The sequence below is a fragment of the Streptomyces sp. NPDC002104 genome (assembly GCF_053593795.1).
On record NZ_JBSFDF010000035.1, the window covers coordinates 1 to 56821 of the forward strand.

Here is a 56821-nt window from a genome sequence, read left to right on the forward strand (position 1 = left end):
GAGCGTGATTTGTGGCGCTTGGGGAAGCCACAACTGTCGAAAGTAGGGGGCAGGGCGCCTAAATCATGCAGTCCAGGCCGACACCCCACCCCGCCCCCGGCACCGGCCCCCACCCGCAGCCAACCCGCGCCCAGCACAGCGCAGCACAGCGCAGCACAGCGCAGCGCCCCGCCCGCTCAGCCCTCCGCCGGAGCCCGCCCCGTCAGGGCCGCGAGGCTGGAGCGGACGTGGTTCATGTGGGCCCGCATCTCGTCCTGCGACTCCCCGTGTTCCCGGAGGATCCGCTCCGTCTCCCGCCCGACCCGCTCCTCCCGCACCCGCGCCTCCGCGATCAGCTCCGCCGCCCTCGCCTCCGCGTCCTCCTGCCCGTGCCGGGCCGTCTCCTGCGCCTGCGCGAACCCCCGCTTCGCCTCCGCCAGCCGGGACTCCGCGTACCGCTCCAGCTCCGCGTGCCGGGACTCCAGTTCCGCCTCCCGCGCCGCCAGCTCCCGCTCCGCCGCGTCCCAGCGCTCCGCGTGTTCCTGCTCGCGCTCCGCGAGCAGCGCCTCCGCCCGGCGGGCCGTGTCCGCCAGCACGCCCTGCGCCTCCGCCCGCCACGCCGCCGCGTCGTCCCGCGCTTCCGTCCGCGCGTCGTCCGCCTCGCGCCCCGCCCGCAGCAGCAGCTGCCGGGCCCGGACCTCGGTCTGCTCGCGCACCGCCTCCGCGTCACCGCGCGCCAGCTCCGTCACCCGGTCCGCGTGCGCCTCGGCCGCGCCCGCCGTCGCCAGGGCGTCCGCCCGCGCGTCGGCCCGTAGCGTCTCGGACTCCTCCTCGGCCAGCAGCAGGATCCGGCGGGCCCGCTCGCCGAGTTCGTCGTACGTCTGCGGGGCCAGTCCGGCGACCGCCACGCGCAGCCGCTCCGCCTCCGCCTCCATGTCCCTGGCCAGCACGGTCAGGCGGGCCACCCGCTCCCAGGCCTCGTCCCGGCTGCCCGACAGCCGGGCGAGGTACCGGTCCACCTCTTCCGCCCGGTAGCCACGGCCACGCACGGTCGTAAAGGGTGCACTCATCCTGGAAGCGCCTCTCTCGCGGGGGTTCCTGCCAAGGATGCGTCATTTGCTCCCGGAAGCCCGAATGGCCGGGCCGAGACCCCGTTCGAGGGTCACGACCCGGCCATCCGGATCAGCGGAGGACGGGCGGAGATCAGCGGACGATCACCGCGAACCGATCACCGCGAACCGGTCACAGCAGCCCGTCCCACATCTGCTCCAGCAGCACGGACCACCAGTTCTCCGGCGACGCGAGCGCCGCACTGTCCAGCCCCGCCAGATTCGCCTGGAAATCGACGGTCCAGCGCCCGGCCTGCTCCGGCGTCAGATGCTGGCGCAGCCGCCACATGTGACCCAGCATCGCCAGGGAGCGTACGAACTGCGGCAGCGAGGAGTTGACGAACTGCGGGGGCACCGGAGCGCCCCCGGGACCGGCCTCCACCGGGACCGCCACTATGTGCGCCGTCCCGTACTGCACGCACAGCGCCTTGCCGAAGTCGCTGCCCACCACCAGGTACGAGCCCGCGTCCGAGGCCGGCTGCACCTGCCGCTGCGCGGCCAGTTCGGCCAGCGTCGGCAGCGGGGCACCCGGTACGGCCTGGGCCCAGAAGAACGGCCCGAAGTCCACCGGCAGACCGGACCACATCAGCGTCTGCGCCACGATCTCCGGCACGCCCTGCCGGGACACCGCGCGCTGCTCGAAGCGGAACACTCCCTGCGGCCCGAACGCCCCCGCCAGTTCCTGCGCGATCGCGTCCAGCGGGATCGCCGGCTGCAGGGGCACCTGCGGCAGCGGTGCGCGCACCGGCGCGGGGCGCGCCGGGCCGTCCGCCACCTGGTGCAGTTCGCCCTGGTGGGTCAGGAGGTGCCGGATGCCCTGCTGGCGGCCCGCGTGGTCCGTCCCGTACGGGGCCACGTTCGTGATCCGGACCTGCGGCCAGGTCTCCCGGATCATGCGCGCGCAGTAGCCGCCGGGCAGCTCGCACGAGGCCAGCTCCGTGTGCAGCTCCAGCACCTGCTGCGGGGGCACGTTCATGGCCCGCAGCTCGTACAGGATCTGCCATTCCGGGTGCGGGGTGCCGGGCGCGGAGCGGCGGATGAGCTGCTGCTCGGAGCCGTCGGGCGCGCGGTAGCGCAGCACGGCCTGGTAGCCGGGTCCGACCGTGGGCACCCCGGAGTGGGGGGCCTGCGGAGCGGGAGCCTGCGGCGCGGGTGCGGGTGCCTGCGGCGCGGGGCCGGGCGGACCGGGCGGACCCGGCGGCCTGCCCGTCACGGACGGACCCGCCAGCATCGTCGCGGCATGGTCCATCCCACCACCGGGCACGCCGGGCGCACCGGGCGCCCCCGGCGGACCGGGCGGCCGGGGTACGCCGGGACCGGCCAGCATCGTCGCGGCATGGTCCATCCCGCCGCCGGGCACGCCGGGCGGACCGGGGGGTGCGGGCGGCTGCCCGGAGCCCGGGGCCCCGGGGGGACCGGGCGGGCCGGGAGGCCGCGGACCACCCGGACCGGCCAGCATCGTGGCGGCGTACGCGTCACCGCGCCCGCCGGACGACCCGGACGAGCCCGCCGACCCGGGAGCCCCCGGAGGACCGGGGGGCGCGGGCGGCTGCCCGGTCACCGCCGGGCCCGCCAGCATGGTGGCGGCGTACGCGGGCGACTCGGCGCCCCCGCCCGGCGCACCGGGCGCACCGGGCGGACCCGGCGGGGTCACGGGCCCGGGGGCCCCGGGCCGGTTGACCCGGGCCTTGCTCGTCGGCGCGTCGGCGATGTCCCCACCGGAGCCGGAAGCGGAGCCGGAGCCGGAAGCGGAGCCGGAGCCCGAGGCCCCGGCCCCGGGCCCTGACCCTGACCCGGACTCCGGGTCCAGCGCCGGCACGACGGCGGTCTTCGGCAGCTCACTGCCCCTGGGCATCAGCGTCGTGCGCGCCTCCGGGCCGGGCCCGGAGGACGCCGGGGCGTCGTCCAGGTCCGTTCCGGACAGCGGCGGGGCGAACACCGTCGCCGGCAGCGGTACGGACACGGAGTCCGCGCCGGGGTTCACGTCGGTCCCGGCCCAGGGCGTGGCCCCGGTCGGGATCTCGGCGGGCACCCCGTCGTTGGCGGTCGGCTCGTAGGGGACCTCTCCCCCGCGCCGCAAGGGCACCGGCTCCGGCACCGGCTCCGCGGAGGACCCCACCGGGACAGCCGGGACAGCCGGGGCCACCGGGGCCGCAGGAGCGGCCGGAGTCACCGGGGCGGCCGGAGCCGCCGGGATCCCCGCCCGGTCCGCCGCCTCCTGGAGCCACTCCGGCGGACTCAGCATGAACGAGGTCTGCTCCGAGTCGATGCGCGGCACCGGCACCGAAGCCTCGGCCTGCGCGGCCGACGCCCCGTACTCCTCCTCGTAGCGGCGGATCACCTCACCCACCGGCAGGCCGGGCCAGAGGGTCACCTCCCCGCTGTCCCGCGCGATGACCAGCCGCTGCCGGCCGCCCCCCGACACCGGACCCGCGGGGCGGTCCTCCGCCCACACCACGAAACCGAGTCCGAACTCCCGTACGCGCAACTCGCGGTGCTGGTACGCGGGGACGTCCCCGTTGATCCACTCCTCGGCGCGCTCCTGCGCCTGCGCAAACGTCACCATCGCGCCGTCACCCTTCCACCGGTGCCGCTGCCGGACCGGCGCCCGGAACCGAACGACCCGCCGAACCCGCACCGGACCCCGAGCCCGAACCCGTGCCCGTCACGGGAACCGAGCGCGCGAATCCGCCGTCCACCATCAGACCGGCCACCGTTTCCAGTTCCGGCGGATTGCCCGCCAGCCGTTCCAGGAAGGCGTCGAAATCCGTACCGCACGGCAGCAGCAGCCGCTCCACGCGTTCCTGGACCGACCAGCCGTCCTGGTCGCGCGCATCGTCGTACGGGGAGAACCAGACCGAGCCGATCCCCTCCCCGCGCACCTTCACCGCGAGCAGCCCGCCCTGGACGAAGGCCACGCACAGGTAGTCCTTCGTGAGGTGGTCCCGCAGGCACTTGTTGACGTAGACGAGGTCGTTGACCGCCGCCTCCTCGCGGACCGTGAAGAACGGCTGGTCCACCAGCAGTCCCAGCTCCACTTCGAGCCCCGTGCCCACCGGCGCACAGCCGCCCGCGGCCTTCAGGAAGGAGCGGTAGGCCTCCGGGAGCCGGTAGCCGAGGTCCTCCTCGACGCCCTGGACCTGCTGCTCGGTCACCGAGACCACCGTCTTGGGCAGCCCCAGGTGCACCGGGCGCACCTCCTGCAACGGCCGCGTCCCGCGCTTGCCGTGGTCGACCGCGGCCGTCGCCAGACCGGCGTGGTGCCTCAGCAGCGACTTCACCTCGACCGGTACCAGTTCCATGCGGCGCGTGCCGGACACGTGGTGCCAGGTCCAGCCGTGCGGGGTCGACACCGGGCCGACCGTGTCCCACAGTTCGTGGCCGGTCGCCCGCATGGCCGCGTTCGCGGACACGCAGTCCGTCAGGCGCAGCTCGTCCACGCCGAAGCCCTCCGGGGGCTCGGCGATCTCGACGGCCGCGCGCGCGTACAGCGCGAAGTCGGGATGTCCGTTCGCGTCGATGCGGACTCCGTGGGGATGGCGCGCGGCCCGGACGGGGTCCGGGAAATGCACGACCTGCCCCGAATAAGCGGCGTTGGGTGGCGCGGCCTCATGCCCGAGCCGACCTGTCGTCATGGCGGTAGCCCCCTGCTGGATCTGGCTGGTTCACCACAGCCTATGTGCTCCGGCAAGGGCCTCACCCGCGCGTGCGGGGGGACCCCGCGCGACGGCCGGGAAGATCCGAATTGATACGAATATTCGACCCCGCTTCCACATGTCAGGGGACATTTGACAGGCTGTCCCCACAGCACGGGGGCGTGCGCGACAGCGGTCAGCACCGCGGCCACGGGAGGGAAAGCGCAACCATGCAGAACACGGCGACACGAACAGAGGCGGCCGACGCCCACTCAGGCGGCGCGGGAGCCCGCGGATCCGCGGACCCCGACGGTCCGGCGGGCCCCACCTCCACGGGAACCGGCGGCCCGGCGGCCGTCCCGCCGCAGCCCGGTGCGACAGGCCATGCCGGTACGGCAGGCTCGGCAGGTACGGCAGGCGCGGCCGGTGCGGCCGACCAGGGCCCCGGCGATCCCCGCCTGCGCTGGGGCGGCGGCGGAGACGGCCGGCCCGCCGTGCCCACGCTGCGCTTCCGGCGCGACGGGATCCTGCCCACCGTGGCCGCCGCCCTGTCCGTACGCGGTGAAACCCTCACCGGCACCGCCGGCAAGGCCGACCTGCCGCCCGTACTGCACGCCCTCGTACAGGATTTCCTCGACACCCTGACGAGCGGCCAGCGCGAACGTTTCACCGGCCGCTGTCCGGAGGCGATCCTGCTCTCCCGGCACCTGGCCACCGTCGAGGGCGCCCGCAGCAAGCGCGCCTCGCGCAAGCCGCTCACCCCGAGCGAGGCCCGCCGCTCGCTCAAGCACTCCAAGATCACCGCCCGCCGCATCCGCGAGGACGGCGACCCGCTCCACGGCAGCTACGCACCTCCCTGCCGCTCCTGCGAGGCCCTCCTCGCCCACTTCGGCGTACGCCCCGTCGACCTCTCCCACCCCGAGTAGCCGCCATGACCACCGCTTCCGCTTCGTACGCCCGCTCCTCGGCCACCCGCTTCCCGGTGGCCGTGGACTCCGCCCTGCGCACCGCGGGCTGGGAGCCGGGCCGCTGGGACATCAAGCAGGCCGAGTACTGGGCCGACGCCCTGCGCGACCACACCACCCCCGCCGGGCACCGGCACACCGTCTTCCCGGCCGCGGTCGAGGCCTGGGCGGAGTTCGGGAACCTCACCGTCACCGCCCCGGGGCCCGGCCGCCAGATCGCGCCCACCGCGATACGCCTGGACCCCCTCACGGGACTCCACCTCGCCCGCACCTTCGCGGACCTGGGCCGCGCCCTGTCCACGCAGCTGTGCCCGCTGGGCGTCGAGGCCGACGGAACGTCCCACCTCGCCCTGGACCGCGAGGGCCGCGTCTACTGCGTGGACCACACCGGCGACTGGTACCTCGGCGCGACCCTCGACGAGGCCCTCACCCTCCTCCTCACCGGCCTCCAGCCGACCCGCCTGACGACGGCCCAGGGGGAGGGCCCGGCCTAGGCCAGGGCCTCCTACGCCTCCAGCCCGGGGAGCCGCTCCCCTGCTCCGGGGTAGCGGCCCTCCTCCAGCCGGAAGAGGTAAGCCCGCAGATCGGCGGCGAGCCCGCCCGCCAGGTAGGCGCGGAACTCCCGCGCCCCCGCGGCGGCGTCCCGGTCGGCGGGATGGACGCTGTCCCCGTACTCGGCGAGCGTGAGCTCCAGGTGCTCCTCGACCCGGCCCCGCGCGGCCCACCAGCGGCGCACCGTCTCCGGGGTCCACCAGCGGTCCCCGTCGTACGCGTACTCCTGGAAGGGCTCCTCGTCGGCCGCGTCCACCACCTCGCGCACCTCGCCCGGACTGCGCGGCTGGCGGAAGACGTATTCGAGGCTGCCCTCGCAGCTCGCCGCGTACATCACGTTCCCCGGCGCGTTCAGCCGCCCGGTCCAGCACGTGTCCGTCTCACCCGTGTAGAAGGGCCCGGGCACGTTCAGCCAGAGCCGCTTCTCCCACCGCCCCTGGAACAGCTTCCGGTCCTCCTCCGTCAGCTCCGCCACCGGATCCCAGCCCACCGTCATCCCGCTCTCCCCCTCTCCGCCGCGCCTCACAGCCGCGGCAGCCGCTCCCCACCCTCCGGGCACCGGCCTTCCTCCAGCCGGAAAGATACGCCCGCGGACCGGCCGCGTTCCGTCAGAGCCGCTCGCCCGGCAGGACCGCCGAGACCTTGAAGCCGCCCTCGTCCGTCGGGCCGGACACGAAGACCCCGCCCAGGGCCAGCACCCGCTCGCGCATCCCGACCAGGCCGTTCCCGCCGCTCGGCAGTCCCGGTTCGGCCGCCTTGCCGTCGCAGGGGCCGTTCTCCACCTGCATGGCCACCTCGCCCTCCCGGTGCGCCAGGCGTACGACGACCCGGGCGCCCGCGGCGTGCTTGTGGCAGTTGGTCAGCGCCTCCTGCACCACCCGGTAGGCGGTCTGCTCCACCTCCGCCGCGTAGGCCGCGCACGCGCCCCGCACGTCCAGCTCCACGGTCATCCCGGCCGCCCGCGACTGGCCGACGAGCGCCTCCAGCGCGCCCAGCGTCGGCCCGTCGTCGAAGCTCCCGGCCAGCGCCACCGGGGCGGCGGCCCGGGCCGCCGGGGCCGCCGGTTTCGGGGCCTGGGCCCGCAGCACTCCGAGCATCTCGCGCAGCTCGGTCAGCGCCTGGCGCCCCATGTCCCCGACCAGCGCGGCGTTCTGCGCCGCCTTCACCGGGTCCTTGGCGGCGATCGCCTGGAGCGCCGCCGCGTGCACCACCATGAGCGACACCCGGTGCGCCACGACGTCGTGCATCTCGCGCGCGATCCGGGTCCGCTCCTCCGTACGGGCCCACTCGGCCCGCTCCTCGGCCCGGTCCGCGAGCAGCGACAGCTCCCGCTCCAGCGAGTCCGCCCGCTCCTGCAGGCTCTCCATCAGCCGTCTGCGGGCCGCCGTGTACAGACCGAGCAGCACCGGCGGCACGGTCAGCGCCACCGCCACGAACACGGACAGGGTGAGGGCGAGGGTGAGGGTGAGCCCGGGGTCGTCGCGGGTCCGCACGAACATCGCCACGAAGGTCGCGGCCAGCGACATCGACGCCAGGGTCGCGGTGATCCGCCGGGGCACCTCGGAGGCCGCCAGCGTGTACAGCCCGACCACCCCGAGCAGGAACCCCATCGCCGCCGGCGCCACCGCGATGCCGACCAGCACCACGACGATCGGCCAGCGCCGCCGCAGGACCAGCACGGGCCCGATCAGCAGTCCGAACACCACCCCGGCGATGACCGGGATCCCCGCCTCGTGGGCGAAGGGAACGCCCAGCACCGCGCACTCGACGGTGGACACCGCGCCGAGCCCCACGTCCAGCACGGCCGACCTGCGCCGCTCCCACCACAAGGGCCCGTCCCGCCCGGCCCCCGCCTCTCCCTGCTCTTCCCCCGTACTGGTCATACGGTCCAGCCTACGCAGCGGCCACGGCCGGGAGGCGACCGGAAATCCCGCTGAAGGGCACGGATTTGTACCGTCGCATTCAGGGCGCCCGGTGCGGCATAGTAGGTCCCGTCGGCACGACCACCAGGGCGCAATGCCCGGTTTAGCCGAATAATCCCCTGTGGTGTAATTGGCAGCACTGAGGCTTTTGGTGCCTTATGTTCGGGTTCGAGTCCTGACAGGGGAGCTTCACGGTCCGGGTCCTGACGTGCACAGTCGGGACCCACCCTCGTTTAGGGCCTCAAACCCACCGGTATCCTTCACGGGTCCACCACCCGAAGCCGAAGGGCACACCCGTGAGCGCCAACCGCCCGGCAGCCGTCGTCGTACTCGCAGCGGGTGAAGGCACCCGCATGAAGTCGGCCACACCCAAGGTTCTGCACGAGATCAGCGGGCGCTCGCTCGTCGGTCACGTCGTCGCCGCCTCCCGCGAGCTGGACCCCACCCACCTCGTCGTCGTCGTCGGGCACGCCCGCGAGCAGGTCACCGCGCACCTCGCCGCGATCGACGCCGACGTCCGCACCGCGGTCCAGTACGAGCAGAACGGCACCGGACACGCCGTCCGCATGGCCCTCGAAGAGCTCGGCACCGACCGGCCCGCCGGCACCGTGGTCGTCGTCTGCGGCGACACCCCGCTGCTGACCGGCGAGACCCTGGCCGCGCTGACGGCCACGCACGAGGCCGACGGCAACGCCGTCACCGTGCTCACCGCCGAGGTCCCCGACTCCACCGGCTACGGCCGGATCATCCGCGGCGCCGACGGGGCGGTCACCGCCATCGTCGAGCACAAGGACGCCACCGACGCCCAGCGCGCCATCGCCGAGATCAACTCCGGGGTCTTCGCCTTCGACGGCGCCCTCCTCGCGGACGCCCTCGGCAAGGTCCGTACCGACAACAGCCAGGGCGAGGAGTACCTCACCGACGTGCTCGGCATCCTGCGCGAGGCCGGCCACCGCGTCGGCGCGGCCGTGGGCGCGGACCACCGGCAGATCCTCGGGATCAACAACCGGGTCCAGCTCGCCGAGGCCCGCGCGCTGCTGAACGCCCGCCTGCTGGAGCGCGCCATGCTCGCCGGCGTGACGATCGTCGACCCGGCGAGCACCCTCGTCGACGTGACGGTGACTTTCGGCCAGGACGCGATCGTGCACCCGGGCACCCAGCTGCTCGGCGCCACGCACATCGCCGAGCTGGCGGAGGTCGGCCCCAACACCCGCCTGAAGGACACCCACGTGGGCGCCGGCGCCCGGGTGGACAACACCGTGGCGGACACCGCCGTCGTCGGCCCCTCGGCGAGCGTCGGCCCCTTCGCGTACCTGCGTCCGGGCACGAACCTGGGCGCGAAGGCCAAGGCAGGCACGTACGTGGAGATGAAGAACGCCACGATCGGCGAGGGCACCAAGGTCCCGCACCTGTCCTACGTCGGCGACGCGACGATCGGCGAGTACACGAACATCGGCGCGGCCAGCGTGTTCGTCAACTACGACGGCGAACACAAGCACCACACGACCGTCGGCTCACACTGCAAGACGGGTTCGGACAACATGTTTGTGGCTCCCGTCACCATCGGGGACGGCGCCTACACCGCCGCCGGCTCGGTGATCACGAAGGACGTGCCCGCCGGCGCCCTGGCCGTGGCCCGTGGCCAGCAGCGGAATATCGAGGGCTGGGTGGCCCGCAAGCGCCCGGGCAGCGCCGCCGCGACGGCGGCCCAGTCGGCGGTCGGCGAGGACTCCGGCGAACGCTGAGGTGAACTGACCGGAAACGGCTACGCCCGAGAGCGCGTACCGTGATACGTGAACGCAATTCGGCTGGCTCACCGTGTGCGGGACGGACGCACATGGGGGCGAGCAGCTTTCCCACGTCTGAGGAGACAGTGCTGTGACCGGGATCAAGACGACCGGCGAGAAGAAGCTGATGCTCTTCTCCGGCCGCGCCCACCCCGAGCTGGCCGAGGAGGTCGCGCACCAGCTCGGTGTCGGCCTCGTGCCGACCAAGGCTTTCGACTTCGCGAACGGCGAGATCTACGTCCGCTTCCAGGAGTCGGCGCGTGGCGCGGACTGCTTCCTGATCCAGAGCCACACGGCTCCGATCAACAAGTGGATCATGGAGCAGCTGATCATGATCGACGCGCTCAAGCGCGCGTCGGCACGCTCCATCACCGTGATCGTCCCGTCCTACGGCTACGCCCGCCAGGACAAGAAGCACAAGGGCCGCGAGCCGATCTCGGCCCGCCTGGTCGCGGACCTGCTGAAGACCGCGGGTGCGGACCGCATCCTCACGGTCGATCTGCACACCGACCAGATCCAGGGCTTCTTCGACGGCCCGGTCGACCACCTCTCGGCCCTGTCGGTCCTCGCGGACTACGTCGGCGCCAAGGTCGACCGCTCCAAGCTGACGATCGTCTCCCCGGACGCCGGCCGCGTACGCGTCGCCGACCGCTGGTGCGACCGCCTGGACGCCCCGCTGGCGATCGTGCACAAGCGCCGCGACAAGGACGTCGCCAACCAGGTGACCGTCCACGAGGTCGTCGGTGAGGTCAAGGGCCGCGTCTGCGTCCTGGTCGACGACATGATCGACACGGGTGGCACCATCTGCGCCGCCGCCGACGCGCTCTTCGCGCACGGCGCGGAGGACGTCATCGTGACGGCCACGCACGGCATCCTGTCGGGCCCGGCCGCCGACCGCCTGAAGAACTCCAAGGTCAGCGAGTTCGTGTTCACGAACACCCTGCCGGACCCGTCCGACCTGGAGCTCGACAAGATCACGGTGCTCTCCATCGCCCCGATGATCGCCCGCGCCGTGCGCGAGGTCTTCGAGGACGGCTCGGTCACCAGCCTGTTCGAAGAGCAGCAGTAGCAACTGCCGCAGCGGTCGCGGCAGAGATCGTTTTGGGTACGGCCTCCCTCCCCGGGTACACTCCTCGAGTTGCTCGGCGAGGGAGGCCGTATCCGTTTTCACGGGTATCGGCGCTCCGTTATCGACGCGCTCTTCGTAGCAGGCCGTGTTCCGGCCGGGTGACTGTCGTCCAATTCCGTCACCCCACGAGGAGTGAGCATGTCCGAGATCAAGCTTTCCGCGAAGGTCCGCGAGAACTTCGGCAAGGGTTCCGCCCGTCAGGCCCGTCGTGACGCCCTGACCCCCGCGGTCATCTACGGCCACGGCACCGACCCGAAGCACGTCAACGTGGACGCCCACGCGCTCCAGCTGGCGCTGCGCACCCCGAACGTCCTGATCTCCCTGGACATCGCGGGCGCCGGCACCGAGCTGGTCATCCCGAAGGCCGTGCAGAAGCACCCCCTGAAGCGCTCGATCTCCCACGTCGACTTCCTGATCGTCAAGAAGGGCGAGAAGGTCACCGTCGACGTCGCGATCGTCACCGAGGGCGAGCTGGCCCCGGGCGGCAACATGCTGGAGACCCTCCAGAACACCATCTCCGTCGAGGCCGAGGCCACGCACATCCCGACCGAGGTCACCGTGTCCATCGCGGGCCTGGAGGCCGGTGCCACCATCACCGCCTCCGACCTGGTCCTGCCGTCCGGCACCACGCTGGCCGTCGACGGCGACATCGCCGTCCTGCAGGTCATCGGCGCGCAGGCCGAGGAGCCGGCCGCCGAGGGCACCACCGAGGCCTGAGCCCCACCGCTCACCCTCAGCACTTGCTGAACGACCGCCGTCCGGCTCCACTGGAGCGGGACGGCGGTCGTCTTCGTATAAGGAGCTTTTGATGTCGGACGACGCGGCGCCCTGGCTGATCGTGGGTCTCGGAAATCCGGGTGCGGAGTACGCGGGCAACCGCCACAACATCGGTTTCATGGTCGCCGACCTGCTGGCGGAGCGGATGCGCGGCAAGTTCAAGGCGCACAAGGCCCGCGCCCAGGTGGTCGAGGGCCGGATGGGCCCGCCGGGACCGCTGAACCGGCGCGTGGTGCTGGCCAAGCCCATGTCGTTCATGAACCTGTCCGGCGGCCCGGTGACGGCGCTGCGGGACTTCTACAAGGTGCCGCTGGACCGGATCGTCGCGGTCCACGACGAGCTCGACATCGACTACCCGACGCTGCGGCTGAAGCTGGGCGGCGGGGACAACGGCCACAACGGCCTCAAGTCGATGACGAAGTCGATGGGACCGGACTACCACCGGGTGCGCTGCGGCATCGGCCGGCCGCCCGGCCGGATGCAGGTCGCCGACTTCGTCCTGAAGGACTTCTCCTCCACGGAGCGCAAGGAGCTCGACTGGTTCGTCGACCGTTCGGCCGACGCCGTGGAATGCCTCGTCCAGGAGGGCCTGGAGCGCGCGCAGTCCACGTACAACTCCTAGCGTCGTACGGCGGAGCCCCCGCCACCGGACCGGTCCGGTGGCGGGGGCTCCGTCGTACGCCGTACGGGACCTCAGCCGGTGTTGCGCAGGCCGGCCGCGACGCCGTTGACGGTGAGGAGCAGGGCCCGGGACAGGATCGGGTCCGCCTCCTCGCCGCGCTCGGCGGCCGCGCGCTGGCGGGCCAGCAGGGAGACCTGGAGGTAGGAGATCGGGTCCAGGTAGGCGTCGCGGACCGAGAAGGTCTGCTGGAGGACCGGGTTGGAGTCGAGGAGCTTCTCGCCCCCGGTGATCCGCAGGACCTCGCGGACGGTCAGCTCGTGCTCGGCCTCGATGCGGGCGAAGACGTGCTTGAGCTCGTCGGGCACCAGGGTGTCGACGTAGTGGCGGGCGATCCGCAGGTCCGTCTTGGCCAGCGTCATCTCGACGTTGGACAGGAAGTTGCGGAAGAAGTGCCAGCGCTCGCCCATCTCGGTCAGGGCGTCGCCCTGGCCCGCCTCGCGCAGGGCCTTGAGGCCCGAGCCGACCCCGTACCAGCCGGGGACGATCTGGCGGGACTGGGTCCAGCCGAAGACCCACGGGATGGCGCGCAGGCCGTCGAGGCCGGCGCCGGAGTCGGGGCGGCGCGAAGGACGCGAGCCCAGGTGCAGGTCGGCGAGCTGGTCCACGGGGGTGGCCTTGAAGAAGTACGCCGGCAGGTCCGGGTCCTCGACGAGCGCGCGGTACGCGTCGTGCGCGGCGTCGGAGACGGTGTCCATCGCGGCGTCCCAGCGGGCCAGGTCCTCGTCGGACTGGCGCGGGGCGGTGTGCAGGGCGGAGGCCTGGAGGGTGGCCGCGACGGTCAGCTCCAGGTTCTCGCGGGCCAGCGAGGGGACGAGGTACTTGTCGGAGATGACCTCGCCCTGCTCGGTGACCTTGATCTCGCCCTCCAGGGTGCCCCAGGGCTGCGCGAGGATCGCGTCGTGCGAGGGGCCGCCACCGCGGCCGACGGTGCCGCCGCGGCCGTGGAAGAGGCGCAGGCGCACGCCGTAGCGGTGGGCCACGTCGCGCAGCCGGCGCTGGGCACGGTGGATCTCCCACTGGGAGGTGGTGATGCCGCCGAACTTGGAGGAGTCGGAGTAGCCGAGCATGACCTCCTGCACGTCGCCGCGCAGCGAGACCAGGCGCCGGTAGGAGGGGTCCGCGAGCATCTCGTCGAGGATGACGTCGGCGGCCTTGAGCTCGTCCGTGGTCTCCAGGAGCGGGACGATGCCGATCTTGGCCCAGCCGCCGTGCAGGTCGATGAGACCGGCCTCGCGGGCGAGGACGGCGGCGGCGAAGACGTCGTCGGCGCCCTGGCACATCGAGATGATGTAGGACTCGATGACCTCGGGGCCGAACTTCTCGAAGGCGTCCTTGATGGCGCCGAACACGCCGAGCGTCTTCTGGCCGGCCGCGTCGAGCGGAGCCGGGGTGGGCGCCAGCGGACGGCGCGAGCGCAGCTCCTTGGCCAGCAGGCGGCCGCGGTAGTCGCGGGGCATGTCGGCGTAGCGCCAGGACTCCTCGCCGAGCCGGTCGAAGAGCTGGCCCAGCGCGTGGTGGTGGGCGTCCGCGTGCTCGCGCACGTCCATCGTGGCGAGCTGGAGGCCGAAGGCGGCCAGCGTGCGGATGGTGCGGTCCATGCGGCCGTCGGCGAAGAGCGCGCCGCGGTGCTCGCGCAGGGAGGTCTGGATGAGGGTGAGGTCGGTGAGCAGCTCGGCGGTGCCGAGGTAGTCGCGGCCGTCCTCGTGCGGGATGCCCTTGGCGAGGCGCTCGCGGGTGTTGAGGAGCTTCTGCCGGATGCAGGTGGCCTTGAGGCGGTACGGCTCTTCGGCGTTCAGCCGCTTGTAGCGCGGGCTGATCTCCGGGAGGCGCTCCAGGTCGGCCTGGAGCGAGGTGAGGAGCTCCTCGGTGGCGCCGGTGTAGCGGATGGAGTTCGACAGCAGTCCGCGCAGGAAGTCGATGAGTTCCAGGGCGTCGGTGATGCCGTGCTCGTGCTGGAGGATCAGCACGTCCCGGGTCACGTCGGGCGTGACGTTCGGGTTGCCGTCGCGGTCGCCGCCGATCCAGGTGCCGAAGGTCAGCGGGCGGGTGCCGGCCGGGATCTCGATGCCGACGCGCTGGAGCTCGGCGGCGAGGTCCTCGAGGACGTCGCCGACGGCGCCGGCGTGCAGCTCGTCGAGGTAGTAGATCGCGTTGCGGGCCTCGTCGGCGGGCTCGGGGCGGACCACGCGCAGTTCGTCGGTCTGCCAGACGAGGTCGATGTTCTCCGCGAGGCGCAGGTCGTGGCGGCGGCGCTCGCCGGCGCCCGAGACGGGCTCCTCCAGGAGGGCCGCGATGCGGCGCAGCTTGTTCAGGACGCTGCGGCGGGCCGCCTCGGTGGGGTGCGCGGTGAAGACGGGGCGGACGTTGAGGTTCTTGACCGTCTCGCGCAGGTGCTCGGGGTCCGCGTCCTTGAGCATGTCGGCCGTGCGGGCCAGCAGGCCGCCCTCGGCGGCGCGGTGGGCGCGCAGCTCCTTGCCGCGGTGCACCTGCTCGGTGACGTTGGCGAGGTGGAAGTAGGTGGAGAAGGCGCGCACCAGCTTGGCCGCGGTCTCCAGGTCGGTGTCGCCGAGCAGCTCGGCGGCGGCGATGCCGTCGGTGCGCGTGAGGGCTCGGACGCGTTCGACCAGGTCGAGGAGGTCCTGGCCCTCCTGACGTACGAGGGTCTCGCCGAGGAGGTCGCCGAGGCGGCGGATGTCCGCGCGCAGCTCGGCATTGGCCGCGCCGGCGGGGGAGGTCGCCGTGGCGGGGGTCGTGTGGGCCTGGTCGGCACTGCTCACAGGTGCGGCTCCTTGCAGTGTTTCGAGCGCTACTGGGAGGTGGGCTCCGGTTGCGCGCGGTGGTGCCCGCCCGGACCTTCGTCCGGGGGTGCCACCGCTCCTGATGCGCAGCTCGGCTGCCCGTGCGGACCGCGCTGTCCGACGACACCAGGATAGGTGGCCCGTACCGGTGACCAGGTCCCTGTGTCACCAGGCGGGACGACCGCCCTGCGACCCGGGCCGATGGACCCGGCGCGCGGGGCCCGCGGACCCGGCCGCGGACCCGGCTGCGGACCCGTCCGGGGACCCCTCGGGGACCCGTCCGCCGGCCCGCCCACGGGCGCGCTCCTCTTGCCGCGCGGGGGTCCTTTGCCATACTTACGTTGCCGTAGGTTACGCACCCGTAGGGAATGTGTGGCCGGGCGGCGCGCCTGCCGACTCCCTCACCCCCCAGGGGACACACCTATGACCATCAGTCCCGACGTGATCGAGGACGCCGCGGCGTCCTCCGGCACGTCCGTGCCGTCCGCGACCCTCGGCGGTGAGAACAAGCGGTCCGTCGAGCAGATCGCGCTGCTGCTGTTCATCACCGTGCCCTTCCTCGCCCTGCTGGTGGCCGTCCCGCTCGCCTGGGGCTGGGGGGTGAGCTGGCTGGACGTGGGCCTGATGGTGTTCATGTACTTCCTGACCTGCCACGGCATCACCATCGGCTTCCACCGCTACTTCACGCACGGCTCCTTCAAGGCGAAGCGGCCGCTGCGCATCGCCCTGGCGGTCATGGGCTCGATGGCGGTCGAGGGACCGCTGGTGCGCTGGGTGGCCGACCACCGCAAGCACCACAAGTACTCCGACCACGAGGGCGACCCGCATTCGCCGTGGCGCTTCGGCGAGACGCTGCCGGCCCTGATGAAGGGCCTGTGGTGGGCGCACATCGGGTGGCTCTTCGACGAGGAGCAGACCGACCAGCAGAAGTACGCCCCGGACCTGATCAAGGACCCGGCGATCCGCCGGATCTCGCGCGACTTCATCTTCTGGACGATGTTCTCGCTGGCGCTGCCGCCGCTGGTGGGCGGTCTGGTGACGATGTCCTGGTGGGGCGCCTTCACCGCGTTCTTCTGGGGCTCCCTGGTCCGGGTCGCGCTGCTGCACCACGTGACCTGGTCGATCAACTCGATCTGCCACGCGGTGGGCAAGCGCCCCTTCAAGTCCCGCGACCGCTCCGGCAACGTGTGGTGGCTGGCGGTGCTGTCCTGCGGAGAGTCCTGGCACAACCTGCACCACGCCGACCCGACCTCGGCCCGGCACGGTGTGCTGCGCGGCCAGGTCGACTCCAGTGCGCGGCTGATCCGCTGGTTCGAACAGCTCGGCTGGGCGTCCGACGTCCGCTGGCCGTCCGGGGCCCGGATCGACGCCCGGCGCAAGGAAGAAGTGTCGAACGCGGCATGATGGGGGACGTGGGAAACGACGGCAGCAGTTCCAGCAGCGAGAAGCCCAGGCGCAGCCGCCGGGTCCGGATGACGGGCGCCGAACGGCGTCAGCAACTGCTGGACATCGGCCGCACCCTGTTCGCCGAGAAGGGGTTCGAGGGCACCTCGGTGGAGGAGATCGCGGCGAAGGCCGGAGTCTCCAAGCCGGTGGTCTACGAGCACTTCGGCGGCAAGGAGGGCCTCTACGCGGTCGTCGTGGACCGCGAGATGCGCCAGCTGCTGGACGGGGTGACGGGCGCGCTGACGGCGGGGCACCCCCGGGAGCTCCTGGAGCAGGCGGCCTTCGCGCTCCTGGACTACATCGAGAACTACACGGACGGCTTCCGGATCCTGGTCCGCGACTCCCCCGTGGCGCAGTCGACGGGCACCTTCGCCTCGCTGATCAGCGATATCGCCACGCAGGTCGAGGACATCCTGGGTCTCGAGTTCAAGGCCCGCGGCTTCGACCCGAAGCTGGCCCCGCTGTACGCGCAGGCGCTGGTCGGGATGGTCGCGCTGACCGGGCAGTGGTGGCTGGAGACGCGTCAGCCGAAGAAGGCCGAGGTGGCGGCGCACCTGGTGAACCTGTCCTGGCACGGGCTGGAGAACCTGGAGGCGAAGCCGCGGCTGGTGGGCCACCGCAAGAAGTGAGCGCGCGTGCACGCGCGCGTACGACGGCGCCCCGTCACCGGTGATCCGGTGGCGGGGCGCCGTCGTGTGTGAGGTCAGCCCTCTTCCGGGCTGTGCTTTTCCGGGCTGTGCTCCTCCGGGCCGTGCCTCTCCAAGAACTCGATCCGGTTCCCGACCGGGTCCTCGGAGTAGAAGCGGCGGTGCCCCGGCAGGTTGTCGTCCCAGACGACCGTGGCGCCGCGCGCCTGGAGTCTGTCCGCGTAGGCCTCGATGCCCTCGACCCTGAGTCCCGGGTGCGCCTTGCGGGCGGGCCGGAACTCCTCCTCCGTCCCCAGGTGGAGCTGGACCGGCCCGGCGGCGAACCAGCAGCCGCCGCGCGCCGCGAGCACGGGGGGTTTGGGGATCTCGGTCATGCCGAGCACCTCGGTGTAATAGGCGCGCAGCCGCTCCTCCGAGCCGGGCGGTGCGGCGAGCTGGACGTGGTCGATTCCGGCGAGCATGCTCAGGCCTCCCTGCGGGCGACGGCGAAGATCCTGCGGAAGGGGAAGACGGTGCCGCGGGGGCCCGGGGGGTAGGCCGCGCGCAGCAGGGTGCGGTACTCGGCGATGAAGGCCTCGGCGGCCTCCTCGTCGTCGGCCAGCGCGGTGAGCACGGGCCGCAGTGCGGTGCCCTTGACCCAGTCCAGTACGGGGTCGGTCCCCTGGAGCAGCTGGTGGTAGGTGGTCTCCCACACGTCGGCGGTGCAGCCGAGCTCGGTGAAGCGCTCCAGGTATCCGGAGGGTTCCAGGATGTGGATGTAGCGGGCTCCGTGGCCGGCGAGCCGGGTCCGCCAGCGCGGGGTGTCGCACAGGTCGGCGAGGATCCGGTGGCTGGGGGCGGTGAAGTTGCCGGGGATCTGGAAGGCGAAGGTGCCGCCGGGGCGCAGTCCGTTGATCCAGGAGGCGAAGGATCCGGCGTGGCCGGGGACCCACTGGAAGGCGGCGTTGGAGACGATCAGGTCGTACGGCTCCTCCGGGAGCCAGTCGGCGAGGTCGCCGCGGCGGAAGTCGAGCCGGCCGCCGCCGCCCGTGGGTCCGGCGTATTCCGCGTCGGCCCGGTGGAGCATCTCCGGGGAGAGGTCGAAGCCGGTGATGTGGGCTTGCGGCCAGCGGTCCGCGATGAGCGCGGTGACGTTGCCCGGCCCGCAGCCGAGGTCGGCGATCCGGGCGGCCCGCGCGGGGAGCTCGGGTATCCGGGCCAGGAGGTCGAGGAAGGGCCGGGCCCGGTGGCCGGCGTGCCGGAGGTACTGCTGGGGGTCCCAGGTGGGGGCGTGGGGCGTGGTCGGTGCGGTATCGGAATGCATGTTCGAGCCTCCCTGCAGGCGGTGCGGTCGGAATCGGAAGCTGCTCCGGCCCCCTCCATGCCCCATGGTGGCGGGAAATATATCTCGACGTCAAGATGCTTTGAATCGAGATACTCGATTTAAAGAGACTTCATGTCGACAGACCCTTTACACTGATCCGCATGGAGGACGAGGTCGACCGACTGGTCGCGGCATGGCGGCGGGAACGCCCTGACCTCGACGTGGAACCGCTCGAGGTGCTCAGCCGCGTCAGCAGGCTCGCGCGGCACCTCGACCGTGCCCGCCGGCTGGCCTTCTCCGAGCACGGCCTGGAGCCCTGGGAGTTCGACGTACTGACCTCGCTGCGGCGGGCCGGCGCGCCCTACCAGCTCTCCCCCGGCCAGCTGCTGACGCAGACCCTGGTGACCTCGGGGACCATGACCAACCGCATCGACCGGCTCGCCAAGAAGGGCCTCGTCGAGCGGCTTCCGGACCCCAACGACCGCCGCGGGGTCCTGGTGCGCCTCAGCCCCGAGGGCCGGGACCGCGCCGACCAGGCGCTCGCCGGGCTGCTGGCCCAGGAGCGGGCGATCCTGGCCCAGCTCTCGCGGACGCAGCGCGGCGATCTCGCCGGGCTGCTACGCCAGTTGACCGCTCCGTTCGACAACATCCCCGGCTAGTCCCTGCCCCGGCAGTCCGGGCAGGTCAGCGGGGCGTACGCCCGCCCGCCGGGCCAGCGCGACCGCCGCGAGCGTGGAGTGCACGCCCAGCTTCCCCAGCACGTTCTGCATGTGGGTGCGGACGGTGTGCGGGGAGAGGAACAGCCGCGCGGCCACGTCCTTGCGGCCCAGCCCCGCCACCATGCAGCGCAGCACCTCGTGCTCCCTGGGCGTGAGGGACTCCACCAGCCGTTCGCTGTCGGTACGGTGCTTGCGCGCCGCGGTCAGTTCGCGGAGGACTCCGGTGAGCAGCGCGGGCGGAAGGTGCGTCTCCTCGCGCAGGACTCCGCGGATGACGGCCAGGAGCCGCGAGAGCGAGCAGTCCTTCGCCACCCAGCCCGAGGCGCCCGCCTGGAGCGCCAGGGCGGCCCGGCGTGCGTCGTCCCGCTCGGCGAGCACGACCGTACGGACCGCGGGATGGGACACCCGTACGCCTGCCACCAGCGCGATTCCATCGGCGGCGGGCGGGGCGGAGCCGGATTCGCGCTGGGCGGGCACGCCCGCGGGGACGGCGACCAGGTCGGCATCGACCAGCAGGACGTCGAAGCGGCGGCCCTCGGCCACCGCGCGTTCGAGGCAGCGCAGCGCGGCGGGGCCACTGCCGGCCGCGGAGACGTCCACGTCCGGTTCGGCCGCGAGCGCGGCGGCGAGAGATTCGGCGAAGATGCGGTGATCGTCGACCACGAGTACCCGGATACGGACCACAAAACCCCCAAGGGTCGGGGAACGGACGACTGCGGGTACGACGCCCGGACCGGGTGATCCGCAGGCGCCTCGGCCGCCGCCGTGACATCTCTGCACTACCCCGGACCGGACGTCGTACCCGACTTGTCTCGACCCCTGAATCAACACCGGCCCCCACCGGTGTCACGCATCAGCGTAGGGCCGGGGTCGGCTCGTGGTTGGCCGAATTGCAGAAGTTTTCCGAGCGATTTTCCGGCGAGGCGCTTCCGGTGGGGCTCCGAGGTGGCTTGAAATCGACCGCATGTCCCCGGGGGAACGGCCCGTCCCGCCCGATCGTGTGCCGCGGGCAGTTGCACGGGGGGTATTTCACCCCGCGTGCGCACGCCGGGCGCCCGCGCACGGGGCCGGAGGACGGCGCGCCCCGAACGCACGCGCGCCCCCGCCCCGCCCCGGTCCGCCCCGGTCCGCCCCGGTCAGGGGGTCCGGTCCGTCCGTGGCTGCCGGCGGGCTCAGCCGCGCCGGGCGCGGGTGAAGTTCCAGGCGTCGGTCACGATGCGCGTGAGGTCCGAGCGGGTCGGGGTCCAGCCGAGACGCTCGTGGGCCCTGCGCGCGGAGGCTACGAGGAAGGCCGGATCGCCGGCCCGGCGGGGAGCCACCACCTCGGGGATCTCCTTCCCGGTGACCTTGCGGACGGTCTCGATGACCTCGCGGACCGAGAACCCGCTGCCGTTGCCGAGGTTGCACACCAGGTGCTCCCCGTCGGCGGCGGCCCGGAGCGCGGCCAGGTGGGCCTCGGCCAGGTCGGCGACGTGGATGTAGTCCCGTACGCAGGTCCCGTCCGGGGTCGGGTAGTCCTCGCCGAACACCGAGATCGACTCCCGCTCTCCGAGGGCCACGTGCAGCACCAGCGGGATCAGGTGGGTCTCGGGGTCGTGCAGCTCCCCGAACCGCCCGTAGGCGCCCGCCACGTTGAAGTAGCGCAGCGAGACCGCCGCGAGGCCGTGCGCCGCGCACTCCCCCGCGATCATGTGGTCGACGGCCAGCTTCGAAGCCCCGTACGGGTTGGTGGGGGCGGTCACCGAGGTCTCGGTCAGCGGCCCGTCGCCGGGCTCGCCGTAGGTGGCCGCGGTGGAGGAGAACACCAGCCGGCGCACGCCCGCCCCGCGCATGGCGGCCAGCAGGGCCAGGGTGCCGCCGACGTTGTTCTCCCAGTACTTGCCGGGGTTCACCACGGACTCGCCGACCTGCGAGGAGGCGGCGAAGTGCAGGACGCCGTCGTAGGAGGGGTCCAGGTGCTCGGCGGCGTCCTGGATGCGGCCCTCGATGAACGCGGCGCCGGCCGGCACGCCCGAACGGAAGCCGGTGGAGAGGTCGTCGAGGACGGTGACCTCGTGGCCCGCCTCCAGGAGGTGGGCCGCGACCACGCCGCCCACGTATCCGGCTCCGCCGGTGACCAGGTACTTGGAACCCTTGGACCCCTTGGGACCCTTGGAAGAATCGGAAGCCTTGGAAGCCTTGGAAGACGCCGTCTCGCTCACGTGCCTGCTGCCTCTCGCCCGGGAAACGCACGCACCGTGCGCGTGCTGGTCCCGGCATACCGGAATCCGCGCCGCCGGGGAAATCCGGCCCGGCCCGGATCAGGCCCGGATGCCCCCGGACGGCGGCAGTCCGGCCCGGTCCAGCAGACCGGTACGGGCGGCCAGCGCGGCCGCCTCCAGCCGCGAGCCCACGCCCAGCTTCATCAGGACCCGCTGGACGTGCGTGCGCGCGGTGCTCGGCGCGATGGCCATGCCGGCCGCGATGAGCCGGGTGTCCTCGCCCTCGGCGACCCGGACGAGCACCTCCACCTCGCGCGGGGTGAGCAGCCTCAGCAGCCGGCTGCCCTCGTCGTCGGGCTGGGCCGCGGGGTTGAGCAGCTCCGCGAAAGCCCCCTGCAACAGCTGGGGCGCGATGGCCACTTCCCCCGCCCGGGCCTTGGCCAGGGCCCGCTCCACGCCCTCGATGCGCTCGTCGTGGCGTACGTACCCCGAGGCGCCGGCGGCGAAGGCGGCGGCGATCCCGCGCGGGCTGGGCACCGGGCCCAGCACGACCACGGCGATCTGCGGACGCTCCCGCTTGATCCGGACGATCGGCTCGAAGACCCCGGGCTCGGCCGGCGTGGCGGTGCCCAGCAGGCAGACCTCGGGGGCGCGGCTGATGACCAGTTCGGCGGCGCCCGCGGCCGGTGCGGCGGCCGCCAGCACCCGGTGGCCGCGCAGTTTCAGGGCCGAGGCGAGCGCCTCGGCCAGCAGCCGGTGCTCGTCGACCACCATGACCCGTACGCCCATTGAGGTACCCACCCCCGCCCTTCTGCCCCGGCAAGCTACACGCTTGTTCGACGGCGCGGTGCGGTAACCGCGCAGAAGCCCCCGGAAGGACGGACCTTCCGGGGGCTTCTGCGCTTCTGGGACTCTGGGCTTCTGGGCTTGGGTCAGCCCGTCGTGAAGGAGACGAAGCTGTAGTAGGGGTCCGTCACCACCGTGGACTTGCGGTGCACCGCGTTGCGCGCGATGAAGAGCTTCCCGTTGCCGTAGCGGAACTCGCCGGAATCCGGCAGGAACTGGGTCTCGGCGCGCTGCGACTCCTTGGTCGCGGGGTTCTGCATGAGCACGGTCTCCTTCATCGACTTGCCGTCGACGGAGACGACCTGGCCGCCGCCGTCATAGGGCGGGACCTTGTAGGCGATGAGGTTGGAGCCGTCCATGCGCAGCGGGTAGATGGTGTAGCGCTCGCCCGCGTCGGCACGGTCGGAGGTCGGCTTGCCGGTCTCCAGGTCGAAGGAGACGATCTCATTGGTGCGGCCGACGTCGTCCGAGCCCTTGTGCTCCTCGGTCGGCAGGTAGAGCTTGCCGTTGCCGACGACCATGTTCGCGCAGTCCTCGACCTCGGTGCCGCACTCGGGGTTGTAGTTGCCCGAGGTGAGCGGGATGCGCGTCTTGAGCTGCCCCCCGTCGTCGAGGACGAAGAGGTCGCTGACGCCGATGGCGTTCTTGGAGGTGTGGTTGATGTCCGCCGAGACGATCAGCGGCTTGGTCGAGACGATCCCGGCGTCCTCCAGACCAGGGGGGAGCTTGTACGAGGACTTCGGGGCGCCGGTGACCGGGTCGAGCGACTGGGCGGACATCGTGTAGCTGCCGTACTGGCCGCACCGCCTGATCGTGGCGAGGGCCGGGCCTCCGCCGTAGCCGAGGTCCTGGCAGTCGTCGTTGTCGGCCTTGGGCGTCCACAGGGGCTTGCCGTCGGCGAGGTTCCAGGCGGAGCCGCCGTACAGGCCGCCCGCGGCCACGGTCTGGCCGCTGACGGTCACCTCCATGAACTGGATGGGCTTGTCGCCGCCGCCCTGGGCCTTCGTGGTGGCCTTCCAGAGGAGCTTGCCGGCGTTCAGGTCGATGACGCCGACCTGGTTGCACGGCTGGTACTTCTTCTCGGCCGTCGGCAGGGCCTCGTCGAAGAGGATCGCCGTCTTGTTGTCCGAGACCCAGCGGCTCGCGGCGCAGACGTTGGCGCCGAGCGGGACCTCCCACTTCTTGGCGCCGTCGGTCAGGTTGTAGCCGACGACCTTGCCCATGTCGGACTTGGCGTAGGTGGTGTCGGTGAGCCAGGAGCCGGGGATCTGGACGATCTCGGCCGAGTCCGGCATCGGGACGTTGACCAGCGTCTTCGACTTGGTCCTGGCGGGCACCTTCTCCGTGCCGCCGCCGCCCGGCGCCTTGTCGCCGCCGGTACCCCCGCTCGCGCCGCCGTCGGCCACGGCCTGGCCGCCGGAGCCCTTGTCGTCGCCGGAGACGTACCAGAGGCCGCCGCCGACGATGAGGACGATGGCCAGGAGGGCCGCGCCGACGATCATCAGCTGGGTGCGGACCTCGTTGCCGCCACCGCCACCGCCGCCGGCGGGCGCCACCGGGCTCTGGGCCGCGTACATGGGCGCCGTCACGGGCTGCGGCTGCTGCGGGTAGCCGTAGGGCTGCTGCTGTTCCTGCGGATGGCCGTACGAGCCCTGCCCCGCGGGCGGTCCGGCCGGGGCCGCCGGGGGCATGGCGGGCGGCGTGGGCGGCATGGCCGGAGGCGGCGGCGGGGGTCCGGCCGGCATGGCCGGGGGCACCGGCGGGGGCCCGCCGAACCCGCCCGGCGGCTGGTCCTGCGGCGCGCCGAAGCCGCCGGACGGCGGCTGGCTGGGGGGCGGCGGGGTACTCATCGGTGCTACTGCCTCTCGGTGGGCGGGTCGGCGGACTGCTCTGCGGGCTGCTCGTGCGCTGGGGGGCGGGCCGTCACTTGCCGAAGACCATCAGGAACTTCTCGCTCGTGTTCTTGGCCTGCAGACGGGAGGCGGAGACGAACAGCCGGCCGTCCGCGTAGTCCACGATCGGGGAGTAGAAGGAGCTCTCCACCGGGGCCGAGGCGCCGGACGGATTGCGCAGGACCACGGTGGGTGTGCCTCCGGCGGCCGGGATCGTGAGGACCTCGCCGCCCTTGTCGTTCGTGGCCTCGCGGTAGACGACGACCTGGCCGCCCGCCGCCTTCAGCGGGGTGAGGGTGCGTCCCTCGCCGGCCGGGGTGCGCCACTTCACCTTGCCGGTGCCCAGGTCGAAGGCGACGATCTCGTTCGGCTTGCCGATGTCGGTCTTGGTGGGCAGGTAGAGGGTGTTCGCGTCCACGGAGGAGGAACCGCAGCTCTGGAGCGAGTGGTTGAAGAGGCCGCCGCAGCCGACCGGGAAGCTGCCTTCGCCGGAGACGGTGGCGCGCTGCTTGCCGTCGGGTCCGAGGACCACGATGGAGCGCTCCTTGCCCTCGCCGCTGCCGAGGTCGAGGACGATCGGGTCCAGCGAGTAGACGTTGTTGACCTCGAAGCCCTTGGGGAGCTTGTGGATCCAGGTGTTCTTGCCCGTGGCCGGGTCGGCGTCCATGACCTGGACGGTCTTGTCGACGTCCTGGCAGGTCGCGATGGCGAGCATCTTGCCGTTCATCGCCACGAAGTCGGTGGGCCGGCAGCCCTCGTCCCGCTTGTTGTCGAAGAGCTTCTCCCCGGTGCTGACCTTGAACGCGCTGCTCGTGCCCGTCCGGTTGACGACGAGGGCGTCACCGGTGAGGGCGAGGTCCGGGGAGGTCATGATGTCGAAGAGGCCTTCCTTCGGCACCTCCTTCGTCCATCCCTCCTTGCCCGCCTTGAGGTCGATCTGCCGCATCATGTTGCAGGTGGAGCTCGCGGACTCGGCGTTCTCGTACATGACGACGGTCTTGCCGTCCGCGGTCATGTCGGTGACCCCGCAGATCACGTCGGGGAGGGTGAGGGTCCACTTCTCCTTGCCGTCCTTGACCCCGTAGCCGGTGACCGACTTCCAGACGGTCTTGACGACGGTGTCCCCGACGATCCACTGCCCCTTGGTGTCGACGCCCGAGCCGGGGCCGTCGATCGTGCTGCTCTTGAGCCAGAGGACCTTGTCCTCGCCCTGCTTGCGGCCGGCGTTGAGGTCCTGCTCCTCCTCCCCGCCGTTGCCGCTGCCGTCGCCCTTGTCCACGGAGGCCGAGGGGGAGGCCTTGTCGTCGGCGGGCGGCGGCGTCGTGTCCTGCCCGATGACCTTGTCGCTGCCGTGGTCCTTCCCGGAGAAGAGCAGGAAGTAGCCGCCGGTGCCCAGGACGAGGACGCCGGCGAGCGCGGCCGCGATCAGCACGCCGAGCTTCTTCTTGGGGCCGCCGGGCGGCGGAGGCATGCCGGGGCCGCCGGGGAAACCGGGGGCGCCGGGGGGCATGTGCGGGGGCTGGGGCGGGAATCCGTAACCCCCGGGCGTCTGCTGCCCGTACGGGCCCTGCGGCTGCTGGCCGTACGGGCCCGGCGGCTGCTGGCCGTACGGACCCTGCGGCTGCTGCGGCTGGGGTGGCTGCTGGGGCTGGGGCTGGGGCTGCTGCGCGTACGGGTTCTCGCCCTGCGGCGGGAATCCGTAACCGGGCTGCGGGGGTCCGGGGAGGTGTCCGTAACCGGAAGGGTTCGGCGGCTGGTTCGGCGGCTGGGGCGGCTCGGTCATCAGCGCATACCTTCGGCTTCGGGTGTGGGAGGAAGCCCTTTCTATCACTGACGGCGTGAACTGCCCGGGCCGGTCCGGCCCCTGTTCCCAAGGGAGGACCGGCCCGTGATGCCGCCGTTATTCGCTCGCGCGCCCTCGGCTACGCGTCCTCGGCGAGCTCCAGCCAGCGCATCTCCAAGTCGTCGCGGTCCGAGATGAGTTCGCGCAGCTCGGCGTCGAGCTTGGCCACCTTGTCGAAGTCCGTGGAGTTCTCGGCGATCTGGGCGTGCAGGCTGCTCTCGCGGTCCGTCATCTTGTTGAGCTGCCGCTCGATCTTCTGCAGCTCCTTCTTCGCGGCGCGCGCGTCCCCGGAGGCCGAGGACTTTCCGCCGGCGGCGGGCACGGGCGCCGGAGAGGCCGCGTCGATCATCTTCTGGCGGCGCTCCAGGTACTCGTCGAGTCCGCGCGGCAGCATCCGCAGGCTCGCGTCGCCCAGCAGGGCCATGACCGTGTCGGTGGTGCGCTCGATGAAGAACCGGTCGTGCGAGATCACGATCATCGACCCGGGCCAGCCGTCGAGGAGGTCCTCCAGCTGGGTCAGGGTCTCGATGTCGAGGTCGTTGGTGGGCTCGTCGAGGAAGAGGACGTTGGGCTCGTCCATCAGCAGGCGCAGGATCTGCAGCCGGCGCCGCTCACCACCGGAGAGGTCGCCGACGGGCGTCCACTGCTTCTCCTTGGTGAAGCCGAACTGCTCGCACAGCTGGCCCGCCGTCATCTCGCGGCCCTGGCCGAGGTCGACCCGGTCGCGGACCCGCTGCACGGCCTCCAGCACCCGCAGGGACGGGTCGAGCTCGCCGACCTCCTGGGAGAGGTAGGCCAGCTTGACGGTCTTGCCGACGGTCACGGTGCCGGCGGCCGGCTGGACCTCGCCCTGGGTGCGGGCGGCCTCGCCGAGGGCGCGCAGCAGGGAGGTCTTGCCGGCGCCGTTGACGCCGACGAGACCGACGCGGTCGCCGGGGCCCAGGTGCCAGGTGAGGTGCTTGAGGAGGGTCTTGGGGCCGGCCTGGACGGTCACGTCCTCCAGGTCGAACACCGTCTTGCCGAGGCGGGCGTTGGCGAACTTCATCAGCGCGGACTTGTCGCGCGGCGGCGGCACGTCGGCGATCAGCTCGTTGGCGGCCTCGATGCGGTAGCGCGGCTTGGAGGTACGGGCCGGGGCGCCGCGGCGCAGCCAGGCCAGCTCCTTGCGCATCAGGTTCTGCCGCTTGGACTCCTCGGTGGCGGCGATGCGGTCGCGCTCGGCGCGGGCGAAGACGTAGTCGCTGTAGCCGCCCTCGTACTCGTGGACGTCACCGCGCTGCACGTCCCACATGCGGGTGCAGACCTGGTCGAGGAACCACCGGTCGTGGGTGACGCAGACGAGTGCGGAGCGGCGTTCCTGGAGGTGCTTGGCCAGCCAGGAGATGCCTTCGACGTCCAGGTGGTTGGTGGGCTCGTCGAGTACGAGGAGGTCCTGGTCGGCGATGAGCAGCTTGGCCAGCGCGATGCGGCGGCGCTCACCACCGGACAGCGGGCCGATGACGGTGTCGAGGCCCTGGCCGAAGCCGGGCAGGTCGAGCCCGCCGAACAGGCCGGTCAGCACATCGCGGATCTTGGCGTTGCCGGCCCACTCGTGGTCGGCCATGTCCCCGATGATCTCGTGGCGGACGGTGGCCTTGGGGTCGAGGGAGTCGTGCTGGGTGAGCACGCCCATGTGCAGGCCGCTGTTCTGGGTGACCCGGCCGCTGTCGGGCTCCTCCAGCTTGGCGAGCATGCGGATGAGGGTGGTCTTGCCGTCGCCATTTCGGCCGACGACACCGATCCGGTCCCCCTCGGATACGCCGAGGGAGATGCCGTCGAGCAGGGTACGGGTGCCGTACACCTTGCTGACTGCCTCGACATTGACCAGGTTGACGGCCATCAGGAGCGCTCCAGGGAAGGGGTGTGGATCAGCCCCTCAGCCTAACCCTCCGCGAAGTGCCGGACCGTTCCACCAGCAGCCAGCCGCCCAGCGCCATGCCGATCGCGGCGGGCGCGGTCACCGGGAGGGCGATCAGGGTGGCGCTGTGGCCTTCCAGGAGCCCGCCGAGGCCGGTCGTGGAGAGCCCGAGGACGCCGAGCAGGCAGAGCGCGGTGCCGAGGGCGGCGCCGGGGCCGGATCCGGGGCCGGATCCGGGGCCGGCGCCGGGCCCCGCGCTGCTCGCACCGGGTGCCTCGAAGCGCCGGAAGAGCGCGACGAGTACGCAGGTCAGCGCGGCGGCGGCGAGGAACCGGACCGGGACCTGGGCCCACCAGGCCGCCCCGGCGGGCTCGGGCAGGGCGATGCCGAGGCCGAGCTGGGCGGCGTACACGGCGAGCATCGCGGTGAGGTGCCACAGGAAGGCGGTCATGGCGACCCCGTTGGCGGCGACCACGCCGCGCCAGACCCTCGGCCGCTCCAGCCAGGCGGCGCCAGGACCCCTGAGCAGTTCCACGGCGCCCACGAGCCAGAGCCCGTGCGCGAGCAGGGCCAGGGTGGGCGGGGCCATGTTGGAGACCTTCTCCCCGGGCATCCCGACCATGGACAGCGGGTACGGCCCGTACGCCACCAGCGCCACGGCCCCGGCGAGCCCGGCGGCGGCGAGGACGCCGGGGCGGCGGATGCGCCCGTCGGCGCGCAGGAAGCCCAGCTGGTGGACGGCGAGCCAGACGAAGGCGAAGTTCAGGAACTCGGCGTACGGGACGCCTCCGGCGAACCGCAGCAGGTCGACGAGGGCGGCGGCGGTGGCCAGCGCCCCGAAGGCGGCCCAGCCGTGGCGCTCGTGCAGCTTCAGCAGGGGCGGGGTCAGGGCCACCATCGCGAGGTAGATCCCGATGAACCACAGCGGCTGCGTGACCAGCCGGAAGGCCGCCCCGGACAGCCGCCCGCCACCCCCGCCGAGGAGCTGCGCGCCGAGCGCGACGGCGGTCCAGACGGCGACGAACACCAGGGTGGGCCGCAGCAGCCGGCGCAGGCGCGCCCGCAGGAAGGCGGCGTAGACGGGGCCGTCGGTGCGGCGGGCGAGGGACCGGTAGGACAGGGCGTGCGAGAACCCGCCGACGAAGAAGAACACCGGCATGACCTGCAGCGCCCAGGTGAGCACCTGGAGCGGCGGCACGACGGCGAGCAGGTTCCCTATGCCGTCGGCGCTGACGGCGGCCATCAGCCAGTGCCCCGCGATGACGGTCCCGAGCGAGGCGACCCTGAGCAGGTCGACGTAACGGTCCCGCGAGGCGGGGGTGAGGGCGACGATGTCGCTTGCGCTGGCTCCCATGCCCCCACGCTCCCGCGCGCGGCCCGCGGCGAACAGGGCGCGGATACTCACTCCGCCCTAGGTACCCCGGCGCCCCTTCCCGCCGCGCGGGGCGGCCCGGCGCAGCCGGTCAGAGCAGGGTCGCGCCCGGGGACGGGCTCGTGGCCAGGTGGGTGCTGCGGCAGGTGCCGGAGGCGTCGAGCGCGGCGGCGACCTTGGCCGCGGACTCCGCGTCGCGGACCAGGAAGGCCGTCGTGGGGCCGGAGCCCGACACCAGCGCGGCCAGGGCTCCGGCGTCCGTGCCCACCGCGAGCGTGCCGGCGAGCGACGGGCGCAGCGAAAGGGCCGCCGCCTGGAGCCCGTTCTCCAGCGTGGCGGCCAGCTCGTCCGGGTCACCGGAGGCCAGCGCCGCGAGCAGCTTCGGCGAGGCCTGCGGCACGGGCACCTCCACCCCGGCCGTCAGCCGGTCGAACTCGCGGAACACCGCCGGGGTGGAGAGGCCGCCGTCGGCCACCGCGAACACCCAGTGGAAGGTCCCGGCCTCGACCGGGGTCAGGATCTCCCCGCGCCCGGTGCCCAGCGCCGCCCCGCCGACCAGGCTGAACGGCACGTCGCTGCCCAGCTCCGCGCAGATGTCGAGGAGGTCCCCGGCCGGGGTCTTCAGGCCCCACAGGGCGTCGCAGGCGACCAGGGCGGCCGCCCCGTCGGCGCTGCCGCCGGCCATGCCGCCCGCCACCGGGATCCGCTTCTCGATGTGGAGGTGCACGTCGGGGCTCAGCCCCGCCCGCTCCGCCAGCATCCGCGCCGCCCGGGCCGCCAGGTTGGTGCGGTCGAGCGGCACCTTGTCGGCGTCCGGGCCGGCGCAGGTCACGGTCAGCTCGCCGGGACCGGCCGCGGTCGCGGTGACCTCGTCGTGGAGGGAGACCGCGAGGAAGACGTTGGCGAGATCGTGGAAGCCGTCCGGCCGGGCCACGCCCACCGCCAGCTGGACGTTGACCTTCGCGGGGACCCGTACGGTGACCGTGTCGCTCACAGCGCGGGCCTCTCCGCGGCGGGCTTGTGCTCGGCGATCGCCGCGAACTCCTCGACGGTGAGGGATTCGCCGCGGGCCTGCGGTGAGACCCCGGCGGCGACCAGCGCCGCCTCGGCGCCCGCGGCCGATCCGGCCCAGCCGGACAGTGCGGCGCGCAGCGTCTTGCGGCGCTGCGCGAAGGCCGCGTCGACGACCGCGAAGACCTCGGCCTTGGTCGCGGTGGTCTTGACCGGCTCCGCCCGGCGGACCAGGGAGACGAGCCCGGAGTCGACGTTCGGCGCGGGCCAGAAGACCTTGCGGCCGATGGCGCCGGCCCGCTTGACGTCCGCGTACCAGTTGGCCTTGACGGAGGGGACCCCGTAGACCTTGTTGCCGGGTTCGGCGGCCAGCCGGTCGGCGACCTCGGCCTGCACCATGACCAGGGTCCGCTCGATGCTCGGGAAGCGGTCGAGCATGGTGAGCAGGACCGGCACGGCCACGTTGTAGGGGAGGTTCGCGACGAGCGCGGTCGGCGGCGGTCCGGGGAGCTCCTTGACCAGCATCGCGTCGGAGTGGACCAGCGCGAAGCGGTCCTTGCGCTCCGGCATCCGCGCCTCGATGGTGGCGGGCAGCGCGGCCGCCAGGATGTCGTCGATCTCGACGGCGACGACCCGGTCGGCGGCCTCCAGCAGTGCGAGCGTCAGCGAGCCCAGTCCGGGTCCGACCTCGACGACCACGTCGTCCGGCCGGACCTCGGCGGTGCGCACGATGCGGCGCACCGTGTTGGCGTCGATGACGAAGTTCTGGCCCTTCTGCTTCGTCGGCCGTACGCCGAGTACGGCGGCCAGCTCCCGGATGTCGGCCGCGCCGAGGAGGGCGGAGGTCTCCGGCGCGGGGGTCTCCGGCGCGGAGGTCTCCGGCGCGGAGGTCTCGGGCGCGGAGGTCTCCGGCACGGTGCTTTCGGGCTGCTGCTGCTCTGCTGTGCTCACCGATAAAGGGTACGGCCGCAGTGCGGCCACGGACTCGCCCCCCGCTGGACGTACAGCTTCTTGGCGCGGTACGTCTGTTCCGGGCCCGGAGCGTCCTGCGGACGGCCGCTCCCGCCGAGCGCCTGCCAGGTCTGTACGTCGAACTGGTAGAGCCCTCCGTACGTGCCCGAGGGGTCCGTGGCGCCGGGCCGGCCGCCGGACTCGCAGCGGGCCAGCGCGCCCCAGTCGAGGCCGTCCGCGCCCTGGACGGAGGACGGCAGCGCCTTGGTGCCGACCTTGACGAGCTGGCTGACGGGCTCGCGGACGGTCTCCTCGGCGATCCTGCGCGGCTTCTGCCGGACCCCGTTGACGGTGCGCAGGCTGTACGTGACCCTGCGCGCCCCGGGCCGGCCCGAGCGTTCGACGACTTCGGTGCCGGCGAAGAGGGAGGAGTCCTTGACCCGCTCGGTCGCGTACGGGATGCGTTCCTCGCGGACCTCGCGGGTGCCGGTGATGCGGAGCACGGTGACGGTCTGGCCGTCGCGCGGGAAGGAGTCGGCGGGCACGGAGGTGGTGTCCTGGCCGTGGAGGCTGATCCCGGCTTCGTCGAGGGCCTCGCGCACGGTGGCGGCGTTGGTGCGGATCGGCCGCTCGCGGCCGTCGGCCATGAAGGTGATGCTGCGCTCGGTGCGGACGGCGAGGGTCAGGCCGGTCCGGGGGACGGGGGCGGTGCGGGGTGCGGAGAGGTAGGCGCCCTCGGCCCGGATGCCGAACTGGCGCAGCGCGCCGTCCACGGTGCGGGCGGTGGTCCACACCTGGCGCCGCTGCCCGTCGAGGGTCAGGCTCAGCGGGCGGCCGTAGCGCAGGACGATCTCGTCCCCGTCGTCGAGGACCTGCGCCCCGGCCGGGGCCACCAGGTCGTGGGGGCCGACGCCGAGTCCCTCGGCGGCGAGCAGCTCGTCCACGTCGCCGGCGAAGGTGTGCAGGGTCCGCGGGACTCCGTCGACGGTGAGGCGTACGGACTTGTCTGCGGCGACGAAGGCGGTGGTGCCGCCCGCCAGGAACGCGACGACCAGGGCCTGCGGCACGATGCGCCGCCAGGTGTCCCGGTGAGTGGGGGCGGCGCCGCGACGCCGCCTCGGACCGGGGACGGGGCCGGTGCCGGTGCCGGGGACGGTGCCGGGGCCAGTGCCCGGTCCGGCCGGGGCGGGGACCGTACCGGGGCCGCCTCCGGCCGCGCCCCGGCGGCGCCCGGTTCCCGCGGGGGCCGGCCCGGCCGGGGCGGAGGCGGTGTCCGAGGACGCGGCTGGCCCGCCGCGGCGGCGCCGGCCGGTGGCCGGGGCCTCCGGCTCGGGGCTCGGCGCCAGTCCCTGCGCCGCACCGGCGGCCGGGGCCGCCACCGGAACGGGGCTCCGCCCGCGCGCCCGGCGCCCCGCCCCGGGCTCGGCCGCCGTACGCCGCCGCCCACCACCCCGGGGCGCGGGCACCCCGGGCTCCGGGGCCGGCGACGGGTCGGGGTCCTCCCCCGCACGCGGGAAGGGCTCCATTTCCCAGTCCGAGCCGAGGCCGAGCTCCGGCCCCGCCCCCCGGCCTGCGGAGAGGCCGCTTTCCGGCCCCACGTCCCCGAAGGGCTCCGTTCCGGCATCCACGTCGCGGAACGGGACCGTTCCCGCGTCCAGGACCGGGGTCACCGTCGCCCGGCCCTCGTACGGGTCCGGGTTCCCGTACGGCCCCGGGCCGGGGGCCGAGCCCGAGCCGACCGCCGGCGTCCTCGGGTCCGGGGCCGGGCCCGGGTAGGGGTGCGCGTACGGTCCCGGGTCCCGGTCCGTGCCCGCGTCCCGGTGGGGCCCCGGCGCCTCGTACCCGTCCGGAGCCTGCGCGTACGGTCCCGGGTCCCGGTCCGGGCCCGGCCGCGTGGCCAGGTACCGGTCGGGCCCCGGACCCGCCGCCAGGCCCGTGCCCACCGCCCCCGGCGCCTCGTACCCGTCCGGAGCCGGGTCCGGGCCCGGCCCCGTGGCCCAGGGGTCGCGTCCACCGGCCGGCCAGGCCACATCGCTCATCGCGCTCGCTCCACTGGTCCGTCCGGCTGCTTCGGGCACGGCACCCTAGCGGAGCGTCCGTCACGCTACAAAGCGGAACGGCTACGGAACGTGGCGAACGGGTGAGGCGGTCCCCACGCAGGCCCCACCCGGTCCTCACCCGGTCCTCGCGCGGTGCTCAGTAGGCGAAGGCGCGGGCCGTGTTGGCCGCCAGGGCCGTCGCCATGGCGTCCTCGTCGATGCCGCGGACCGCGGCCATGGCCCGTACGGTCAGCGGGATGAGGTACGGCGCGTTCGGCCGTCCGCGGTACGGGGCCGGGGTGAGGTACGGGGCGTCCGTCTCCACGAGGACCAGTTCCAGCGGGGCCACCGCCAGGGCTTCGCGCAGCGGCGCCGCGTTCTTGAAGGTGACGGTCCCGGCGAAGGACATGTAGTAGCCGGCGGCGGCGCATTCCCGGGCCATCTCCGCGTCTCCGGAGTAGCAGTGGAAGACGGTCCGCTCGGGGGCGCCCTCCTCGCGCAGGATCCGCAGCACGTCCGCGTGCGCCTCGCGGTCGTGGATGACCAGGGCCTTGCCCTGCCGCTTGGCGATCTCGATGTGCGCGCGGAAGGAACGCTCCTGCGCGGCCATGCCCTCCGGGCCGGTGCGGAAGTGGTCGAGGCCGGTCTCGCCGACCGCCTTGACGTGCGCGAGGGCGGCCAGCGCCTCGATCTCGGCGAGCGCGTCGTCGAGGGCGGCCTCGCCGCCGCCCGCGCGGGCGCCCTGCCGCGACCAGCCGTCGGGGTCCCCGTGGACGATCCGGGGGGCTTCGTTGGGGTGCAGGGCCACGGCCGCGTGGACGTTCTCGTACGCGGCGGCGGTCTCGGCCGCCCAGCGGGAGCCCTTCACGTCGCAGCCCACCTGGACGACGGTGGTGACCCCGACGGAGGCGGCCTTGGCGAGGCCCTCCTCGACGGTGCCGGACTGCATGTCCAGGTGGGTGTGGGAGTCGGCGACCGCCACCCGGAGCGGCTGTGGCAGCGGGGGCGGCGCGTCGTTCGGCGTACTACGGCTCATGCGGCCGATCTTATGACCGGCGGAAGAACCCGAGCAGCCGGGCCATCAGACCGGGCCGTTCCACCGGGACCGGCCCGGGGGCGTCGTGCAGGGCGGCCTTGCGGGGCTTGGGGGTCTTCGGGGGCTTCGCGGTGTACCCGGCGGGTACCGGGCCGGCGATCCCGGGGGCCGCGCGGTGGTGGTAGAGCTGGTCGAGCATGCCGATGACCGACTTGACCTGGCCCTCCCGCATGATCCGCACGACGTGGCCGCCGCAGTTCATGCAGGTCGGGTTGGACAGGGGGGAGGGAACCCGCTCGCCGTCCGCCGTGTAGACGATGAACGGCATGCCCCTGCCGTCGGTGTGGTGCTCTATCTCGTACCCCTGCTCCCAGCCGTAACCGCACTTCATGCAGGCGAAGGAGTACGCCTCGTGCACGGTCGGGACGGCGGCGGGAGCCGGAGCCGCCGCGGCGGTGCCCGGTGCGGTGACGGTCGAAGCGGTGGGTACGGAGACGGGTGCGGGTTCGGCGATCTCACTCATGCCAGCTCCTCTTGTTCCACTGGTGCCATTGCCAGTGGACGCCTCTTCGGGCGGGAGCGCATCAGGCCCTGTCTACTGTTGGACGGTCCTTGGGCGAGTCATGCCCAAAGCGCCCGGTGCGCGGTCTGAGCTTTGCTTTTCAGGTTAGCTCTTTACCGACCGACGGCGACTTTTGTGCCGCGTTCTTTGCCGCGACCACCGCGTCGAAGACCTCGCGCTTGGGTACCCCGGCCTCCGCGGCGACCGCCGCGATGGCCTCCTTGCGCCGCTCCCCCGCCTCCTCGCGCACCCGTACCCGGTTCACCAGCTCCTCGGCGTCCACGTCTCCGGGGGCCGCGGCCGGGGCGCCCTCGACGACCACGGTGATCTCCCCGCGCACGCCTTCGGCGGCCCAGGCGGCCAGTTCGCCGAGCCCGCCGCGCTTGACCTCCTCGTAGGTCTTGGTCAGCTCCCGGCAGACGGCGGCCCGCCGGCCGGCGCCGAAGACCTCGGCCATGGCGGCCAGGGTGTCGTCGAGCCGGTGCGGGGCCTCGAAGTAGACGAGGGTGCGGCGCTCGGCGGCGACCTCGCGGAGCTTGCTCAGCCGCTCGCCGGCCTTGCGGGGCAGGAAGCCCTCGAAGCAGAAGCGGTCGACGGGCAGCCCGGAGAGGGCGAGCGCGGTCAGGACGGCGGAGGGCCCGGGGACGGCCGTGACCTTGATGTCCTTCTCCACGGCGGCGGCGACGAGCCGGTAGCCGGGGTCGGAGACCGAGGGCATGCCGGCGTCAGTGACCAGCAGGACGCGCTTGCCGGCCTCCAGGGCCTCGACCAGTTCGGGGGTGCGCGCGGACTCGTTGCCCTCGAAGTACGACAGGACGCGGCCGGTGGTGTACACGCCGAGCCCCTGCGTGAGCCGGCGCAGCCGCCGGGTGTCCTCGGCGGCGATCACATCGGCCCGCTCCAGCTCGGACGCGAGCCGCGGCGGGGCGTCGGCGAGGTCGCCGATGGGGGTTCCGGCGAGGACGAGGACGCCCACCCCGTTCCCGTCGGAGGACGACACCGTGGAGGGAGCCGGGGAGGAGGCCGTGGAGGGGGCCGGGGAGGGGGCTTCGGCGGTGCGGGGCTGCTCAGTGGTCACCGCCCCATCCTCTCAGCCGCCCCAACCGCCGCGCCCCACACTGCCGTCCCCCTGGGTCCGGCACAGGGTCGTTCCCTACGATGTGCCGGTGACCAGTACCGCGACGCCGCCGCCCAGCCCTGCGGGGGCCCCGCCCGCCACCGAGGCCGGGCCCGGCCCCGACCCCGACCCCGCCGCCCAGCCGTCCGCCTGGCTGCGCCGTCTGCGCGGCTTCGGCTACGTGCGACCCGCCGGGGCGAAGCGGCCGTCGGACGTCGCCGCCCGCCTGGTGCCCCCGTACGCCCGGCCCTCCGCGCAGCTGTGGGCGCAGATCGGGATCGGCCCGGACGCGGCGCGGCGCTGGGAGCGGGTGCTGGCGTGGGCCGGGCCGCTGCTGGTCGCGCTGGTCGCGGGGGTGCTGCGGTTCGCCCGTCTGGGCACCCCGAAGGCGGTGATATTCGACGAGACGTACTACGCCAAGGACGCCTGGGCCACGATCCAGCAGGGCTACGAGGCGAGCTGGCCCAAGGACATCGACAAGTCGATCCTCGCCAACCCCGACGGGGTGCCCCTCCCGCTGGACCCCGGCTACGTCGTGCACCCGCCGGTCGGCAAATGGGTGATCGGCCTGGGCGAGTGGATGTTCGGCTTCGACCCCTTCGGCTGGCGGTTCATGACCGCACTGCTCGGCACCCTGTCCGTGCTGATGCTGTGCCGCATCGGCCGGCGGCTGTTCCGCTCCACCTTCCTGGGCTGCCTGGCCGGCCTCCTGCTGGCCGTGGACGGCCTGCACCTGGTGATGAGCCGGACCGCCCTGCTCGACCTGGTGCTGATGTTCTTCGTGCTGGGCGCCTTCGGAGCACTCGTCATCGACCGGGACAAGGCGCGGGCCCGGCTCGCGGCCGCGCTCCCGGTGGACGAGGAGGGGCGGACCCGGCCGGACGCCGTGATCGCGGAGACGCTGAAGCTGGGCTGGCGCCCGTACCGCGTCCTGGCCGGGGTCAGCCTCGGCCTGGCCTTCGGCACGAAGTGGAACGGCCTGATCGTGCTGGCCTTCTTCGGCGTGCTGACCGTCCTGTGGGACGCGGCCGCCCGCCGCACGGCGGGCGCGGGCACCCCGTACACGGCGATGCTGCGCCGCGACGCGCTGCCCGCCTTCCTCTCCACCGTCCCCGTGGCGATCTCCGTCTACCTGGCCTCGTGGCTCGGCTGGATCCTCTCCCCCGACAACGGCAAGGGCGGCTACTTCCGCGACTGGGCCGCCAAGAACGACCAGCACAGCTCGTGGTCCTTCGTGCCGGAGTGGCTGCGGAGCCTGTGGCACTACGAGACGGAGGTCTACAAGTTCCACGTGGGCCTGACCTCGGGCCACACCTACGAGTCGAACCCGTGGAGCTGGCTGGTCCTGGGCCGTCCCGTCTCCTACTTCTACGAGTCCCCCGCGCCCGGCACCGACGGCTGCCCGGCGACGGAGACCGCCAAGTGCGCCCGCGAGGTGCTGGCGCTCGGCACGCCGCTGCTGTGGTGGACGGCCTGCTTCGCGCTGCTGTACGTGCTGTGGCGCTGGATCTTCCGCCGCGACTGGCGGGCCGGCGCGATCGCGTGCGCGCTGGGCGCGGGCCTGCTGCCCTGGTTCAACTACCAGGAGCGGACCATCTTCTTCTTCTACGCGGTGGTCTTCGTCCCGTACCTGTGCCTGGCGGTGGCCATGATGATCGGCGCCCTGCTGGGCCCGGCCGGCTCCTCGGAACGCCGCCGCGCCCTGGGCGCGGTGGCGGCGGGCGTCCTGGTGCTCCTGATCGTGTGGAACTTCATCTACTTCTGGCCGATCTACACGGGCCAGTCCATCCCGATGGACTCCTGGCAGAACCGCATGTGGCTGGACACCTGGGTGTAACAGGGCAACCAAACACCTGAACCGTCTGTCTGTTCGACGTAAGGTCTGCTCCAGAGGGTCCTTGAACACGTTCAGTGTTCGAGGGCCGGGGTAGGGACACGGGAACGGGGAGCGGGAATGAACGGGGCTGCAAAGGGGGCCGTCGTCGGCGGGGCCTTCCTCGCGATGCTGGGCGGGGCCGTCTACGGGGTGTACTCGCTGGTGGGGGACACCGGCGACGGCGGGGTCAAGAACACGAGCGCGACCGGCCCGGCGGTGCCCGCCAAGGGCACCGGGCCGGTCGGCGACAAGGAGGCCGCGGCGACGGCCCAGGCCTTCTTCACCGCCTGGGCGGCCGGGGACGCCCGGGCCGGCGCCGACCTGACGAACAATCCGGGCGAGGCGCAGGGCGCCCTGGCCGAGTTCACGAGCAAGGCCTACGTGTCCAAGGTCGCGATCACCCCCGGCGTGCAGACCGGCACCACGGTGGCGTACTCCGTCGCGGCGGAGGTCACCTACGAGGGCGTCACCAAGCCCCTCGCCTACGCGTCCGAGCTGACCGTGGTCCGCGGCAACACCACCGGGCTGCCGCTCGTCGACTGGCAGCCCTCGGTGCTCCACCCGCAGCTCCAGAAGGGCGAGAAGCTGCGCGGCGGCGCCCCGCCCAACCCGCCGGTCAAGGCCGTCGACCGCAAGGGCAGGGAGCTGACGGCCGAGAAGTACCCCTCGCTGCGCCCGGTGCTCGACAGCCTGCGCAAGAAGTACGGGGAGCAGCTGGGCGGCAAGGCCGGCGCCGAGCTGTGGATCGAACCGGCCGCCCAGGAGGCCCCCCGGCGGACGTTGCTCACGCTGGTCGAGGGGAAGGCCGGCGAGATCCGGACCGTCCTGGACGCGGACGTCCAGGCGGCGGCCGAGAAGGCCGTACTGAAGTTCCCGCAGTCCTCCGTGGTCGCCGTCCAGCCCAGCACCGGCAACGTCCTGGCCATCGCGGACCACCGCAACGACGGCTTCCCGGCCTCCCTCAGCGGAGCCCGCGCCCCCGGCTCCACGATGAAGATCGTGACCGGCGCGATGCTGCTGGACCGGGGTCTGGTGGCCGCGGACAAGGTCGCCGAGTGTCCGGCCGAGGTGCAGTGGGGCGGCAGGACCTTCAAGAACCTCAAGGGCTTCAAGCTGGACGGCGAGACCTTCGCGACGAGCTTCGCCCAGTCCTGCAACACCGCCTTCATCAAGCAGATCAAGCCGGTCGACGACGACGACGCGCTGCCGGACGAGGCCCGTGAGGTCTTCGGCATCGGCGAGGGCATCGAGTGGAAGGTCGGCGTGCCCACCGTCGACGGCAAGGTCCCGGCCGCCACCGGTCCGGCGGCGGCCGCCGCGTACATCGGCCAGGGCCAGATCCAGATGAACCCGCTGACCATGGCCTCGATCACGGCGACCGCCCGCACCGGGGTGTTCCGCCAGCCGGTCGTCGTCAAGGCCTCCCTGGACGACCGCGAGCTCGCCGAGGCCACCCGGAGGATGAAGCCCTCGGTGGCGGCGCAGCTGGTGCGGATGATGAAGCTGACGGCCACCTCGGGCACCGCCCAGGGAGCGATGTCCGCGGTCCACGGCTCCGACAAGGGCGCCAAGACGGGCTCGGCGGAGGTCGACGGGGCGGAGAACCCGGACAGCTGGTTCACCGGGTTCAGCGGCGACGTGGCGGCCGCGGCGATGGTCGAGGGCGGCGGCCACGGCGGCGACGCGGCGGGCCCGATCGTGGCGGCCGTCCTGAACGCGGGCTGACCCCGGGGTCACTTCTCCCGTACGTCGGCCAGCGCGGCCCCCGCGTGCCGGACCAGCTCGCGCGGGTCCATCGGGAACACGGTGTGCGGGGTGCCGGCGGCCGCCCACACCACCTCGTGGGCCAGCAGGGAACGGTCCGCGAGGACCCGGGTGCGGGTGCGGTGCCCGAAGGGCGGCACCCCTCCGATGGCGTAGCCCGTGGTCTCCCGGACCAGGGCCGCGTCCGCCCGGGTGACCGCGTCCGCGCCGAGCTCGCGGCGCACCGCCTCCACGTCGACGCGGGAGGCCCCGTCCATGAGGACCAGCACCGGGACCCCGTCGGCGGCGAAGATCAGCGACTTGACGATCTGGCTGAGCTCGCAGCCGATCGCGGCGGCCGCGTCGGCGGCGGTGCGGGTGCCGTCGGGGAAGCTCCGTACGTCCGGCTCCAGACCCAGTGCGGCGAGGGCTTCGGCGAAGAGGGGGTGCGTGGTGGTCGTCATGACGGCACGCTAGCGCTCCCCGCCCCGCCCGTGCGACGCCGTTTCGCGGGCCTGATCGGCAAGACCCGCCTACAGCGCCGAGCGGACCGCCCGGACCAGGGCCTGGGCGCGCGGGTCGGCGGTGACCGACTTGGCGAGGGCGTTGGTGACGTAGCCGAAGCCGATCCCCGCCTCCGGGTCCGCGAAGGCCAGCGAGCCGCCGCGGCCGGGGTGTCCGAAGGACGCCGGGGACAGCAGCGGGGAGGCCGGGCCGTGCAGCATGTAGCCGGGGCCGAAGCGTGTGTTGACGACCAGGACGCGGTCGGGGCCTGCGGAGAGCTCCTTGCCGGCCAGCGCGGTGGTCGCCTGGGTGAAGATCCGGGCGCCGTCCTCCACCACCCCGATGGTGGCCGCGTAGAAGCGGGCCAGGGCGCGGGCGGTGCCGATGCCCGCGGAGGCCGGCAGCTCGGCCGCCCGGTAGGCGGGGTCGTTCTCGTCGGGCAGCGGGTCGATGGCGGCGAAGGCGCGGCGGGTGAGGGAGTCCGGGTCGGCGTAGGCCTCGGAGACGTTGCGGCGGGGCCGGGTCCGCAGCAGGCCCGCGCCCTCGGGCGGATCGACCGGCGCCACCCGGCCCACCCGGTGGGCCTCGCCCTCCGGCAGGCCTATCCAGAAGTCGATGCCCAGCGGCTCCGCTATCTCCTCGGCCAGGATGCCGCCCAGGGTGCGGCCGGTGGCGCGCAGCACCAGCTCGGACAGCAGCCAGCTGAAGGTCTGCGCGTGGTAGCCGTGCGCGGTGCCGGGCTCCCAGAAGGCCCGCTGGGCGGCGACCGCGCGCGCTCCGGTGACCCCGTCGGCGGCCTCGGCCGCGCTCAGCCCGTGGTCCAGGGCGGGGACCCCGGCGCGGTGCGCGAGCAGATCGCGCACCCGGGTCCGCTCCTTGCCGCCCGCCTTGAACTCCGGCCAGTACGAGCCCACCGGCGCGTCCAGGTCGAGCAGTCCGCGCTGCTGGAGCAGCAGCGGCACGGCGGCCGCCACGCCCTTGGTGGCGGAGCGGACGAGCTGCGCGGTGTCCTCGGCCCAGGGCTCGGCGCCCTCACCGGCGTCGGCGTCGGCGTCCCTGGTGCCGGCCCACAGGTCCACGACCTTGCGCCCGTCGCGGTAGACGGCCACGGCCGCGCCCCGGTCGCCGAGCACCTGGAAGTTGCGTACGAACGCGTCCCTGACGGGCTCGAAGCCCTCCGCCACCACACCCTTGATGTCCACGGGGTGTGCAACAAGCTCCGACCGGCGCTTATGCCGGCGCGGTGCTCATCCCACCGCTGTGCTCATCCCACCACGGTGCTCATCCCACCGATACAGAGCGCGGATCGAAGCCGAAGGGCAGCTCCAGCCGGTGCGCCCGCATCAGCGCCTCGTCGCACAGCACGTCCTGGGTCCTGCCGTCGGCCACGATGGTCCCCTCGCTGAGGATCACCGAGCGCGGGCAGAGTTCCAGCGCGTAGGGCAGGTCGTGGGTCACCATCAGCACGGTGACGTCGAGCGAGCGCAGGATGTCCGCGAGCTCGCGCCGCGAGGCCGGGTCCAGGTTGGAGGACGGCTCGTCCAGGACGAGGATCTCGGGCCGCATGGCCAGGACGGTCGCCACCGCGACCCGGCGGCGCTGCCCGAAGGACAGGTGGTGCGGCGGCCGGTCCGCGAAGGCGGCCATCCCGACCTGCTCCAGGGCTCCCCGCACCCGTTCCTCCAGCTCGGCGCCGCGCAGTCCGGCGGCGGCCGGGCCGAAGGCCACGTCCTCCCGGACGGTCGGCATGAACAGCTGGTCGTCGGGGTCCTGGAAGACGATGCCGACCCGGCGGCGGATCTCGGCGAAGTTGCGCTTCTCCACGGGCAGCCCCGCCACGCTCACGGTGCCGACGCCGCCGGTCAGGATGCCGTTGAGGTGCAGCACCAGGGTGGTCTTGCCGGCGCCGTTGGGACCGAGCAGCGCCACCCGCTCCCCGTGCCCGACGGTGAGGTCGACCCCGAAGAGGGCCTGGTGGCCGTCGGGGTAGGCGTAGGCGAGGCCGGCGACCTCCAGCGAGGGCGGGGGCACGGCCGCGTTCACGGGGTTCGGGGCGTTCACGGGGTTCGGAGCGTTCACAGAGTCCATCCCATCAGACAGACGGCGAGCGCCGTCACCGGGAGGGCGGCCGCGTACGCCCACTGCGTGCGGGTGGCCACCACCTCGTCGATCACCGGCATGGAGCCGGCGTAGCCGCGGCTGACCATCGCGAGGTAGACCCGCTCGCCGCGCTCGTAGGAGCGGATGAACAGGGCCCCGGCGGTCTTCGCGAGGACCCCCCAGTGCCGGATCCCGCGCGCCTCGAAGCCGCGGGAGCGCCGGGCGATGGACATGCGGCGCAGCTCGTCGCCGATGACGTCCCCGTAGCGGATCATGAAGGAGGCGATCTGGACGAGGAGCGGCGGCAGCCTGAGCCGCTGGAGGCCCAGCAGCAGGGCGCGCAGTTCGGTGGTGGAGGCCAGGAGCACGGAGGCGGCCACGCCGAGGGTGCCCTTGGCCAGGACGTTCCAGGCGCCCCAGAGGCCGGAGACGCTGAGCGACATGCCGAGGAACTCCACCCGCTCGCCCTGGGCCACGAAGGGCATCAGGACGGCGAAGGCGACGAAGGGCACCTCGATCAGGAGGCGGCGCAGCAGGAAGCCGAGCGGGATCCGGGCGGCGAAGGCGGTCGCCGCGACGAGGAGTGCGTACAGGCCGAAGGCCCACACCGCCTCGCGCGGTGTGGACACGACGACGGCCACGAATCCGAAGGTCGCGGCGAGCTTGCAGTGCGGCGGCAGGTCGTGGACCGGCGAGCGCCCCGGCCGGTAGAGCTTGTGGGCGTGGCCCGCGCCCACGTCAGGCGGCCGGTACGGAGGTGGAGGCGGCCGTCAGGTCGGCGGCGCGGCGGCGGCGCACGGTCCAGAACACGCCGGTGCCGACGAGGACGGTCGCGCCCACGCCGATGACTCCGGCGAGGCCGCCGGAGAGACGGGCGTCGGAGACGTCCTTGACGCTGTAGTCGGCGAGCGGGGAGTCGGCGGCGGCGTGCTCGGTGACCTTCTGGTCGATGCCCTTGTCGGCGGCGACCTTCTCCAGTCCGTCCGGGCTGGAGGAGGCGTAGAAGGAGACGATGCCGGCGAGGGCCAGCGCGGCGACCAGGCCGGTGATCCACACGGGCTTGGTGGAGCGGGCGGCGGCCGGTACGGCGGCGGAGGCCGCGGGGGCGTCGACGAGTTCGCCGCCGACGCGCAGCTTCAGCGGGGCGGCCAGGCCGCGGGCGCCGTGCACGAGGTCGGGGCGGACGGCGATCACGGCGCCGACGGTGGCGGCGGTGATGACGGCCTCGCCGATGCCGATGAGGACGTGGACGCCGACCATGGCGCCGAACACCTTGGCGATCGGAACATCGGTCGTGCCGCCGAGGGCGTAGAGGAGGGTGAAGAAGGTGGCGGCGGCGGGCACCGAGAGCAGGGCTCCGGCGAAGGCGGCGACGGTGACCGAGCGGCGGGTGTCGGGCAGCAGCTTGACCAGGCCGCGGAAGACGGCGTGGGCGACGACCACGGTGACGACGCCCATGGTGAGGATGTTGACGCCGAGGGCGGTCAGGCCGCCGTCGGCGAAGAGGAGGCCCTGCATGAGCAGGACCACGGACACGCACAGCACCCCCGTATAGGGGCCGACGAGTATCGCCGCGAGCGCGCCTCCGAGGAGGTGGCCGCTTGTTCCGGCCGCGACGGGGAAGTTGAGCATTTGCACGGCGAAGATGAAGGCGGCCACGAGGCCGGCGAGCGGCGCGGTGCGCTCGTCGAGCTCACGGCGGGCGCCCCGGAGGCTGACCGCCACGGCTCCGGCGGCGGCGACACCTGCGGCAATGGAGACGGGGGCATCGATGAAGCCGTCGGGCACATGCATGGTTCTGCTCCGCTTCCTGCGGTCCGGCGAACGGTCCGTTGAGCTGGCTAAGTCTTTAACCGTTCAAGAATAGGGCCTTCTTGCGAACGCTTGGCAAGAGCGGTGGCGTCACAAATAGCCCCGTGCGGATTCGTGGGAATGTGCGAGGCTGGGGTCAATACGGACGCAATTGTTCCGATTCGAGGAGTCTTGTCGATGTCATCCGCCGCCGAGAATCCATCCGCAGGTGCCACCGCCACCCGAGCCGCGACCGCCACGGCCCCCCTCGTCGAGGCCCCTTTCGTCGAGGAGCGGGTCCGCGCCCGCGTGATCACCGACGATCCGCTCTACCGCGCCATCCCGGTCGCCCTGCGCTTCGTCCCCGACGAGCCGCTGGCCGTACGGATCGTCTTCCCGGCCGACCTCTCCCCCGAGGGCACCGACAACGAGTGGGTCTTCCCCCGCGCCCTCCTGGAGGCCGGCCTCCAGGCCCCGACCGGGACCGGCGACGTACGCGTGTGGCCCTGCGGACGCGTCCAGGCCGTCGTCGAGTTCCACTCCCCGGAGGGCGTCGCGGTGGTCCAGTTCGACATCGCCGCCCTGCGCCGCTTCCTGCGCCGTACGTACGCGCCCGCGCCCGCGGCCACCCGTTAGGCCCAGCCGGACCCGCCCGGTCCCGGGCGCACGCGAACGGCCCCGCACCGGAAGGTGCGGGGCCGTTCCTGCGTACCGCGGCAGGGTCAGACGCCTGCCAGCTCGCGGTCCTTGTCGGGACCGGAGCCGTCCGCGGAGTCACCGAGGTGCTTGCGCAGGCTCTCGCCCTCCACGTCCACGTTCGGCAGGACGCGGTCGAGCCACTTCGGCAGCCACCAGGCCTTGTGGCCGAGCAGTGCGAGCACGGCCGGGACGATGGTCATGCGGACGACGAAGGCGTCGAAGAAGACGGCGATGGCCAGGCCGAAGCCGATCATCTTCACCATCTGGTCGCTGGCGCCCATGAAGCCGGAGAACACCGCGATCATGATGACGGCCGCGGCCACGACCACCCGGGCGCTGTACTGGAACCCGGTGACGACGGCCTGACCCGGCCGCTCCCCGTGGACGTACGCCTCACGCATGCGGGTGACCAGGAAGACCTCGTAGTCCATGGCCAGACCGAAGACCACGCCGACCATGAAGATCGGCATCATCGACATGATCGGACCGGTCTGCTCCACCCCGAAGAGCGAGCCGAGCCAGCCCCACTGGAAGACCGCCACGACGGCGCCGAGGGCGGCGACCACCGAGAGCAGGAACCCGAGCGCCGCCTTGAGCGGAACCAGGATCGAGCGGAAGACGAGCATCAGCAGCAGGAAGGCGAGGCCGACGACCAGTGCCAGGTAGGGCAGCAGCGCGTCGTTCATCTTCTGCGAGAAGTCGATGTTCATCGCGGTCGCGCCGGTGACGAACACCTTGCCGCTCTCGCTGCCCTCGCGGATCTCGTGGACCAGGTCCTCGGTCTCCACGGAGGACGGACGGTCCTTGGGGATGACCGAGATGACGGCGGCGTCCTTGGCCTCGTTCTGGGTGGCCGGCATGACCGCCGCCACGCCGTCCAGGCCCTTGATCCGCTCGACCGTCGCGTCGGCGAGCGCCTTGTCCCCGTTCACCACGACCATCAGCGGGCCGTTGAAGCCCGGGCCGAAGCCGTCGGAGAGCAGGTCGTACGCCTGGCGCTGGGTGGTGGACACCGGCTGGGCGCCGTCGTCCGGCAGGCCCATCTCCAGCTTGCTCGCCGGGACGGCGACGATGCCGAGGCCGATCACGCCCGCGAGCAGCACCATGACGGGGCGGCGCAGGATGAAGCGGGCCCAGCGGGTGCCGCCGTTGGGCTTCGCCTCCGTGCCTTCGGCGGGCGCCTTGCTCTTGCCCTTGCCGAGGAAGCGGGACTTGGTCCCGGCGGGCAGCACCTTCTTGCCGGCGAAACCGAGCATGGCCGGGACCAGCGTCAGGGCGACGAGGACGGCGATGACCACGGTGCCCGCGGCGGCGAAGCCCATCTTGCTGAGCATGGGGATGTTGACGACGGCCAGGCCCACCAGGGCGATGACCACGGTCAGGCCGGCGAAGACGACGGCGGAACCGGCGGTTCCGACGGCCCGGCCGGCGGCCTCGTCGCGCTCGCGGCCCTCGGCGAGCTCCGCGCGGTAGCGGGAGACGATGAAGAGGGCGTAGTCGATGCCGACCGCGAGGCCGATCATCATCGCGAGGGTGGAGGTGGTGGAGCCGAGGTCCAGCACGTTGGCGAGCGCGGTGATGGAGGAGATGCCGATGCCGACGCCGATGAGCGCGGTCAGCAGCGGCAGGCCCGCGGCGATGAGCGAGCCGAAGGTGATGACGAGGACGATCGCGGCGATCGCGATGCCGATGATCTCGCCGGAGCCCGTCTCGGGGGCGGCCATCAGGGCGTCGCCGCCGATCTGGACGTTCAGCCCGTCGGCCTTGGCGGCCGTGGTGGAGTCCGTGAGGGCCTCGCGGGTGGCGTCCGTCAGCTCCATGCCGCTGACCTTGTACTTGACGCTCACGTAGGCGGTGGAGCCGTCCTGGCTGACGGCCTTGGCCTCGTACGGGCTGGTGACCGAGGAGATCTGGTCCTTGCCCGGACCGTCCTTCAGCTCACTGACGATCTTCTCGACCTGGGGCTTGACCGCCGCGGAGTCGACCTTCTCGCCGGCCGGGGCCTTGATCACGATGCGGGCGGTGGCGCCGTCGGCGGCCATCCCCGGGAAGCGCTGGTCCAGCAGGTCGAAGGCCTTCTGGGCCTCCGTGCCGGGTATGGAGAACGAGCCTGAGGTGGGTGCGGACGCGGATGCCGCGCCGAAACCGGCGACGAACAGCAGCGCCACCCAGACGAGGGCGACGAATCGGCGGCGCCGGAAGGCGCCTCTGCCGAGTCGGTAGAGGAAGGTGGCCACGTCGGTGGTTCTCCCGTTCGGGTCGTGGGATGGATCAGGGCATGGAATGCCGTTCCGACGACGAGAGCGGCGTGTCAGGAGCAGGCAGGATCGAGCGCGGGGACAGCGCGGGCGCACCCCTGGGGAAGGGGGGTGGGGGATCAGACGCCGAGGGCGGGGAAGACCACGGCGTCGATGAAGTCACCGAGGAAGGTCCGGTCGACGGGCCGGTCCTCGATGAGCGGAAGGGCGATGAACGCCCCGATGAGCATGTGCGGAACGAAGGCCAGGGCCGGACAGTCCGGGGCGATCTCACCCCGGGCGACCGCCCGCTGCAGCATTTCCTGCAGACCGTTGATCTCCGGATCGACCAGCAGGTCCCGTAGCGCCTTGTGGAGCTCGGGGCTCTCGTGCACCGCGTGGGTCAGGCCCCGCATCAGCGCGGTGTCCTTCGCCATCTGGGCGTCGTCGGAGTTCTCGATCATGACCCCGAAGTCCCCGCGGATGCTGCCCGTGTCGATCTCCCGGAGGGAGACCGGCTGGGTGCAGCGCAGGGCCTTCGCGACCAGCTCGGGCTTGCTCCCCCACTGGCGGTAGAGGGTGGCCTTGCTGGACTTCGTACGGGCGGCGACCGCGTCCATGGTCAGCGCCTCGTAGCCGACCTCGCGGAGCAGGTCGAGGACCGCTCCGTGCAGTTCGGCTTCCCGTTCGGGGGTGATCCGGCTGCGACGCGACATGACCTCATCGACCATCCCGGCGTCTCCTCCCGACCTTGCCCAACCGAACGAAACCGTTTCGTACGGATAGAGAGACCATACCCCGGCCCCAAGCGAAACGAAACCGTTCCGTTTCGCTTGGGGCGTGGTGTCGGTCACGTCCCGAGCGCCCTCCGCCGCCCCCGCCGGAGGCCGCATGGATCACCTGTACGAGTTGCCAGCCCCCCTCCGCGCGGAAAGCATTGGGGGGTGAGTCACGACGCGGCGTACCTCCGGTTCCCCCATCTCCACGACGATCTGCTGTGCTTCGCCACCGAGGACGACCTCTGGGTGGCGCCCCTGGTACCCCCCGGAGAGCCCGCGGGCCGGGCCTGGCGGATCACCGTCGACCGGACCCGGGTGGGCCACCCCCGGTTCTCCCCCGACGGCCGGCACATCGCCTTCACCACCTGGCGCAGCCTCGACCCCGAGATCCACCTCGCCCCCGTCTCCGGCGGACCGGCGCGCCGCCTCAGCTACTGGGGCTCCACCGACACCCGGGTCTGCGGCTGGACCCCGCCCGACAAGGACGGCCGCAGCGACATCCTGGCCGTCTCCTCGCACGGCCAGCCCTTCTCCTACTTCGCCTGGGCGTACACCATCCCCACCGACGGCAGCCCCGGCGGCCGGCTCCCCTGGGGGCCCGTCTCCGACATCGCCGTCCACGAGGAGCCCGCCGCCGGGGAGGAGCCCGGCGAGCGGCGCACCCTGCTGCTGACCGGCAAGCCCCCGCACGAGCCCGCCGCGTGGAAGCGCTACCGCGGCGGCGCCACCGGACGGCTGTGGCTGCACGGGGAGCGGCTGCTGGAGGGCGTCGAAGGCCACCTGGACTCACCGATGTTCGTGGACGGCCGGATCGCCTTCCTCTCCGACCACGAGGGCATCGGCAACGTCTACTCCTGCCTGCCCGACGGCACGGACCTGCGCCGGCACACCGACCACGAGGAGTTCTACGCCCGGCACGCCTCCAGCGACGGCTCCCGCATCGTCTACCAGTGCGCCGGCGACCTGTGGATCGTGGAGTCGCTCGCCCCGGACGCCTCCCCGCGCAAGCTGGAGGTCCGCCTCGGCGGCCCCCGCGCGGGCCGCCGCACCTACCAGGTCCCGGCCGCCAGCCACGTCGACTCCCTGTCCGTGGACGCCACCGGGCGGGCCAGCGCCGTCGTCGTGCGCGGCAGCCTGTACTGGCTCACCCACCGCGACGGGCCCGCCCGCACCATCGCCGACACCCCGGGCGTACGGGTCCGGCTGCCCGAGATGCTCGGCAGCGGAGGCCAGGTGGCGTACGTGACCGACGCCGAGGGCGAGGACGCGATCGAGATCGCCTACCTCCCCCGCGCCTCCGGCGACCGCGAGCCCCGCCGGCTCGCCTCCGGCGCGCTGGGCCGCGTACTGGAGCTGCTCTCCGATCCGGACGGGGAGCGGCTCGCGATCGCCTCCAACGACGGGCGCCTGCTGCTCATCGACGCGACCGAGGAGTCCAACGGGGAGGCCAGCGAGCTGATCCGGTCCGAGAACGGGCCCGTCACCGACCTCGCCTTCTCCCCCGACGGCTGCTGGCTGACCTGGTCCCACCCGGGCATCGGCCGCTCGCTGCGCCAGATCAAGATGGCCAAGATCGCCGGGCCCGGCTCCCCCACGATCGTGGACGTGACCAACGGCCGCTTCGAGGACGAGAATCCGGTCTTCACCCGGGACGGCCGCTACCTCGCCTTCCTGTCCTGGCGCGGTTTCGACCCCGTCTACGACGTCCACACCGGCGACCTGTCCTTCCCGCTGGGCTGCCGCCCGTACCTGGTGCCGCTGTCCTCGGCCACCCCCTCCCCCTTCGCCTTCTCCCCCGACGGCCGCCCGGCGGCGGGCGGGCTCGACCCGGTCGAGGGGGACTCGGAGTCCGGCGACGGCGCGGTCACCGTGGAGGTGGAGGGACTGGAGAGCCGGGTGACGCCCTTCCCGGTGTCGGCCTCCAAGTACTCGGCCCTCCACCCGGTGAGCGGCGGCGGGCTGGTGTGGCTGCGCTGGCCGATCTCGGGCGCGCTCGGCGAGACCTTCGCCAATCCGGCCGACACCAGCGGCAAGCCGACGCTGGAGTACTTCGACCTCACCAAGGCCCGCAAGACGGAGCTGGCCTCCGGGCTGGACTGGTTCGCGGTCAGCGGCGACGGCACCCGGCTCGTGGTCAACGACGACGGCGACCTGCGCGCCGTACCGGCGACGGAGTCCGGGGACTCCGACTCCACCGTCTACCTGGACCTGCGGCGCATCCTGCACGAGGTGGACCCGGCCGCCGAGTGGCGCCAGGCCTACGAGGAGGCCGGGCGGCTGATCCGCGCCTACTTCTGGGAGCCGAAGATGTGCGGCATCGACTGGGACGGGGTGCTGCGCCAGTACCGCTCCCTGGTCGAACGGGTCGCCTCCCCCGACGAGTTCGCCGACCTGATGCGCGAGGTCCTCGGCGAGCTCGGCACCTCGCACGCGTACGTGTCCCCGGCCCGCCGCAACGAAGGGCCCCCGCACTACCAGCGGGCCATCGGCCTGCTCGGCGCCAACCTCTTCCCCCGCGACGGGGCCTGGGTCGTCGGCCGGATCCTGCCCGGCGAGTCCTCCGACTCCAAGGCCCGCTCCCCGCTGGCGGGCACCGGCATCCGCGAGGGCGCGGTCCTCACCCACGTCGACGGCCGGCCGGTGGACCCGGTCACCGGGCCGTACCCGCTGCTGTCGGCGGCCGGCGGCACCACCGTGGAGCTCACCTTCGAGCCCGCGGAGGGACAGGGCCGCGCCCGCCGGGTGGCCGTCGTCCCCCTGATCGACGACCGTCCGCTGCGCTACCAGGACTGGGTGGCCAAACGCCGCGAGGTGGTCCGCAAGGTCAGCGACGGCAAGTGCGGCTACCTGCACATCCCCGACATGGGCGGCTCCGGCTGGGCGCAGTTCAACCGCGACCTGCGCGCCGAGATGTCCAAGCCCGCCCTGCTCGTGGACGTGCGCGGCAACGCCGGCGGGCACATCAGCGAGCTGGTGGTGGAGAAGCTGACCCGCTCCATCCTCGGCTGGGACCTGACCCGCAACGCGCAGCCCGTCTCCTACGCCTCCAACGCGCCCCGGGGCCCGATCGTGGCCCTCGCCGACGAGGCGACCTCCTCCGACGGGGACATGATCACGGCCGCCTTCAAGCTGCTGGGGCTCGGCCCGGTCGTCGGCCAGCGCACCTGGGGCGGGGTGGTCGGCATGACCGGCCGGCACACCCTGGGCGACGGCACGGTGATCACGGTCCCGATGAACGCGGCCTGGTTCCCCGAGTACGGCTGGTCCGTGGAGAACCACGGCGTCGAGCCCGACCTGCCGATCCTGCGCACCCCGCTCGACTGGGCGGAGGGGCGGCACGCGCAGCTCGACGACGCCGTGCACCTGGCGCTGGAGCTGCTGGAACAGGACCCGGCGGCGGTACCGCCCGGCTACACGGACGTACCGGACCGGCGCCGGCCGCAGCTCCCGCCGCGGGGGTGAGCGCGGGGCACACAGGAAGGGGTGCGACCCGGAACGGCGGGTCGCACCCCTGTGCGCTGCTGCGCGCTGTTACTTCTCCGAACTCCCGGCGGGCCCGCCGAACGCGTCACGGGCCCGGTCCTCGGCCTGGTCGGCGGCCTGCGAGGCGCGCTCCGACGCCTCGTCCTGCTGGCCGGAGGCCTTGGCCCGCTCCGCGAGTTCCCTGGCCTTGTCCTGGAACTGGTCCCTGATGCCCATGTGTCCTCACTCCTGCGGCGGTGGTCGGTAAGGGGAACGCGACCAGTCTCGCCCAGGTGGACATTCCGCGCATTCCGGTCAGCGGCTCTTGCTGCGCTCCTGCTCGTCCGCGGCCCCGCCGGCCCCCACAAGTCCCGTGGAAACACTCGCCAGTCGCGGTTCGAACCGCTTCATCTCGCGCTGTCCGACTGCCGAGATGATCCCGGGCAGGTACCCGCGGACCCCCTGCATGCCCCGCAGCCACCACTGCGCGTACACGTGCGCGGAGCGCCGCTCGATGCCCGCCACGATCCGGTCCACGGCCGGCCCCAGCGGGTAGGTCCGGTTCGACGGCCACGGCAGGCGCTGGCGCAGCTCGCGCATGACCTCGTCCTGGTCGGCGCCGCGCACCATGTCGGTGTCGGTCCAGGACAGGTAGCCGACGCCCACCTTGACCCCCTTGTAGCCGACCTCGGAGCGCAGGCAGTGCGCGAAGGCCTCGACCCCGGACTTGGAGGCGCAGTAGGCCGTCATCATCGGCGCCGGGGTGATCGCCGCGAGGGAGGCGATCTGCAGGAAGTAGCCGCGGCTCTCGGTCAGCACGGGCAGGAAGGCCCGGGCGGTGACGGCGCCGCCGATGAGGTTGACCTCGATGACCCGGCGCCAGGCGTCGGGGTCGGAGTCGGCGAAGGGCCCGCCGGAGGCGACACCGGCGTTGGCGACGACGATGTCCACCTTGCCGAAGCGCTGCTTGACCTCCTGCGCGACCCGGGCCATGGCCTCGTGGTCGGTGACGTCGGCGTACCAGTGGTCGCTGTCGGTGTGCAGCCGCTCGGAGACCTCCTTGAGGGCCTCCGGCTCCAGGCCCACGAGGGCCACCTTCGCGCCGCGGGCGGACAGTTTGCGGGCGAGCAGTTCGCCGACCCCGCGCGCGGCCCCCGTGACGACGGCGACCTGGCCTTCCAGACTCCTACGGGCACTCACGCGGTCTTCTCCTTCGCGGCGGGACGGTCGGTTGCGGAGCGGCTGCCGGCGGAGCCGGCGAGGTACGCACCGGCGAGCTCGCGCACGGCGGCGGTGACGGCCTCCGGGGCCTCGATCGGGCTCATGTGCCCGACCCCGGTCAGTTCGGTGAGGCCCACGCAGTTCGGCAGCGCGGCCGCCAGCCCCCGGGCGTGCACGATCGGCGTCAGCCGGTCGCTCTTGCCGCCGATGACGGCGGTGGGCACGGTCAGCGCGGCCAGCTGCGCGTCGAGGTCCAGCGCGGCCAGCACCCCGGACCAGGCGTGCCGCACCGGGGTGGGACAGGCGTGCACGATCCGCGCGCAGGCCTCGACCTTGTCGGGCGCGGAGCCGGGGCCCATCGTGGCGTACTTGAGCACCTTGCGGGCGACGGGGGTGACGGGCCCGAGCGGGGCCCGGGATCCCAGGACCGCCCCGGTGATGCGGGTCCGCGCGCGGCCGGCCCGCCACGGCAGGACCTGCGACTCCTCGACCAGCCGGCCGCTGCCGGTGCTGCACAGCAGCGCGGCCGCGGCGTGTTCGGCGAACTCCGGCCGGGCGGCGGCCGCCATGACGGTCATCCCGCCCATGGAGTGCCCCGCCACGACCGCCTTCTCACCGGGGGCGAGGGTGGCCCCCAGGACCGCGACCAGGTCGTCGGCGAGGGCGGCGGTGCCGTAGCCGGACACCGGGCCCGCCGGGCTGCGGCCGTGGCCCCGCTGGTCGTAGGCGATGACCCGGTGCCCGGTGGACAGGGCCCTGATCTGCGCGGCCCAGAACGCGGTCGAACAGGTCCAGCCGTGGGCGAGCACGACGGCCGGGGCCCCGTCCTCGCCGTGCACCTCCACGTGCAGGCGCGCACCGTCGGCGGAGGTGGCGACCAGCTCCCGGCGGGCCGCCGGCGGGGCGTAGGGGCCCGCCGTCACGTGCATCAGGCGGCTCACGCGGCGCCCTCCTGCGCGGCTTCGGCCCCACCGGCCGCCGAGGCCCGCTCGCGCTCCCGGACCCGTACGACCTCGTACTCGCCCAGGTCCACGCCCAGGGTCTCCTTGCGGAACTCCCCGGTGGTGCCCGGCCAGACCGTGGTGTTGCGGCCCTGCGCGTCCAGGTACCAGCTGGTGCAGCCGCCGGTGTTCCACACCGTGCGCTCCATGCGGGTCTGGACCTGCCGGTTCCAGGCGTTGACCGCGGACGGCCGGGCGGCGAGGGCGACCTTCCCGCCCAGGACGCCCAGCTGGCGCATGTAGTCCGCCATGTAGTTCAGCTGCGACTCGATCATCAGGATCATCGAGCTGTTCCCGAGCCCGGTGTTCGGGCCGATGATCGTCATCCAGTTCGGGAAGCCCGCCGCGGTGGCCCCGCGCAGGGACTGCATCCCGTCCTTCCAGACCTCCGCGAGGGTCTTGCCGTCCACGCCGACCACCCGGTCGGCGATCGGCATGTCCGTGACGTGGAAGCCGGTGCCGAAGACGATCGCGTCGACCTCGGTCTCGGTCCCGTCGGCCGCCACCAGCACCGACCCCCGGATCTCCTTCAGCCCGGAGGCCACGAGGTCCACGTTGGGCCGGGCCAGCGCCGGGTAGTACTCGCTCGACAGCAGGATCCGCTTGCACCCGATGCGGTACGAGGGCGTCAGCTTGGCCCGCAGCGCGGGGTCCTTGATCGAGCGCGCCATGTTCGCCTTGGCGAGGGACTCGATCAGCCCGAGCTGGTTCGGCCGCTTGGTGAAGGCGCTGACCTGGAGCTCCCGTATCCCCCACAGCAGCCCGCGGCGGGCCGCCCGGGTGAAGGGGAGCTGGCGGTGCAGCCAGCGCTCCACCGAGGTGATCGCCCGGTCGGTGCGCGGCATCACCCACGGCGGCGTGCGCTGGAAGAGGGTGAGCCGCTCCACCTCGGGGGCGATGGCGGGCACGATCTGGATGGCGGAGGCGCCCGTACCGATCATGGCGACGCGCTTGCCGCGCAGGTCGTAGTCGTGGTCCCAGCGGGCCGAGTGGAAGACCTTGCCGGGGAAGCCGGCCAGTCCGGGTATCTCCGGCATCTTCGGGTCCGACAGCGGCCCGGTGGCGGAGACGACCACGTCGGCGGTGAAGTCCCCGCCCGCGGTCTCGATCTCCCACCGCATCCCGTCCGCGTCCCAGCGCATCATCCGGACCTCGTGGTTCAGCCGGATGTGGCGGCGCAGCCCGAAGGTGTCGGCCACGTGCTCCAGGTACTCCCTGATCGCGGGCTGCCCCGAGAAGGTGCGGGGCCAGTCGGGATTGGGGGCGAAGGAGAACGAATACAGATGGGAGGGCACGTCGCAGGCGCACCCGGGGTAGTTGTTGTCCCGCCAGGTGCCGCCGACCGAGTCGGCGCGCTCCAGGACGACGAAGTCCGTGATCCCCTCGCGCCGCAGCCGCACCGCGGCGCCCAGCCCGCCGAACCCGGACCCGATCACCGCCACGCGTACGTGCTCGCGCCCGTCCATGCCACCGCCCATGCCAGCCACCTTCGGATGCCGATGCCAACGCCCATTCCGATGCTGCCAGCAATCACTGGCACAATCGGGAGACTAGAGCAGCTCCGTACTCATGGGTAGGGGTCGGGCCGGGAAAGTTACCGCGAGTACGCCCTAGGCTGCACCCGTGCCCCACGAAGCAAGGACCACAGTGCGCGAATACCGCACGGAAGAGCTGGCCGAGGCCGCCGGCATACCCGTACGCACCCTGCGCTTCTACCGTGAGCGCAAACTCCTGCCGCCACCTCGGCGCGAGGGCCGCATCGCCTGGTACGACGACGGCCACCTCTCCCGGCTGCGCACCATCGCCGCCCTGCTGGAGCGCGGCCACACCCTCGGCGGGATAGCCGAGCTGACCGTCGCCTTCGAGAACGGCCGCGACGTGGGCCAGCTGGGTGAGCTGCTCGGCATCGGCTGGTCGGAGGAGACCCCGGTCCGGCTCACGCCCGAGGCCCTCGCCGACTACTTCGAGGGCGAGGTCACCCCGGAGAACCTGGCGGCCTCGCTCGACCTCGGCTACCTCGCCACCGACGGCGAGGAGATCGTCCACGTCAGCCGCCGGCTCCTGGACGTCTCCTCGGCCCTGGTCCGCGAGGGAGTACCGCTCTCGGCCGTCCTGGAGACGGGCCGCCTGGTCCGCGAGCACGCGGACGCGATGGCGGCCCTGTTCACGGAGCTCATCTCCACGCACATCTCGGCGGAAGCCGTCCCGCGCCTGCGCCCGCTGGCCAAGAGCGTCGTCGAGGCGGAACTCACGATGGCCATGAACCGCCTGCTCCCGCCGGCGGCGCCGGCCCCGGAGCAGACGCCCCAGCCGCCTCAGACGCCGAGCGCGTAGACCACGGTCACCGGCGCGTGGTCGGACCAGCGCTCGGGGTGCGTCTCGGCCCGCTCCACGAACGCCTTGACGGCCTTGGCCGCCAGCCCCGGCGTGGCCACCTGCAGGTCGATCCGCCAGCCGGCGTCGTTGTCGAAGGCCCGCCCGCGGTAGGACCACCAGGAGTACGGCCCCTCGGTGTCCGGGTGCAGGCTGCGCACCACGTCCACGTACCCGGCGGTGTCGTAGACCTGCCCGAGCCACTCGCGCTCCTCGGGCAGGAAGCCGGCGTTCTTCCGGTTGGTCTTCCAGTTCTTGAGGTCTGCCTCCTGGTGGCAGATGTTCCAGTCACCGCACACGACGACCTCGCGCCCGTCCGCGGCCGCCCGCACCTTGAGCGCCTGCAGGTAGGTGAGGAACTCCCCCATGAACCGGTACTTCTCGTCCTGCTTCTCGGTCCCCGCCTCCCCGGAGGGCAGGTAGAGGCTGGCGACGGTCACGCCCGGCAGGTCGATCTCCAGGTACCGCCCGCTGGTGTCGAACTCGTCACTCCCGAAGCCGACCTGCACCCGCTCCGGCTCCCGCCGCGTGTACACCGCGACCCCGGCCCGCCCCTTGGCCGCGGCCGGCGCGAACACGGCGTGCCACCCCTCGGGTGCCCGTACCTCGTCCGGAATCTGCCCCTCCTCGGCCCGCACTTCCTGCAGGCAGACGACATCGGCATCGGACCCGGCGAGCCACGGGGAGAACCCCTTCTTGGCGGCGGCGCGGATTCCGTTCACATTCACAGAGGTCACAGAGAACATCCCTGCACGATAGCCGGAGCGTTCCGTAGGCTGTTCCGATGTCTCAGGAGATCCAGCTCCGCGCCGTGTCGT

The 56821-nt window shown here is 72.9% G+C and carries 48 protein-coding genes and 1 tRNA gene (1 of these 49 cut by a window edge); 16 read left to right on the top strand and 33 right to left on the bottom strand.

The window, feature by feature from the left end; genetic code table 11:
• Positions 1 to 176 precede the first annotated feature (176 nt).
• The 3 genes from ACWCP2_RS25935 to ACWCP2_RS25945 form a co-directional block, all read right to left on the bottom strand.
• On the bottom strand, positions 177 to 1049 hold the full coding sequence (locus tag ACWCP2_RS25935; protein ID WP_450910986.1) for a DivIVA domain-containing protein: 873 nt from the start codon (positions 1047 to 1049) through the stop codon (positions 177 to 179).
• A gap of 172 nt (positions 1050 to 1221) precedes the next feature.
• A complete protein-coding gene (locus tag ACWCP2_RS25940) occupies positions 1222 to 3654 on the bottom strand; it encodes an SUKH-4 family immunity protein (protein WP_450910987.1) in 2433 nt (810 codons plus the stop codon).
• A 7-nt stretch (positions 3655 to 3661) separates the two neighbouring features.
• Entirely contained in the window at positions 3662 to 4723 is a 1062-nt protein-coding gene (locus tag ACWCP2_RS25945; RefSeq protein ID WP_450910988.1) for an SMI1/KNR4 family protein, read from the bottom strand.
• A 458-nt stretch (positions 4724 to 5181) separates the two neighbouring features.
• On the opposite strand from ACWCP2_RS25945, the gene ACWCP2_RS25950 reads away from it, so the two are divergent.
• Both ACWCP2_RS25950 and ACWCP2_RS25955 read left to right on the top strand, forming a co-directional pair.
• Complete coding sequence (locus ACWCP2_RS25950; RefSeq protein WP_450911048.1) at positions 5182 to 5649, top strand: YwqJ-related putative deaminase; 468 nt, start codon at positions 5182 to 5184, stop codon at positions 5647 to 5649.
• A 5-nt stretch (positions 5650 to 5654) separates the two neighbouring features.
• Positions 5655 to 6182, top strand: a complete 528-nt coding sequence (locus ACWCP2_RS25955; protein ID WP_450910989.1) for an SUKH-3 domain-containing protein — start codon at positions 5655 to 5657, stop codon at positions 6180 to 6182.
• Positions 6183 to 6193: 11 nt separating this feature from the next.
• Here the strand turns inward: ACWCP2_RS25955 and ACWCP2_RS25960 are convergent, their stop codons facing one another.
• Both ACWCP2_RS25960 and ACWCP2_RS25965 read right to left on the bottom strand, forming a co-directional pair.
• Complete coding sequence (locus tag ACWCP2_RS25960; protein ID WP_450910990.1) at positions 6194 to 6736, bottom strand: hypothetical protein; 543 nt, start codon at positions 6734 to 6736, stop codon at positions 6194 to 6196.
• Between the two features lie 112 nt (positions 6737 to 6848).
• Entirely contained in the window at positions 6849 to 8123 is a 1275-nt protein-coding gene (locus ACWCP2_RS25965) for a sensor histidine kinase (RefSeq protein WP_450910991.1), read from the bottom strand.
• A gap of 154 nt (positions 8124 to 8277) precedes the next feature.
• Here ACWCP2_RS25965 and ACWCP2_RS25970 point away from each other — a divergent pair.
• The 5 genes from ACWCP2_RS25970 to pth all read left to right on the top strand — a co-directional run bounded on the left by ACWCP2_RS25970 (position 8278) and on the right by pth (position 12477).
• Positions 8278 to 8349, top strand: a tRNA-Gln gene (locus ACWCP2_RS25970).
• A 109-nt stretch (positions 8350 to 8458) separates the two neighbouring features.
• Entirely contained in the window at positions 8459 to 9907 is a 1449-nt protein-coding gene (gene glmU / locus ACWCP2_RS25975) for a bifunctional UDP-N-acetylglucosamine diphosphorylase/glucosamine-1-phosphate N-acetyltransferase GlmU (protein WP_450910992.1), read from the top strand.
• 133 nt (positions 9908 to 10040) lie between these two features.
• Positions 10041 to 11018, top strand: coding sequence for a ribose-phosphate diphosphokinase (locus ACWCP2_RS25980; RefSeq protein WP_112451977.1), 978 nt, complete (start codon positions 10041 to 10043; stop codon positions 11016 to 11018).
• A 198-nt stretch (positions 11019 to 11216) separates the two neighbouring features.
• Positions 11217 to 11795, top strand: a complete 579-nt coding sequence (locus ACWCP2_RS25985; RefSeq protein WP_450910993.1) for a 50S ribosomal protein L25/general stress protein Ctc — start codon at positions 11217 to 11219, stop codon at positions 11793 to 11795.
• A 91-nt stretch (positions 11796 to 11886) separates the two neighbouring features.
• Positions 11887 to 12477 carry an aminoacyl-tRNA hydrolase gene (gene pth, locus ACWCP2_RS25990; RefSeq protein ID WP_399378586.1) on the top strand — a complete coding sequence of 197 codons (591 nt, stop codon included), beginning with the start codon at positions 11887 to 11889 and terminating at the stop codon, positions 12475 to 12477.
• A 71-nt stretch (positions 12478 to 12548) separates the two neighbouring features.
• Here pth and ppc read toward each other — a convergent pair whose 3' ends face one another.
• Entirely contained in the window at positions 12549 to 15314 is a 2766-nt protein-coding gene (gene ppc, locus ACWCP2_RS25995; RefSeq protein ID WP_450910994.1) for a phosphoenolpyruvate carboxylase, read from the bottom strand.
• Between the two features lie 444 nt (positions 15315 to 15758).
• Between ppc and ACWCP2_RS26000 the strand changes: the two genes are divergently transcribed.
• Positions 15759 to 16739, top strand: coding sequence for an acyl-CoA desaturase (locus tag ACWCP2_RS26000; RefSeq protein ID WP_450910995.1), 981 nt, complete (start codon positions 15759 to 15761; stop codon positions 16737 to 16739).
• Complete coding sequence (locus tag ACWCP2_RS26005; RefSeq protein WP_383947427.1) at positions 16736 to 17410, top strand: TetR family transcriptional regulator; 675 nt, start codon at positions 16736 to 16738, stop codon at positions 17408 to 17410. The genes ACWCP2_RS26000 and ACWCP2_RS26005 overlap by 4 nt, the downstream gene beginning before the upstream one ends.
• Before the next feature lie 74 nt (positions 17411 to 17484).
• Here the strand turns inward: ACWCP2_RS26005 and ACWCP2_RS26010 are convergent, their stop codons facing one another.
• Together ACWCP2_RS26010 and ACWCP2_RS26015 are read right to left on the bottom strand one after the other, a co-directional pair.
• Positions 17485 to 17889 (bottom strand): VOC family protein, encoded by a 405-nt coding sequence (locus ACWCP2_RS26010; RefSeq protein WP_450910996.1) that lies wholly within the window; start codon positions 17887 to 17889, stop codon positions 17485 to 17487.
• A 2-nt stretch (positions 17890 to 17891) separates the two neighbouring features.
• A complete protein-coding gene (locus ACWCP2_RS26015) occupies positions 17892 to 18731 on the bottom strand; it encodes a trans-aconitate 2-methyltransferase (RefSeq protein ID WP_450910997.1) in 840 nt (279 codons plus the stop codon).
• Positions 18732 to 18892: 161 nt separating this feature from the next.
• Here ACWCP2_RS26015 and ACWCP2_RS26020 point away from each other — a divergent pair, with 161 nt between their 5' ends.
• Complete coding sequence (locus ACWCP2_RS26020; RefSeq protein WP_243335294.1) at positions 18893 to 19390, top strand: MarR family winged helix-turn-helix transcriptional regulator; 498 nt, start codon at positions 18893 to 18895, stop codon at positions 19388 to 19390.
• On the opposite strand, the gene ACWCP2_RS26025 is transcribed toward ACWCP2_RS26020, so the two are convergent.
• From ACWCP2_RS26025 to rsmI, 13 genes are all read right to left on the bottom strand, one after another.
• Positions 19349 to 20134 (bottom strand): LuxR C-terminal-related transcriptional regulator, encoded by a 786-nt coding sequence (locus ACWCP2_RS26025; RefSeq protein WP_450910998.1) that lies wholly within the window; start codon positions 20132 to 20134, stop codon positions 19349 to 19351. The two genes, ACWCP2_RS26020 and ACWCP2_RS26025, sit on opposite strands and share 42 nt — an antisense overlap.
• A gap of 488 nt (positions 20135 to 20622) precedes the next feature.
• Positions 20623 to 21570 carry a UDP-glucose 4-epimerase GalE gene (gene galE, locus ACWCP2_RS26030; protein WP_450911049.1) on the bottom strand — a complete coding sequence of 316 codons (948 nt, stop codon included), beginning with the start codon at positions 21568 to 21570 and terminating at the stop codon, positions 20623 to 20625.
• A gap of 180 nt (positions 21571 to 21750) precedes the next feature.
• Entirely contained in the window at positions 21751 to 22440 is a 690-nt protein-coding gene (locus tag ACWCP2_RS26035; RefSeq protein WP_450911050.1) for a response regulator transcription factor, read from the bottom strand.
• Between the two features lie 143 nt (positions 22441 to 22583).
• A complete protein-coding gene (locus ACWCP2_RS26040; protein ID WP_450910999.1) occupies positions 22584 to 24347 on the bottom strand; it encodes an outer membrane protein assembly factor BamB family protein in 1764 nt (587 codons plus the stop codon).
• A gap of 73 nt (positions 24348 to 24420) precedes the next feature.
• A complete protein-coding gene (locus ACWCP2_RS26045; RefSeq protein WP_450911000.1) occupies positions 24421 to 26172 on the bottom strand; it encodes an outer membrane protein assembly factor BamB family protein in 1752 nt (583 codons plus the stop codon).
• 139 nt (positions 26173 to 26311) lie between these two features.
• Entirely contained in the window at positions 26312 to 28111 is a 1800-nt protein-coding gene (locus ACWCP2_RS26050; protein ID WP_450911001.1) for an ABC-F family ATP-binding cassette domain-containing protein, read from the bottom strand.
• 28 nt (positions 28112 to 28139) lie between these two features.
• On the bottom strand, positions 28140 to 29483 hold the full coding sequence (locus ACWCP2_RS26055; protein WP_450911002.1) for an acyltransferase family protein: 1344 nt from the start codon (positions 29481 to 29483) through the stop codon (positions 28140 to 28142).
• A gap of 109 nt (positions 29484 to 29592) precedes the next feature.
• Positions 29593 to 30495 carry a 4-(cytidine 5'-diphospho)-2-C-methyl-D-erythritol kinase gene (locus ACWCP2_RS26060; RefSeq protein ID WP_450911003.1) on the bottom strand — a complete coding sequence of 301 codons (903 nt, stop codon included), beginning with the start codon at positions 30493 to 30495 and terminating at the stop codon, positions 29593 to 29595.
• Positions 30492 to 31331, bottom strand: a complete 840-nt coding sequence (gene rsmA, locus ACWCP2_RS26065; RefSeq protein WP_274553182.1) for a 16S rRNA (adenine(1518)-N(6)/adenine(1519)-N(6))-dimethyltransferase RsmA — start codon at positions 31329 to 31331, stop codon at positions 30492 to 30494. The genes ACWCP2_RS26060 and rsmA overlap by 4 nt, the downstream gene beginning before the upstream one ends.
• A gap of 128 nt (positions 31332 to 31459) precedes the next feature.
• A complete protein-coding gene (locus tag ACWCP2_RS26070; RefSeq protein WP_450911051.1) occupies positions 31460 to 32842 on the bottom strand; it encodes a ubiquitin-like domain-containing protein in 1383 nt (460 codons plus the stop codon).
• An 817-nt stretch (positions 32843 to 33659) separates the two neighbouring features.
• The gene (locus ACWCP2_RS26075) at positions 33660 to 34538 is read right to left on the bottom strand and encodes a TatD family hydrolase (protein ID WP_450911004.1); all 879 of its coding nucleotides are present in this window, start codon (positions 34536 to 34538) and stop codon (positions 33660 to 33662) included.
• A 10-nt stretch (positions 34539 to 34548) separates the two neighbouring features.
• Positions 34549 to 34929: a hypothetical protein gene (locus ACWCP2_RS26080; RefSeq protein ID WP_450911052.1), complete on the bottom strand. Its 381-nt coding sequence runs from the start codon at positions 34927 to 34929 to the stop codon at positions 34549 to 34551.
• Positions 34930 to 35200: 271 nt separating this feature from the next.
• Positions 35201 to 36076, bottom strand: coding sequence for a 16S rRNA (cytidine(1402)-2'-O)-methyltransferase (gene rsmI, locus ACWCP2_RS26085; RefSeq protein ID WP_450911053.1), 876 nt, complete (start codon positions 36074 to 36076; stop codon positions 35201 to 35203).
• Positions 36077 to 36266: 190 nt separating this feature from the next.
• Between rsmI and ACWCP2_RS26090 the strand changes: the two genes are divergently transcribed.
• Together ACWCP2_RS26090 and ACWCP2_RS26095 are read left to right on the top strand one after the other, a co-directional pair.
• Positions 36267 to 38054 carry a dolichyl-phosphate-mannose--protein mannosyltransferase gene (locus ACWCP2_RS26090; RefSeq protein WP_450911005.1) on the top strand — a complete coding sequence of 596 codons (1788 nt, stop codon included), beginning with the start codon at positions 36267 to 36269 and terminating at the stop codon, positions 38052 to 38054.
• Positions 38055 to 38171: 117 nt separating this feature from the next.
• Positions 38172 to 39818: a penicillin-binding transpeptidase domain-containing protein gene (locus ACWCP2_RS26095; RefSeq protein WP_450911006.1), complete on the top strand. Its 1647-nt coding sequence runs from the start codon at positions 38172 to 38174 to the stop codon at positions 39816 to 39818.
• An 8-nt stretch (positions 39819 to 39826) separates the two neighbouring features.
• Here ACWCP2_RS26095 and ACWCP2_RS26100 read toward each other — a convergent pair whose 3' ends face one another.
• The 5 genes from ACWCP2_RS26100 to ACWCP2_RS26120 form a co-directional block, all read right to left on the bottom strand.
• A complete protein-coding gene (locus tag ACWCP2_RS26100; RefSeq protein ID WP_450911007.1) occupies positions 39827 to 40300 on the bottom strand; it encodes a YbaK/EbsC family protein in 474 nt (157 codons plus the stop codon).
• Between the two features lie 69 nt (positions 40301 to 40369).
• The gene (locus tag ACWCP2_RS26105) at positions 40370 to 41542 is read right to left on the bottom strand and encodes a serine hydrolase domain-containing protein (protein WP_450911008.1); all 1173 of its coding nucleotides are present in this window, start codon (positions 41540 to 41542) and stop codon (positions 40370 to 40372) included.
• Between the two features lie 79 nt (positions 41543 to 41621).
• Positions 41622 to 42428 carry an energy-coupling factor ABC transporter ATP-binding protein gene (locus ACWCP2_RS26110; protein WP_450911009.1) on the bottom strand — a complete coding sequence of 269 codons (807 nt, stop codon included), beginning with the start codon at positions 42426 to 42428 and terminating at the stop codon, positions 41622 to 41624.
• Entirely contained in the window at positions 42416 to 43177 is a 762-nt protein-coding gene (gene cbiQ, locus ACWCP2_RS26115) for a cobalt ECF transporter T component CbiQ (RefSeq protein WP_450911010.1), read from the bottom strand. Before cbiQ ends, ACWCP2_RS26110 begins: the two co-directional genes overlap by 13 nt.
• 1 nt (position 43178) lies before the next feature.
• Positions 43179 to 44234 (bottom strand): energy-coupling factor ABC transporter permease, encoded by a 1056-nt coding sequence (locus ACWCP2_RS26120; RefSeq protein ID WP_450911011.1) that lies wholly within the window; start codon positions 44232 to 44234, stop codon positions 43179 to 43181.
• Between the two features lie 195 nt (positions 44235 to 44429).
• Here ACWCP2_RS26120 and ACWCP2_RS26125 point away from each other — a divergent pair, with 195 nt between their 5' ends.
• Entirely contained in the window at positions 44430 to 44867 is a 438-nt protein-coding gene (locus ACWCP2_RS26125) for an SsgA family sporulation/cell division regulator (protein WP_450911012.1), read from the top strand.
• A gap of 86 nt (positions 44868 to 44953) precedes the next feature.
• Here the strand turns inward: ACWCP2_RS26125 and ACWCP2_RS26130 are convergent, their stop codons facing one another.
• On the bottom strand, positions 44954 to 47167 hold the full coding sequence (locus tag ACWCP2_RS26130; RefSeq protein WP_450911013.1) for an MMPL family transporter: 2214 nt from the start codon (positions 47165 to 47167) through the stop codon (positions 44954 to 44956).
• 140 nt (positions 47168 to 47307) lie between these two features.
• Positions 47308 to 47898 carry a TetR/AcrR family transcriptional regulator gene (locus ACWCP2_RS26135; protein WP_450911014.1) on the bottom strand — a complete coding sequence of 197 codons (591 nt, stop codon included), beginning with the start codon at positions 47896 to 47898 and terminating at the stop codon, positions 47308 to 47310.
• Positions 47899 to 48111: 213 nt separating this feature from the next.
• Between ACWCP2_RS26135 and ACWCP2_RS26140 the strand changes: the two genes are divergently transcribed.
• Positions 48112 to 51408 (top strand): S41 family peptidase, encoded by a 3297-nt coding sequence (locus ACWCP2_RS26140; RefSeq protein WP_450911015.1) that lies wholly within the window; start codon positions 48112 to 48114, stop codon positions 51406 to 51408.
• Positions 51409 to 51477: 69 nt separating this feature from the next.
• Here ACWCP2_RS26140 and ACWCP2_RS26145 read toward each other — a convergent pair whose 3' ends face one another.
• The 4 genes from ACWCP2_RS26145 to ACWCP2_RS26160 all read right to left on the bottom strand — a co-directional run bounded on the left by ACWCP2_RS26145 (position 51478) and on the right by ACWCP2_RS26160 (position 55096).
• Positions 51478 to 51645 carry a hypothetical protein gene (locus tag ACWCP2_RS26145; protein ID WP_450911016.1) on the bottom strand — a complete coding sequence of 56 codons (168 nt, stop codon included), beginning with the start codon at positions 51643 to 51645 and terminating at the stop codon, positions 51478 to 51480.
• Between the two features lie 78 nt (positions 51646 to 51723).
• The gene (locus ACWCP2_RS26150) at positions 51724 to 52608 is read right to left on the bottom strand and encodes an SDR family oxidoreductase (protein WP_450911017.1); all 885 of its coding nucleotides are present in this window, start codon (positions 52606 to 52608) and stop codon (positions 51724 to 51726) included.
• The gene (locus tag ACWCP2_RS26155; RefSeq protein ID WP_450911018.1) at positions 52605 to 53570 is read right to left on the bottom strand and encodes an alpha/beta fold hydrolase; all 966 of its coding nucleotides are present in this window, start codon (positions 53568 to 53570) and stop codon (positions 52605 to 52607) included. The genes ACWCP2_RS26150 and ACWCP2_RS26155 overlap by 4 nt, the downstream gene beginning before the upstream one ends.
• Complete coding sequence (locus ACWCP2_RS26160) at positions 53567 to 55096, bottom strand: flavin-containing monooxygenase (RefSeq protein WP_450911054.1); 1530 nt, start codon at positions 55094 to 55096, stop codon at positions 53567 to 53569. Before ACWCP2_RS26160 ends, ACWCP2_RS26155 begins: the two co-directional genes overlap by 4 nt.
• Positions 55097 to 55253: 157 nt before the next feature.
• On the opposite strand from ACWCP2_RS26160, the gene ACWCP2_RS26165 reads away from it, so the two are divergent.
• Positions 55254 to 55964, top strand: coding sequence for a MerR family transcriptional regulator (locus ACWCP2_RS26165; protein WP_450911019.1), 711 nt, complete (start codon positions 55254 to 55256; stop codon positions 55962 to 55964).
• Here ACWCP2_RS26165 and ACWCP2_RS26170 read toward each other — a convergent pair.
• Positions 55946 to 56749, bottom strand: coding sequence for an exodeoxyribonuclease III (locus ACWCP2_RS26170; protein WP_450911020.1), 804 nt, complete (start codon positions 56747 to 56749; stop codon positions 55946 to 55948). The genes ACWCP2_RS26165 and ACWCP2_RS26170 overlap by 19 nt on opposite strands.
• A 38-nt stretch (positions 56750 to 56787) precedes the next feature.
• On the opposite strand from ACWCP2_RS26170, the gene ACWCP2_RS26175 reads away from it, so the two are divergent.
• On the top strand, positions 56788 to 56821 hold the 5' end (the start) of the coding sequence (locus tag ACWCP2_RS26175; protein ID WP_450911021.1) for a GNAT family N-acetyltransferase. 467 nt of this gene lie beyond the right edge of the window; the window shows 34 of its 501 coding nt (coding positions 1-34); it begins with the start codon at positions 56788 to 56790; the stop codon falls past the right edge of the window.

Excerpts from the sequence above, each read along its gene's own strand:
- ACWCP2_RS25935 (WP_450910986.1), bottom strand. The coding sequence starts at position 1,049 with ATGAGTGCACCCTTTACGACCGTGCGTGGCCGTGGCTACCGGGCGGAA.
- ACWCP2_RS25940 (WP_450910987.1), bottom strand. The coding sequence starts at position 3,654 with ATGGTGACGTTTGCGCAGGCGCAGGAGCGCGCCGAGGAGTGGATCAAC.
- ACWCP2_RS25945 (WP_450910988.1), bottom strand. The coding sequence starts at position 4,723 with ATGACGACAGGTCGGCTCGGGCATGAGGCCGCGCCACCCAACGCCGCT.
- ACWCP2_RS25955 (WP_450910989.1), top strand. The coding sequence starts at position 5,655 with ATGACCACCGCTTCCGCTTCGTACGCCCGCTCCTCGGCCACCCGCTTC.
- ACWCP2_RS25960 (WP_450910990.1), bottom strand. The coding sequence starts at position 6,736 with ATGACGGTGGGCTGGGATCCGGTGGCGGAGCTGACGGAGGAGGACCGG.
- ACWCP2_RS25965 (WP_450910991.1), bottom strand. The coding sequence starts at position 8,123 with ATGACCAGTACGGGGGAAGAGCAGGGAGAGGCGGGGGCCGGGCGGGAC.
- ACWCP2_RS25985 (WP_450910993.1), top strand. The coding sequence starts at position 11,217 with ATGTCCGAGATCAAGCTTTCCGCGAAGGTCCGCGAGAACTTCGGCAAG.
- pth (WP_399378586.1), top strand. The coding sequence starts at position 11,887 with ATGTCGGACGACGCGGCGCCCTGGCTGATCGTGGGTCTCGGAAATCCG.
- ACWCP2_RS26000 (WP_450910995.1), top strand. The coding sequence starts at position 15,759 with ATGACCATCAGTCCCGACGTGATCGAGGACGCCGCGGCGTCCTCCGGC.
- ACWCP2_RS26005 (WP_383947427.1), top strand. The coding sequence starts at position 16,736 with ATGATGGGGGACGTGGGAAACGACGGCAGCAGTTCCAGCAGCGAGAAG.
- ACWCP2_RS26010 (WP_450910996.1), bottom strand. The coding sequence starts at position 17,889 with ATGCTCGCCGGAATCGACCACGTCCAGCTCGCCGCACCGCCCGGCTCG.
- ACWCP2_RS26015 (WP_450910997.1), bottom strand. The coding sequence starts at position 18,731 with ATGCATTCCGATACCGCACCGACCACGCCCCACGCCCCCACCTGGGAC.
- ACWCP2_RS26020 (WP_243335294.1), top strand. The coding sequence starts at position 18,893 with ATGGAGGACGAGGTCGACCGACTGGTCGCGGCATGGCGGCGGGAACGC.
- ACWCP2_RS26035 (WP_450911050.1), bottom strand. The coding sequence starts at position 22,440 with ATGGGCGTACGGGTCATGGTGGTCGACGAGCACCGGCTGCTGGCCGAG.
- ACWCP2_RS26040 (WP_450910999.1), bottom strand. The coding sequence starts at position 24,347 with ATGAGTACCCCGCCGCCCCCCAGCCAGCCGCCGTCCGGCGGCTTCGGC.
- ACWCP2_RS26045 (WP_450911000.1), bottom strand. The coding sequence starts at position 26,172 with ATGACCGAGCCGCCCCAGCCGCCGAACCAGCCGCCGAACCCTTCCGGT.
- ACWCP2_RS26050 (WP_450911001.1), bottom strand. The coding sequence starts at position 28,111 with ATGGCCGTCAACCTGGTCAATGTCGAGGCAGTCAGCAAGGTGTACGGC.
- ACWCP2_RS26055 (WP_450911002.1), bottom strand. The coding sequence starts at position 29,483 with ATGGGAGCCAGCGCAAGCGACATCGTCGCCCTCACCCCCGCCTCGCGG.
- ACWCP2_RS26075 (WP_450911004.1), bottom strand. The coding sequence starts at position 34,538 with ATGAGCCGTAGTACGCCGAACGACGCGCCGCCCCCGCTGCCACAGCCG.
- ACWCP2_RS26080 (WP_450911052.1), bottom strand. The coding sequence starts at position 34,929 with ATGAAGTGCGGTTACGGCTGGGAGCAGGGGTACGAGATAGAGCACCAC.
- ACWCP2_RS26095 (WP_450911006.1), top strand. The coding sequence starts at position 38,172 with ATGAACGGGGCTGCAAAGGGGGCCGTCGTCGGCGGGGCCTTCCTCGCG.
- ACWCP2_RS26100 (WP_450911007.1), bottom strand. The coding sequence starts at position 40,300 with ATGACGACCACCACGCACCCCCTCTTCGCCGAAGCCCTCGCCGCACTG.
- ACWCP2_RS26110 (WP_450911009.1), bottom strand. The coding sequence starts at position 42,428 with ATGGACTCTGTGAACGCTCCGAACCCCGTGAACGCCCCGAACCCCGTG.
- ACWCP2_RS26120 (WP_450911011.1), bottom strand. The coding sequence starts at position 44,234 with ATGCATGTGCCCGACGGCTTCATCGATGCCCCCGTCTCCATTGCCGCA.
- ACWCP2_RS26125 (WP_450911012.1), top strand. The coding sequence starts at position 44,430 with ATGTCATCCGCCGCCGAGAATCCATCCGCAGGTGCCACCGCCACCCGA.
- ACWCP2_RS26135 (WP_450911014.1), bottom strand. The coding sequence starts at position 47,898 with ATGGTCGATGAGGTCATGTCGCGTCGCAGCCGGATCACCCCCGAACGG.
- ACWCP2_RS26145 (WP_450911016.1), bottom strand. The coding sequence starts at position 51,645 with ATGGGCATCAGGGACCAGTTCCAGGACAAGGCCAGGGAACTCGCGGAG.
- ACWCP2_RS26160 (WP_450911054.1), bottom strand. The coding sequence starts at position 55,096 with ATGGACGGGCGCGAGCACGTACGCGTGGCGGTGATCGGGTCCGGGTTC.
- ACWCP2_RS26170 (WP_450911020.1), bottom strand. The coding sequence starts at position 56,749 with ATGTTCTCTGTGACCTCTGTGAATGTGAACGGAATCCGCGCCGCCGCC.